This is a genomic window from Streptomyces sp. NPDC015346, assembly GCF_043078785.1.
Classification (GTDB): Bacteria; Actinomycetota; Actinomycetes; order Streptomycetales; family Streptomycetaceae; genus Streptomyces.
The window spans coordinates 684,222-739,834 of record NZ_JBIBTW010000001.1 but is presented as its reverse complement, the minus strand read 5'-3'; the positions used below and the strand labels follow the sequence as shown (position 1 = coordinate 739,834).

Below are 55,613 nucleotides of genomic sequence, written 5' to 3'. Positions count from 1 at the left end.
CGCGGGCGGCCTGCCCGCGATCGAGGTGACGCTGCGGACCCCGGCCGCGCTCGACGCGATCCGGGCGATCGCCGCCGAGGTCCCGGACGCCGTCGTCGGCGCGGGCACGGTGATCTCGGCGGCCGCTGTGAGCGCGGCGGTGGCGGCGGGGGCCGGGTTCCTGGTGAGCCCGGGGTGGACGGCGGGCCTCCTGGACGCCATGAAGGCCTCGGGAGTGCCGTTCCTGCCGGGGGTCTCGACCACCTCGGAGGTCGTCGCCCTGCTCGAACGCGGGGTGGCCGAGATGAAGTTCTTCCCCGCCGAGGCGGCCGGCGGCGTCCCGTACCTGAAGTCCCTCTCGGGGCCGCTCCCCCAGGCCCGGTTCTGCCCGACCGGCGGCATCTCCCTCGACTCCGCCCCCTCCTACCTGTCACTGCCTAATGTCGGCTGCGTCGGCGGTACGTGGATGCTCCCGGCCGACGCGCTCGCGGCGCGCGACTGGCCCCGGGTCGGGTCCCTCGCCCGCGAGGCGGCGGGGCTGCGCGCGGCTGCCCGCGTCAGGTGAAGGGCCCGCGTCAGGTGAAGGTCAGGCCGACGTGATCGGTCACCGGGCGGTATCCGAGCCGCTGGTAGAGGGCGTTGCTGGTGGAGTTGGCTAGGTCCGTGAAGAGCAGCACCTGCTGGGCGCCCGCATCCAGGGCCGCTCGGCTCACGGCGCTGGTGACGGCCCCGGCGTAGCCCCGGCCCCGCGCGTGCGCCGGTGTGTAGACGGGTGAGACGCGGGCCTGGCCCGCGACGATCCGCGAGACGCTCGCCATCGACACCGGCCCCTGGTCGGTCTCCCAGAAGTGGAGGCGGCGGTCGGCGACGCGGGCCTCGACGTTGGGCGTGTGGTCGACGGCGTCGTCCGTCTCGCCGATGTCGCGGGCGAAGCCCTCCATCCAGGCCACGGCCAAGGGGATGTCCTCGGCGGTCGTCGTCCGCATCCGGCCGTGCGGCGCGGGGTCCGGCGGGATGAGTGCGCCGAGCCGGTAGAGCCGCATCCGGCGCGCGGTCGTCCATCGCCGGCCTGTCCGCGCGGACAGCTCCCCGGCGAAGGCGGCGGCCGTCTCCTCCTCGCCGCGCACGCTGGTCACGTCCCGCGCGTCCGGCAGTACGTGGACGAGGGCGCGGGCGGCCTCCGGCGGCATCGGTCCGAGCGCCGGCTCATGGGGAAGGGTGAAGAGGAAGGCGCCGGTGACCGTCCCGTCCGCCTCGGTCCACCAGCCGTATCGCGCGGACGGGAGGGGCCGCCGGCGCGCGCCCTCGCTGAGGGTGAGGAGCACGGTGTTGCGCGCCGGGTCGGCGGCGAGGTGGTCGTCGGCGGCGGCGCGGAAGGCGGCGGCATCCTCGGTGATGTGCCAGGTCATGGCGACGATGGTGCTACGGGAGGAGGGGGCGGGGCCACGGAGTTCCGTACCCCCGCCCCCGCCCCGCGCCCCGCCTCCGGGTCACCTCAGGTGGGAGGTGTCGTTCAGGAGTCGTACGGAGGCGTTGCCGTCCGCGTAGTAGGCGACCGCCGACAGGGAGGCCGCTGAGAGCTCCATCCGGAACAACGACTCCGGCGGGGCGCCGAGCGCCAGCCGCACGAGGGTCTTGATCGGCGTCACGTGGGTGACGAGGAGGACGGTGCGGCCCGCCGAGACGGCCGTCAGCCGGTCCCGGGTCGCCGAGACGCGCCGCGAGACGGTCGCGAAGCTCTCGCCGCCGCCGGTCGGGGCGGCCTTGGGCGAGGCGAGCCAGGCGTCGAGGTCCTCCGGGTACCGCTCGCGTACCTCGGCGAAGGTCAGCCCCTCCCAGGCGCCGAAGTCGGTCTCGCGCAGCCCGTCCTCGATCCGCACGTCGAGGCCCAGGCGGGCGGCGACGGTCTCGGCGGTCTGCCTGCAGCGCTTGAGCGGTGAGCTGACGATCTCCTGGATCGTGCCGCGCGCGGCGAGCGCGGCGGCGACGGCGTCGGCCTGCCGCAGCCCGGCACCCGACAACTCGGGATCGCTCCCCCCACTCCCCGAGAACCGCTTCTCGGGCGTGAGCGCGGTCTCCCCGTGCCGCAACAGCACGAAGGTGGCGGGAGCCCCGAGATCGGGCGCCCCCCACCCGGGCGCACCGGCCCGCGCGGGGGCGGGGGTCGCCACGGCCGCGTCGGCGGTCGGCGCGGGCGCGGGCGCGGCTGCACCGGCTTCGGCTCCGCCAGGCGCGGGAGCCGCGACACCGCCTGCGGCCCGGCTCCGAGCAGGAGCGGTCGCCGCCACGTCGGCCGACGCGGGCGCGGCGACACCGGCAGTGGCCCGGCCCGGGTGGGCGAGGATGCCCGCCTCCGCCTCGAAGTCGCCGCTCGACGGGGCGGTTCCGGCTGCCCTCCGGCGTTCGGCCGTGCCGGCCGAGGCCAGGGAGGCGCGGGCCTGGGAGGCGAGTGTCTCGTCGGCGGCGAAGAGGCCGTCGTCGGGCTGCCCGGCCGCGCCCCCGGCCCCACGGCCGGTCGGCTCGACGGAACCGGCACCCGTACCGCCGACCGCGTGCGCACCCGTACCCGCACCCGTACCGCCAACCGCGCCCGCACCCGTACCGCCGGCCGCGCCCGCACCGGTCCCCGTACCCGCGAGGGCCGCCCGGGCCCTGGCCGCGCCCGCCGTCGCGTCGCCGGGGGGACCCGAGGGCGGCGGGGTCGCGGCGTTGCGGGCCGCGCGGGCGTCGGCGGCCGTGAGGGCCGCCGAGGACGTCGACGGCTCCCACCGCACGCCCCGCTTGCCCGCGTCCATCGCCTCGTTCGCGAGCCGGTCCGCGTGCTTGTTCTGATCGCGCGGGATCCACTCGTAACGGACCCGCCCCACAGGGAAGATCCGGGCCGCCTCCGCCGCGAGCGGCTTCATGTCCGGGTGCTTGATCTTCCAGCGGCCGGACATCTGCTCGACGACCAGCTTCGAGTCCATCCGGACATGCACCACGGCGTCCGGGAACAGCTCGCGCGCCGCCTTCAGACCGGCCACCAGGCCCTTGTACTCGGCGACGTTGTTCGTGGCGACGCCGATGTACTCGGCCGCCTCCGCGAGCGTCTCGCCCGTCACCGGGTCCAGGACCACCGCTCCGTAGCCCGCGGGGCCCGGGTTGCCCCGGGAGCCACCGTCCGCCTCGACGACGACTTCGGTCCTGGCCGTCCTCGTGGCGGTCATTACAGGCCGGACTCCGACGTGCGGATGAGGATCCGGCGGCAGTTCTCGCAGCGCAGCACCGTGTCCGGCGCGGCCGCGCGGACCTCGTTCACCTCGGTGATGTTGAGCTCGATGTGGCAGCCCTCGCACTTGCGCTGGTACAGCCGCGCCGCACCGACGCCGCCCTGCTGCTCGCGCAGCTTCTCGTAGAGCTTCAGCAGGTCCGCCGGGATGGAGCCGGCCACCAGCTCGCGCTCCTTGCCGACCGTGGCGGCCTCGCGGTCGAGCTCGGCCTCCGCGGCGTCGCGGCGCGCGGTCGCGTCGTCGGCCTTGGCCTGGATGGCGGAGGCGCGCTCGGTCATCTCGGCCACCCGCTCCTGCGCGGACTCACGGCGCTCCATGACCTCAAGGACGATGTCCTCCAGGTCACCCTGGCGCTTGGCCAGCGAGATGATCTCCCGCTGCAGGCTTTCCAGGTCCTTCGGGGAGGAGACGGCGCCGGAGTCGAGGCGCTGCTGGTCACGGACGGCGCGCTGGCGCACCTGGTCGACGTCCTGCTCCGCCTTGATCTGCTCGCGGGCGCAGTCGCTCTCCTCCGTCTGCGCGGCGACGAGCAGGTCGCGCAGCTGGGTGAGGTCCTTGTTCAGCGACTCGATCTCGGCGTGCTCGGGCAGGGACCGGCGCTTGTGGGCGAGCTGCTGGAGGCGTACGTCCAGTGCCTGGAGGTCGAGAAGTCGGATCTGGTCGGCGGGCGCGGCGTTCAGTTGGGGGCTCCAGGAGAGTGGTGGTGGGCGGACCAGGGGTCGGTGACCGTCTTCGAGACGTGGACACGGAGGCCCCAGCCATGGCGGTCGGAAATCTCGTCGAGCTGGGCGGCGGCCTGCTCGCACCAGGGCCATTCGGTGGCCCAGTGGGCGGCGTCGACCAGGCCGAGCGGTGAGTGCTGGGTGGCCTCCGACACCGGGTGGTGGCGCAGGTCTGCGGTGAGGAAGACGTCCACGCCCGCGGCCCGTACGGCGTCGAAGAGGCTGTCTCCGGAGCCGCCGCTGACCGCGACCCGGCGGACGGTCATCTCCGGGTCGCCGGCGATCCGGACGCCCTGCGCGGTGGCGGGCAGCCGCTTCGCGGCGCGGGCGGCGAACTCCCGAAGCGTCTCGGGCTGGTCGAGCTCGCAGATCCGGCCGAGGTTGTTCTCGGCGACCAGGGGGCCGGTGACCCGCAGGTCGAGAGCGCCGGCGAGGGCGTCGGAGACTCCGGGGTCGGCGGTGTCGGCATTGGTGTGGGCCACATGCAGCGCGATGTCGTGCTTGATCAGGGTGTGCACGACCCGGCCCTTGAAGTGGGAGGCGGCGACCGTCGTCGTACCCCGCAGATAGAGCGGGTGGTGGCTGACGACCAGGTCGGCGCCGAGGGCGATCGCCTCGTCGGCGATCTCCTGGACGGGGTCGACGGCGAACAGCACACGGCCGACCTCGGCGTCGGGGTCTCCGCAGACCGTGCCGACGGCGTCCCACTGCTCGGCCCGCTCGGGAGGCCAGAGGGCGTCGAGGGCGGCGATGACTTCAGACAGACGGGGCACGAAGGAAAGGCTACCTGTCCTCCGCGCCCCGCCGTCCTGCCTGTGGGCAGGGAAGATTCCGCTTACGCGGTGTCACCGCGTGCTACGAACTACTCCTTCTTCTGCGTGCTACTTCTTCACGAGGTCGGCGCGCAGGTCGTCGAGGACACTGTTCGCGGCCGTGACGCCCAGACCGAGGTACCAGGTCTCGTCGGGAACGTCCTTGGCCCGGCCGGCCTTGACCGCCTTGAGGTTCTTCCACAGCGGGTTGGCCTGGGCGGTGTCGCGCTTGGTGGCCTTCGGGTCGCCGTAGACGCCGGTGAAGATCCAGTCGGCGTCGGCCTGGTCGATCTTCTCGGGGCTGATCTCGGCGGCGAGGTCGTTGATCTGCTGGTTCTTGGGCCGGGGCAGGCCCGCGTCCTCGAGGATGGTGCCGATGAAGGACGCCTTCGCGTAGAGGCGGATCTTGCCGGGGAGGTAGCGGACCATCGAGATCGTCGGCTTGTTCGGGCCGATGTCGGTGCCGAGCTGCTTGGCCTTGGTCTCGTAGGCGGCGAGCTTCTTCTGCGCGTCGGCGGTCTTGTCCAGGGCCGCGGCGTTGAGGAGGTAGTTCTCCTTCCAGGTGAAGCCGGGGCGGATGGAGAAGACGGTGGGGGCGATCTTCGAGAGCTCGTCGTACTTGTCCGCGGCGCGCAGCTGGCTGCCGAGGATGAGGTCGGGCTCCAGGTTGGCGATCGCCTCGAGGTTGAGGTTGTTGATGGTGCCGACGGGCTTCGGGGTGCCCGCGTCCTTCTTCAGGTAGGCGGGGATGCCGTCGTCGCCCTCGGCGGGGGCGTAGCCGACGGGCTTGACGCCGAGGGACACGACGTTGTCGAGCTCGCCGACGTCGAGGACGACGACGCGCTTGGGCGCGGCCTTGACTTCGGTCGTGCCGAGCGCGTGCGTGAGGGTGCGCGGGAACTGGCCGGGCTTGGCGTCGGTGCCCATGGCCGCGGTCTTGGCCGCCGCGTCGCCGAAGTCCTTGCCTCCGGTGGCCACGTCCTTCTTGTTGCCGCCGTCCTCCTTCTTGGCCGGGTCCGAGGAGCCGTCGCTTCCACAGGCCGCGAGGGAGAGCGCTGCGGCGAGCGCGACGGCGGCGGCGGTGCCGCGGCGGAGGAGGAGGGACATCTGGGTTTCTCCTGTACGGGTTCGGGAGGGACGGGACGGGACGACGGCCGGAGTCGGACCGGACGACGGCCGGAGCGGAACCGGACGGCGGCCGGACTCGGACCGGACCGCGGCCGGACTCGGACCGGACGGCGGCTCAGCCGGCGCTCGGGCCGCGGGAGACCCGGAGTCCCAGGCTCCACTTAGGCTCGCCTTACCTTACGCACCACCGCTCCCTCCAGCACAACCGGCCCCCTCCCCTCAGCAGAATCGATACTTGGCCACCCTTATGTGTGAAGTGACCTGGCTCGTGTTGTTCGGCTGGAAGTGCGAAAACTAGCTTCGGTGGCCGGAGGTGACGAGTCGATGACAGCCTGTGCCATCGAGACTACGGCGGAGGACGACGGCGTCGTGCGACCGACCGGGTTCACGATCACGGCGAACGGGGCGTACGCGGCGCGGCTCGCGGGTGCCGGGGAGGCCCTGTACGCGGAGCGGTGGACGCTGGACGGGCCGGAGCCCTACGCCGTACCGCTCCCGCTCGACCAGCCCGAGGACCCGGACGCCCAGTTGGTACCGCTGGCGGACGGGCGGGTCCTGATCGGGCGCCGGGTGGACGGACACCGGCACACGTTCTCGCTGCTGTACCCGACGGGCCCGGGGACGGGGGAGCTGCCGCTGGGCTCGGTGGAGGCCGCGCACCTGACCCTCCTCCCTCCGTCGCCCGACGGCATCTGCGCGTACGCGATGTGCGTCGGCGCGGACACGACGACGATCTGGCTGGTGGCGGGCGGCGCCTTCGGCCCCGAGCAGGTGGCCGAGGTCAAGGGCCGCTGCACGGGCGGGGTCTGGCTGGACCGTACGGGGCGGATGCTCGCGCTCGACCGGCGCCTGGGTGACGGCCCGGTGAAGGCGGTGGCGGTCGACCTGGAGCGCGGCGGCGAGGTGACGCCGCTGCTGCAGATCACCGAAGAGAGCGACGACCGGCTGCTGATGGCGGACCCGGACAGCGGTCTGCTGCTGATCCGCTCCGACGCGCCGTCACCGGGGCACGAGCGGCTGGGCTGGGGCGTCCTCGGCAGCCTGCTGCCGGTCCGCTTCCCCGAGTGTCTACGGCTCGACGACGCGGCAGTGACGCCCTTCGCGGTGCAGCCGGGGCAGGTGCTGATGCCCGAGACCTGCTCGGTGGCGCTGCGGATCGACGCGGCGGCCGGGAGCTGGATCGGGATGTGGAGCCCCTCGGGGCGCCGCATGCACCAACTGGCCGCGCCCGCCGGATGGGTGGCCGGAGCGGGGCTGTGGACACCGGAGGGCGTGCTACGGCTCCCGTACGCGGCGGACACGGCGGTCGGCGGCACGGTGTGCGGCCTGGTGAACCTGGAGGTACCGCCCGAGCCGGAGCCCGTCGTCCTGGAAGCCCTGGCTCCCCTGGATCCTCGGGTGGGACGTCCGCCGGGAAGCCCCTCCGGGCCCCGGATCTGCCGGCCGGTCCCCCTGCAGCAGGCACCTCTCGCCGACCGTAAAGCCGCTGACTAGAATCGCGGCCGCACGCCAACAGCGATCAACACGGGGTGAGTTGCACCATGTCGGAAGCGAGTACGCACGGGGCGGAGCCGCACGGCTCCGGAAAGCATCGCGGCGAGGCGGCGCCGTCGGAGGAGCCGTATCCCTCCCCTCACGGCCGTCACCGCCGCGACCGCCGGGACCCGGAGGCGCAGTAGGAAGGGGCGTCGGCCCCCGGGGAGATCCCCCAGGGGCCGACGCCCGCCCGGCTCAGCCGCGCTTCAGGGCCAGGACCTCCGCCGCCGCGAACGTCTCCCCCGGCGGCCGTGACGCGTAGTGCGGCGTCAGCAGCCCATCCAGCTCCTCGTACGTGAACGCCTCCTTCGCCGTGTCGAACTTCGCCGACACCCTCGGGCGGTCCACGATCGCCACCATCCCCCCGTGGACGACGAGCAGCTGACCGTTCACGCCCCCCGCCGCCGGCGACGCCAGATACCCCACCAGCGGCGCCACATGCTCCGGCGACAGCGGGTCGAGCTCCGCCTCGCTCGCCGGTTCCGCGAAGCCTGCGAAGACGTCCTCCGTCATCCGGGTCCGCGCCCGCGGACAGATCACGTTCGCTGTCACGCCGTACTTCGCGAGCGCCAGCGCCGTGGACGTCGTCAGGCCCACGATCCCGCCCTTGGCGGCCGCGTAGTTCGGCTGCCCCGCCGAGCCGGCCAGGAACGCCTCCGACGAGGTGTTGACGATCCGGCCGTACACACCGGGCTCCCCCGCCTTCGCCCGGCCCCTCCAGTGCACCGCCGCGAAGTGGGTGGTGTTGAAGTGGCCCTTCAGGTGGACTCGTATCACCGAGTCCCACTCCTCCTCGTTCATCGAGAAGACCATCCGGTCCCGCAGGATCCCCGCGTTGTTGACCAGGATGTCCAGCTTCCCGAACTCGCTCACGGCCAGGTCGACGAGCCCGCGCGCGGTCTCGAAGTCGGCCACGTCGCCCAGGTGCGCGACCGCCCGGCCGCCCGCCGCGCGGATCTCCGCGGCGACCCCCTCGGCAGGGGCGGCCGACGCCTCGCCGGAGCCGTCGCGCCCGGGCCGGCCGTAGTCGTTGACGACGACGGCCGCGCCGAGCCGGGCGAGTTCGAGCGCCTCGGCCCGGCCGAGACCTCGCCCGGCGCCGGTGACGATCGCGGACAGACCCTCAAGAGGGAGTGACATCGATTCGCGTCCTCTCAGATCTCGATCCAGATCTCGATTCAGATCTCGATGCAGGTGCGCAGCGCGACACCCGTACGCATCTGCTCGATCGCCTCGTTGATCCCCGACAGCGGCACCCGGTGGGTGATCAGTGACTCCAGGTCGATCCGGCCGGCCCGCCAGAGCGCGATGGCCCGCTCGTATGAACGCATCACATCCCCGCCGCCGTACATCGACGGCAGGATCCTCTTCTCGTCGAAGAACAGCTCGAACATGTTGAGCTGGAGGAAGTCGTCGAGCGCGCCCGCGCCCACCACGCACAGCGTGCCGCCGCGCCGCGTCGTCTCGTACGCCGTCCGCGCGGTCGCGGACCTGCCGACGACCTCGAAGACGTAGTCGAAGCCCTCGCCCGCCGTGATCCGCTGCTTGGCGTCGGCGAGCCCGTCCGGTGCCACCGCCTCCGTCGCGCCGAAGCGCAGCGCCGCCTCGCGCCGGGACTCGACCGGGTCGACGGCGACGATCTGGGCGGCTCCCTGGAGCTTGGCGCCCTGGATGGCGGAGATGCCGACGCCGCCGCAGCCGATGACGGCGACCGACGAACCGGCCTCCACCTTCGCCGTGTTGATGGCCGCGCCGAGTCCGGTCGTCACCCCGCAGCCGATGAGGGCGGCGATGTCGAAGGGCACGTCGTCGGGGATCGGGACCGCGCAGCCCGCGTCGACGACGACCTCCTCCGTGAACGTACCGGTGCCGGCGAAGCCGAAGACGTCCCCGCCGGGCCGTCGGAAGTTCGGGGTGCCCGCGTTCATGAAGCCGGCGAGGCAGAGCTGGGTCTGGCCGCGCTTGCAGGCCGGACAGCTCCCGCAGGCGGGCAGCCAGCACAGCAGGACGCGCTGTCCCTCGCTCAGGCCGGTGACGCCGTCGCCGATGTCGACGATCTCGCCCGCGCCCTCGTGGCCGGGGACGAACGGCGCCGGCTGGGGAAGGACGCCGCTCATGGCGGAGACGTCGGAGTGGCACAGTCCGGTCGCCCTGACCCGGATCCGCACCTTGCCGGGGCCGAAGCCCACCGCCTCGACGTCGTCGACGACCTCGAGCTTGTCCTGGCCGATCTCGTGCAGTACGGCTGCGCGCATGGTGCGGCTCCCATCACGAATGTTCGACGAGGGTGTCGGCGAGCACGGGAGCGTCCTCGCGCTCCACGGCCGTGACCGACACCTGGACGCGGCCGTCCCCGGCCCACATCCGGATACGCAGGGTCTCGCCGGGGAAGACGACCCCGGCGAAACGCGTGTGGTACGAGCGGACACGGGCGACGTCGCCGCCGAGCACCGTGTCCACCACCGCCTTGAGGGTCATGCCGTAGGTGCAGAGCCCGTGCAGAATCGGCCGGTCGAAGCCGGCGAGCTTGGCGAACTCGGGGTCGGCGTGGAGCGGGTTCCAGTCCCCGGAGAGGCGGTAGAGCAGCGCCTGGTCCTCGCGGACCGGGCGCTCGACGATCCGGTCGGGCTCGCGCTCCGGGAGTTCGAGCCGTTCGGAGGGCCCGCGGTCGCCGCCCCAGCCGCCCTCTCCCCGTACGAAGATCTGGGCGTCGCTCGTCCACAGCGGGCCGTCGTCGTCGGCGACCTCCGAGCGGAGGACGAGGACGGCGGCCTTGCCCTTGTCGTGGACGGCGGCGACGCGGGAGGTGGTGACGGCCCTGCCCTGGACGGGGATGGGCCGGTGCAGGGTGATCGACTGGCCGCCGTGCAGCACGGCGGCGAGGTTCACGTCGATCCCGGGGGCGGAGAGCCCGCCGACGACCCCCATGCCGGCGCCGGCGACGGTGGCGAAGCTGGGCAGGACGTGGAGCCTGGATTCCAGGGTGTAGCGGAGCTCGTCGGGGTCGGTGGCGGGTGTTCCGGCTCCGAGACCGAGGTGGTAGAGCTGGACGTCCTTGTGGCCCCAGCCGATCTCGGCGCTGCGGGGTTCGGCGGCGACGGCCTTGGCGGCGTCAATGGGCATCGGGATGCTGCTCCTTGGAGATCCGTGAGGCCTTGAAGGAGGAGGGAAGACCTCGGTGCGACCGTCCGCACCGTCGGCCGCACCGAGGCCGTGCGGGACCGCCCCGTACGCGCCGTTCTAGAACGCGTTCTAGGTCGGTGATCCCCATGTATAGCCGAGCCCGAGGGAGTTGTGAACCCTCCTGACGGCGCGTCAGTTCTGTTTGGCACCCTTCACTTCACCCAAGGAGACGCACCCGTGATCAAGGGCGTTCTGTTCGACTTCTCCGGCACTCTCTTCCGTATCGAGTCGACGGAGGACTGGTTACGCGCGGCCGTGGGAGCCTCCGGAACCGCCATGGCCGAGGCCGAGCTGGCCGAGTGCGCCGCCCGCCTGGAGGCGGCTGGGGCACAGCCCGGCGGCGCGTACCCCGCACGCCTGCCCGCCCGCCTGGAGACCCTCTGGCACGAGCGCGACCTCGACGGCGAGCGGCACCGCGCCGCCTACACCGCCCTCGCCCGGGAGGCCGGGCTGCCCTCGCCGGAACTGGCCGAGGCGCTGTACGACCGCCATCGCGACCCGGCCGCCTGGCTGCCCTATCCCGATGCCGAGAGCACCCTGAGGGAACTGCGCGGCAGAGCCATCCCCGTCGCCGTCGTCAGCAACATCGGCTGGGACCTGCGGCCGGTCTTCCGCCACCACGGCCTGGACCCGCTCGTCGACACCTATCTCCTCTCGTACGAGTACGGCGTCCAGAAGCCGGACCCCCGGCTCTTCCAGGCGGCCTGCGACGAGCTGGGCCTGCACCCCCGCCACGTGCTCATGGTCGGCGACCACCCGGCGGCGGACGGCGGAGCCGAGGCGCTGGGGTGCGCGGTCCATTTCGTCGACCCTTTGGCGGTGGATCGCCGCCCCGACGCGCTGACAGCGGTCCTCGGGCTGGTGTGAGAGGGACCGACCCGTCGCTCTACGGGCCGGCTCGTTCGACCGGGCTAATGCGACGCGACATCCCAGACTCCGAGGATCTCGGAAAAGTCCGGTGTTCGCACGAGGAGTGTGGGCTCCCCACGGTCGGACGAGAGGATCTCATCGACGATTCCCTGCGCCTCGACAGAACCCAGCCCGCCGACGACGGGCCAGACATGCGCGCCGTCACCCGGGGAGTCGAACTCCTTCACGAGGACGGAAGCGTCAGGATTCGGGATTCCCCAGAGCCCGAAGATCCTGTCGTCCGGACCGGATTCTTCAAACCGTTCCGCGATGAGTTTGAAGTACCAGCACTCCTTCCGCGCTTCGGAACGGAGGATGCCTTCCAACGGCCCGTCGCGCCAATCAAAGATGATCAGTACGCGAGCGAAGAACACAGCAGGTGGGTTACTCAACGCCACCACGCTTTACGGAGTGGGGGCATTCCGGGCTCACGGTGGAGCCCTGCTTGAAGCCCCTCGGGAGCCACAGCAGCATCAGCAGCGCGCCCGCCACCAGGACGCCGGAGGCCGTGCGGAAGGCCAGGGCGTAGCCCTCCGTCAGGGCTTCGGGGGTGGTGGCGCCGCCCGTGCGGGCGGCCGCGACCGTGGAGAGGACGGAGAGGCCGAGGGCGCCGCCCATCGTGCGGGAGGTGTTGACGAGGCCGGAGACGAGGCCCGCCTCGGCGGGGGCCGCGCTCGACGTGGCCAGGGTCGCGAGGGGCGTGATGAGGAGGCCCATGCCGACCATCATCAGGATGCCGGGACCCAGGATGATCGTCAGGAAGGTGCCGTCGGCGGTCATCGTCGACTGCCAGCCGAAGCCGGTCGCCGCGACGAGCGCTCCGAGGGCGGCCAGGTTGCGGGCGCCGGTCACCGGCATCAGGCGGGGGGCCAGCTTGGAGGCGACGAGGACGCTGACCGAGCTGGGGACGAGCGCGAGGCCGGCCTGGAGCGGGGTGTAGCCGAGGACGTTCTGGGCGTACACCGTCATGAAGAACCACATGCCGAACGAGGTCGAAGCGCACACGAACATGGCCACGTTGGCGGCCGCGACCGCGCGCGAGCGGAACACCCTGAGCGGCATCAGCGGCGCCGCCGTGCGCGCCTCGACCGCGACGAAGACCGCGAGGAGCGCGAGGCCGCCGAGGAGCGGGGCCAGGGTCACCGGGTCGCCCCAGCCCGCCTCCTCCGTCTGCACGATGCCGTACGCGACGGACGCGAGGCCCGCCGTGACCAGGACCGCGCCCGGCAGGTCCAGGCGGCGCCCGGCGCCGCCGGCGCGGCTCTCGCGGAGCCACACGGCCGCGCCCACCAACACCAGAGCCCCGATCGGCACGTTGATCAGGAGCACCCAGCGCCAGGACAGCAGGTCCACCAGGACACCGCCGACGAATCCGCCCGCCGCGCCGCCGGCCGCCCCGACCGCCGTCCACGTGCCGATGGCCCGGGTCCGCGCGGGCCCGGCCGGGACGGCGGAGGTGACGATCGTCAGCGTCGCGGGGGCGAGGACCGCCGCGCCGAGTCCCTGTACGGCGCGCGCGGCGACGAGCTGCCAGCCCTCCTGCGCGAGGCCGCCCGCGACGGAGGCGGCGGTGAAGAGCCCGAGGCCGAGGAGGAACATCCGCTTCCGCCCGAAGAGATCGGCCGCGCGCCCGCCGAGCAGCATGAATCCCGCGAAGGCGATGGTGTACGCGTTGAGCACCCACTGCAGCCCGGTGGCCGAGAGCCCGAGGTCGGCCCGCATCGATGGCAGGGCGACGTTCACCACCGAGACGTCGAGCACCACCAGGAACTGGCCCGCGCACGCGGCGAGGACCACGAGCCAGGCGCGGGAAGGGGGTATGGAGGGCGCGGACTTCTCGGCTATCGACTCCGTATGCACCATGCGTGTCATGGTCGCAGACCACTTACAGCCCGTACATCGGGAATCAGCCCTACAACCCCAGGACCTAAGGCCCCAGGACCTCGGGCCCTACGACCCCAGGCCCTACGACCCCAGGCCCTAAGGCCCCAGTACCTCGGGCCCTACGACCTCCGGAACATCGTCACCACCGCCGCCCCGCCCAGCCCGATGTTGTGCGCCAGGCCGACCCGCGCGCCCTCCACCTGTCGGCGTCCCGCCTCCCCCCGTAGCTGCCAGACCAGTTCGGCGGCCTGCGCGAGACCGGTGGCGCCCAGCGGGTGGCCCTTGGAGATCAGGCCGCCCGAGGGGTTCACGACCCAGCGGCCGCCGTAGGTCGTCGCGCCCGACTCGACGAGCTTGCCGGAGGCGCCCTCCTCGCACATCCCCAAAGCCTCGTACGTCAGCAGCTCGTTGATGGAGAAGCAGTCGTGCAGTTCGACCACGTCCACGTCCTCGATCCCGAGCCCCGACCTCTCGTACACCTGGCGGGCCGCCGCCCGGGACATCGGCCGGCCCACCGCGTCGATGCAGGAGCCGGAGTCGAAGGACTCCGCCGTGTCCGTCGTCATCGCCTGCGCCACGATCTCGACGGCCTTGTCGTGCAGCCCGTGCTCGACCACGAACCGCTCCGAGACCACGACCGCCGCCGCGGCACCGTCGGAGGTGGGCGAGCACTGCAGCTTCGTCAGCGGCCGGTGGATGGTCTTGGCGGCGAGGATCTCGTCGACCGTGTAGACGTCCTGGAACTGGGCGCGGGGGTTGTTCGCCGAGTGCTGGTGGTTCTTGGCCCCGACGGCCGCGAGCTGCACCTCGGTCGTGCCGTACCGCTCCATGTGCTCGCGCGCCGCGTTGCCGAAGATCTGCGCGGTGGGAGGCGACATCTCGAAGCCGTGGGCCGCGGCCATGATCCCGTAGTGCCGGGCGACCGGCGAAGTCTTGAAGTCTCCCCCGTCCGAACCCCCGCCCAGCGCGCCCCGCGCCATCTTCTCGAAGCCGAGGGCCAGCACACAGTCGGAGATCCCGCCCTCCACGAACTGCCGGGCCATCATCAGCGCCGTCGACGCCGTGGCGCAGTTGTTGTTCACGTTGTAGACGGGGACACCCGTCAGGCCGAGTTCGTACGCGGCGCGCTGCCCGGCCGTCGAGGCCTGGAAGCAGTAGCCGACGGGCACCTGCTGGACCTGGTCGTAGGAGATCCCGGCGTCGGCGAGGGCGGCCGTCCCCGCCTCCTTCGCCATGTCCCAGTACTGCCAGTCGCGCGTTTCCGGCTTCTCGAACTTCGTCATCCCGACGCCGACGATGTACGCCTTGCCCATGGTCACGTTCCCCCTCAGTCTCTCGGCAGGCCGAGCAGGCGCTCGGCGACGACATTGAGCTGGACCTGCGTGGTGCCGCCCGCGATGGTCAGGCAGCGGGACATCAGCAGCCCGTGTACGGCGCGTTCGCCGGCCCCCTCCCGTACCGCGCCCTCGGGGCCGAGCAGTTCGAGCGTGAGCTCGGCGACTTTCTGCTGGTGGACGGTCTGGACGAGCTTGCGGACGCTGGCGCCCGCGCCCGGTTCGAGGCCGGAGACCTGGAGCAGCGTGGTCCGCAGCCCGATGCAGGCGAGCGCGTGCGCCTCCGCCGCCAGCGCGCCCACCCGCACCCGTACCGCGCTGTCGGCGCCGGTCGCGGCCCGGTCGATCAGCGCCTCCAGACCGGAGTCGAAGGCGACCTGGTCGGCCATGTGGACGCGTTCGTTGCCGAGGGTGTTACGGGCGACGCGCCAGCCGTCGTTCACCTCACCGACGACGGAGTCGGCGGGCAGCAGGACGTCGTCGAAGTAGACCTCGTTGAAGAGCGAGTCGCCGGTGATCTCCCGCAGCGGCCGGATGTCGATGCCCGGGGTGTTCTTCATGTCGACGAGGAAGTACGTCAGTCCCCGGTGCTTGGGAGCGTCCGGGTCCGTCCGGGCGAGCAGGATGCCGTGGTCGGCCCACTGGGCGGCGCTCGTCCACACCTTCTGCCCGTTGATCCGCCAGCGTCCGTCCTCGGTCCGCTCGGCCCGGGTCCGCAGGGAGGCCAGGTCGGACCCGGCCTCGGGTTCGGAGAAGAGCTGGCACCACAGCAGGTCTCCGCGCAGGGTCGGGCCGAGGTAGCGGTCGCGCTGCTCCTCCGTCCCGTAGGCGAGGAGGGACGGTACGACCCAGGTGGCGATCCCCAGGCCGCTGAGCCGGATGCCCGCCGCGTCGAGCTCGCGCTGCACGGCGAGCTGCTGGAGCGGGCCGGCCCCGAGGCCGTGGGGCGGCGGCAGGTGCGGGGCGGCGTAGCCGGTGGGGGCGAGGGCGCGCCGGGCGGCGGCCGGGTCGAGGCCGACGGCGGGGGCGAGGGCGCGTCGCGCTTCCGCGCGGTAGGGGGCGGCCTCGGGGGGTAGTTGGAGGCGGAGTTCGCGCCGGGCGCCTTCGGCGGCGAGGCGGGCGGCCCGTGCGCGGTGGGTGTCGCCGGGGCCGAGGAGCTGGCGGGCGACGAGGGCGCGGCGCAGGAGGAGGTGGGCGTCGTGTTCCCAGGTGAATCCGATGCCGCCGAGGATCTGGATGCAGTCCTTGGCGCAGTCGTAGGCGGCGTCGAGGGCGGTGGCCGCGGCGAGGGCGGCGGTCAGGGAGCGCGACGGCGCCGACCGGTCTTCGCGCGCCGCCCGGGCGGCGTCCCAGGTGAGGGCGCGGGCCTGCTCGACCCGTACGAGCATCTCGGCGCAGAGGTGCTTGACCCCTTGGAACTGCCCGATCGGCCGCCCGAACTGCTCGCGCGTCCTGGCGTGTTCGGCCGCCGTCTCCAGCGCCCGCCCGGCGGTCCCGCAGGCGTCGGCCGCGTAGAGCACGGCCGCCACGTCCCGTACCTGGTCGGAGTCGATGCCGAGGATCCGGTGCGCGGGGACGCGGGCGGCCGTGGCGGTGACCTCGGCGGTGGGCCGGGTGGGGTCGGCGCTCTCCTGGGGACGTACGGAGAGGGCGTCGGCGTCCACGGCGACCCAGACGGGTCCTCGTGCGGTGGTCGCCGCGAGGATCAGCAGGTCGGCCTGGGCGCCGCCGAGGACGGGCGGCGCGGTGCCGTCGAGGAGGAGTCCGTCGTCGCTCTCGACCGCCGTCAGTCCGCCGGGCCCGAGGGCGACGGCGCCGATACGGGCCCCGCTCGCGAGCGGCGCGAGCAGCTCACGCTCCCCGGCCCGGTGCAGCAGCTCGGCGGCGAGAACGGCGGGAAGGTACGGCCCCGGCCACACGCCCCGCCCGCCCTCCTCCAGGACGACGGCCAGATCGACGAGATCGCCGCCCCCTCCCCCGTCCTCCTCCGGCAGATGCACCCCGGGAAGCCCCTGCGCGACGGCGGCGTCCCAGTGGGCGGGGCGGCCGGTGGCGGTGTGCGGGGCGTCGAGGTGCTTGCGCACTTCCTCGGGCGGTACGGCGCGGGTGAGCCAGCCACGGACGGATCGGGCGAGCTCCCGCTGTTCTTGCGTGATGGCGATGCCCATGCGCGCAGACTAGAACACGTTCCATTCTGACGGAAGGTCAGATGCGGCCCGGTCTTCGGCGCCGGTTCCGCCGGGGCGGCCTGCGGCGGCGCTCGGCGGCGAGCGGGGGATGATGGGGACGGAAATGACGGAACACGACGAGGTCAGGAGCCTCCATGGCGAAGCGGGTGCACCAGCCCCGTGAGGACGCGGAGTTCGATTTCATCCTCCGGATGAGCGGAGTCCCGGTCCTCGCGTACTTCACCGGGACATGGCCCAAGGCGATCGAGCCCTGCCGGGAGATGGACCTCGTCATGGGTGGCATCGCCGACGAATACACCGGCCGCCTGACGACCGTCCGCACCGACATCACGCGCTGTCCGGCAGCGACCCAGCGCTACGGGATCACCGCAGCCCCCTCCTACGTCCTGCTGAAGGACGGAGAGCCGGTGGCGCACGGTACGGGGCCCATGACCACCGCCGAGGTACGGGAGATCCTGGACGCCCACCTTTGAGCGGCCACCCCGGCACCGCCGCCGCACCTCCCCCACGAGACCGGCTCGACCGTGCTCTGGACGGCTTGGCCGTGACCTTTCGCGGCACGACCGCACGCGCAGACGAGAACCAGTGTCACTGCCACTGGGGCAGCGAAGAGGAGCTGGCGCGGCTGAAGGTCCCGGACGTGGAGCTTGACCCGGATCTTCTGCGTCGCACCTGGCAAGCTCCCGACTGGGACGACCACGGGGCGGTGCTGCGCCGCATCCTCCCCCAGTTCGCCAGGGCGCTCGTGAGCGGGCCTGTCGAGCCCGCGTACGGCATGGAGGAGGTGGGACGATCCTTCGCTCGTGGGCACTGGCGGCAGTGGCCCCCACGCCAGGCCGCCGCGGTGTGGGAGTTCCTGCATGCCTGGTGGGCTCACAGCCTCGTCGATCCGGATCCCGCTGTCCCCGTCCACGAGGTCCTCGCACTGTGCGCCGAAGCCTCCGCCACCCTCAGCCCGTGGCTCTCCGTCTGGGAGGGGCTCAGTGACCGGGTCGCCGACCGGCACTTGGCCGAGGCCGCCGCCCACTGGGAGTACGACCTGCTGGGTGACCAGCTTTCCTGGCACGCGTGGGACGACGCGGAGGCCTTGCGCTCCGAACTCGCCGCCTGGCTCGTCCGATGCGCCCCCGCGCGGCTTCGGGCCCCAGACGTTCCGGAGGAACTGCTGCACCGGATACGGCTCATAGGGCTGACCGGCCCCGCTCGATGGGACGGCCCGCACTGGCCCGGCCACCGCTACTGACCCAGGGGCCCTGCGCACCACCGGCCGCGACAGCACCACGAACGGCCCGCGATAATCGCGCACATGTTTCGTATCGCACGCACTCTAGCCCTGGCCTTCTTCATGGCCGTCGCGGCGACGGCCGCAACCGCGCTCCCCGCGCGGGCGGCCGCCGAGCTGCCCGGTGGCAAGGCCAATTACGTCGTCTCGCTCGGGCACCTGAAGGACGGCGCCCGCAACAACTGGGTCCGGCTCGGCACGTACGAGTTCGATGCCACCGCCGGCACCGTCTCGGCACGCATGTACGTCTGGTCCCACTCCGAGCCGAAGGCCCGCGTCGGCACCGGCACCGTGCCCGACAGCAGTTGTTCGTCCACCGACCTGAAGAGCACCACCCACGTGCTCGCCTGCGAGATCAAGACCGCGGGCGGCTTCACCGGCTCCCCCACCGACCTGCGCACCGGCGTCTACACGCTCCAGACCGACACGATCGACGGCGTCCCCACGCCCACCGTGTGGATCAAGTGGAACACCGCCACCGCCTGGACCGAGAAGTGGGCCGTCGAGACCGGCACGAACCTCGCCCGCCTCTCCTTCGTCCACAACACCAAGGCCACCACGGGCTACGGCTACGGCAGCAACGCCGCTCTCACCACCCGCCGCGCCATGACCACCGTGCAGGCCCACCCCTCGACGATCCGCCTCCAGGGCACGACCTGGAACGCCGACAAGACCGGCACCACCGGCGGAACGTTCCACCACGAGAACTTCCGCACCTGTGAGACGACGACCTGGTGCCTCACCTACCTCCAGCCGTCGTCGTCGACCGCCTGCCAGAAGGAGGGCGGCTGCCCGAACTACGGCGGCGGCACCGCGGCGAACATCTCGTCCATCCAGTACTACATCCAGAAGCTCGCCAACACCGACCGCCGCGACACGCTCTGGCACTGGTGCACCTGCCTGGCCGTGGAGCGCAACGAGCAGTGCTACACCGGCAATTCGCACGTGAAGCCGATGTACCAGATCATCGACGACACCGGCACCTTCCGCGGCTGGGTCGGCATCGAGGCCTCGTACTACCCCGGCAACATCACCGACCCCAGGAAGAGCGACATGTTCCAGGTCTTCCGCCTGTCCGACTGGACCTGAGCAGGAGGGCTGACGCGAACGGCCCGTGCCGCACGTCGTGCGGCACGGGCCATCGGTCAGGTCACCGTCACCGTCACGGTCACGGGCGACACGTCACCAGGGGGTCAGGAGACGGGGGAGGTGGCGGTCACCGTGACCAAGCCCCGGTAGAAGGCGTGCTCCGACACCTTCAGGTACTTGCCGTCGGTGCCCTTGGCGGCCTCCGCTTCGACGTGCGTGATGACCGTGCCCGCGGCGTCCTTGAGGTACATGGGGATGGCGTCGCCGCTGAGCGTGGCGTGTGCCGTGGTCTCGGAGAAGAAGATGTAGTCGATCTTGCTGTTGCGCTTGTCGCCCTCCAGCGGCGACAGGTTGACGATGGTCGACTCGCCGGTCCGGCAGCTCGTGTCGGTGCCCACGGCACAGAGGGGAGTCGGCTTCTCCCAGTACGCGGTGTCATCGTGGTCGGCCTCGTAGAACCTGCCGATGCCCCCGCCCGGCGCGGCGCTGGCGCGGTAGAAGCTGTCCAGGGCCGGGGTCTTGCCCGGCTGCGGGAGCGTGTTGAAGTCCCCGCCCACCACGACGACCTTGCCGGCCGCGATGTCCTGGTCGAGGGCGGAGGCGAGGTTCGCCGCCTGCGCGACACGGGCGCGCTCGTTGACCAGCTTGTCGTCGGCGAAGGCGCGCAGGTGGACGCTACAGCCCTTCACCTTGCGGGAGACGCCGTCGAGGGTCGCGTCGTAGCAGAGGGCGTTGAACGTCCGCGCGGGGCTGACCGGCTCGACCGGGCCACCGTCCTTCTGCTTGATCTGGTAGCGCTCGCCGCCGAGGGGGATCTCGTCCTTGCTGCCCAGCACGCCACGGGCACCGACGACCTGGCCGATCCAGCAGCGCTTGTCGTCATTGGCCGGGTCGCTGTCCATGTTCACCGAACAGTCGGACGCACCGCAGCCCGTGTAGTTGGTGAGCAGGGGCGTGTAGCCGAAGTCGTAGGTTCCCGCGTACGTGTTCTTGAACCACTCGTACTGTGGCCAGCACACCTCCTGCAGCAGGACCAGGTGTGGCGTGAATTCGCTGATCTCGTCGACGATGAGCGGCAACTTCCCGGTCCCGCCCTTGTTGCACAGGCCGCCGCACATGTTGAAGCTGACCGTCCTGAGCTCGATCTCCGTTCCGTTCCCGGCGTCGGCCCGCTGCGTGTCCGTCGACGTCCGCTGCGTGTCCGTCGCCGCCGCGCGGTCGGCCCGGAGCAGGTCGGCGCCGCCCTGGGCCAGACCGGCCATCAGGACGACGGCGAGGGCGACCACGAAGGCCGCCGCGATCCCGCGTATCTTCATCACTTCCCCTCCCTGAAATCGTCAAAGACGATGATCGTAGCGCCGAGGGTCGGACCGCGTCAGTCGGTGTCGCGCGGGTCGAACGACCTCGTGTCGACCGTCAGCGGCTCCGGGAAGGCGTCGGCCACCGCGTCCCACGGGGTCAGCTTGAAGTTGGTGCCCTCGCGCTCGCCGTCCGCCGGGGTCGCCTCGCCGTCGTGGGTCACCAGGAGGCCCTTCGGGAAGCCGCGGCCGAGCGGCACGTTGACCACGGTGGCGCCGTCCGAGTGCTGCACGCCGTCGACGGCCGGACCGTCGGCGACGGCGAAGGAGCCGATGTGGTCGTTGCCGCCCTCACGCCCGTAGACGGAGTACGTGTCGTCCCCCTGGCTCGACGCGAGTACGTAACCGGCGCCGTCCGCACCGTGGTAGACGGTGACGCCCTCGGCGTCGGCGCTCAGGTGCTCGCCCCCGAAGCCGGGGTCAGCGGCCGTGTCGAGGACGCACTCCTCCTCCGCCGTGTCGTACGTCCACGGCGTGCCGTACTCCCGCACCCGGTCGATCATCCGGGGCGCGTCGAACTCCGCGTCGTCGAGGTCGATCCGCCACAGCCCCACGGCCTCCTGCGCCGCGTAGAGGACGTGCTCCTCCTGGTCGACGGCCATGCCCTCGACCTGCGGGCGCTCCCCGGGGTCGGCGCACGGCGCCCACGCCGTCCCGTCCGGCAGAGTGAAGGACGCGGGCAGATCAAGAGTGTCCTCGGTGCGGTAACCGACCCGGCCGCCCCGGTCCTCCAGTTCGAGCAGCCGCAGCCGCGTCTCCTCCCGCTGCGACACGACGACGTACGCCTCGTCCTCGTCGCTGAACGCGGCGAGCCCGTACGCCGTGCGCTGCTCGTCGACCTCGCTCTCGTCGGCCGCGAACACCGGCCGTACGTCGGCCGCCGTCACATCCCTGAGCGGCGCCCGCCCGGCCGCCACGGCGGCGGGGTCGATCGCGAAGGCCCGGATCCGGTCCCGGCCCCGGTCGCTCACGAGCGCCAGGTCGGTCTTACGGCCGTTCAGCTCGAAGCCGTAGACGATGTCCACGTTGTTGAACCGGCCCGTCGCGGCGCCCTCCCCCGGCGCCGCCGGCGCGGCTATGTGCTGCAGCCGCCGCCCATCGAGCCCGTACACATCGAGACCGGCCTCCTTCAGGGTGCCGATCACGATGCTGCGCCCGGGGCTCGTCGGGTCGACCCACACGGCCGGGTCGTCGGCGTCGGCGTTGCCGCCCGCCTCGTCGTCGTACACGGCGGGCGTCTCGACGCGCGCGGTCACGGACACCGGGCCCGAGTGGGCGGGAGCCCCGGATACGAGCAAGAACGCGGCGGCCAGAGCCGTCACAGCGGAAGCGCTCACGATACTCCTCAGTAAGAAGCGGACTCGCGAGACGCTAGGGGTGACGGGTGAGCGTGGCGGTACGCCCCCGTGAACACCGGATGACCCGTCAGCTGTACTGGTTCAGCCGCCGAGGCGCCCCTCGGCGGCGGCCGTGACGAAGGCGCCGAAGGCGGCGGGGGTGGCCAGGAAGGCAGGCCCCTCCGGGTTCTTGGAGTCGCGGACGGCGATGTGGGCGGTGAGGTCGGCGACCTCGACGCACTCGCCGCCGTCGGAGCCGCTGTACGAGGACTTCCGCCAGGCGGCGGCGCCGAGCGGGGCACACTCGACGCAGTCGCCGCCGTCGGATCCGCTGTAGGACGACTTACGCCACCGCAGGACCTGGCTGGTGCCCATACTGTTCCTCCATCACGCGTGCGATCAGCGCCGCCGAGTCCTCCCGGGAGAGGGCCGTGGCCTGGAGCCGAGCGTAGCCGACGGAACGCTCCCTGATCACTTGCGAATTGGCGGTCATCTGGCCCCCGCCATAGCTTCCCGCGTAGAAGAGATCCGGGTCGTCCTCGAACCGCAGGAGAGTGAACGTCCCCATCATCCCGGCATGTTGGCCAGCCGTGAAGGGGAGCACCTGGATCTGCACCCACGGCCGGTTCAGACACGCCAACAGGTGGCTGAGTTGGCTCCGCATGACCTCGGGGCCGCCGATCTCCAGGCGCAGCGCGGCCTCGTCGATCACCACGCACAGCACCGGCGGGTGCTCGCGCTCCAGGACGCGCTGGCGCTCCATCCGGGCCGCCACCATCTCGTCGAGCCGGTCCGCGTGGTCGACGCTCAGCACCGCCCGGGCGTACTCCTCCGTCTGGAGCAGGCCGTAGACGAGCTGCGACTGGTACGTCGAGATGTACGCGGCCCGCGCCTCCATCTCCGCATACGGCTGGAACCAGTTCGGCAGCTGGCTCTTCAGGACCAAGCCCACCAGCCGCGTGAACAAGCCCCCCGTCATCAGCGCCGCGTCCAGCTGCTCCGAGAACCGCCGCGTCGGGACCTTCTTCGCCGTCTCGATCTGGCCGATCAGCGAAGCCGTACAGAAGACGATGCTGCCCAACTGGCCCTGATTGAGCCCCGCTTCCTCCCTCAATCGGCGGAGTTCGGAGCCGTAGTAGTCCAGCGGCGAGGCGCTGGGATCCAGGCTGCGGATGTTGACCACGACGAGGTCACCCCCAAGCTGACGCATCACTGCGTTCGTTTCGGTCTGTAGCCGAGCGTAACCACCCGCCTCCACTCTGGTGGCATGAATCACGCAACTGACCTCTTTCCGGCGGAACTTCAGGGCAGTTACCGCATGGGTTTCACCGTGGGTGAGCACTCCGCCGGTCACATGCGTCGCATCCTGCGCATGTTCCTCGTGCGGTGGGGGATGGACCGGCTGATCGATCCCGCTCAGCTCGCGCTGACCGAGCTGGTCGCCAATGTCGTACGGCATGTTCCAGGGCGGCGCTGCACGGTCCTGATCCTGCGCGAGCCGTTCGGGCTCCGGGTGGAGGTGGCGGACGGGGTGCCGGGGACGGTCGTCGCCAAGGCCGGCGGGCCGCTGGAGGAGGGCGGGCGGGGGCTCGTGCTCGTGGAGGCCGTCACGGACCGGTGGGGGGTGGCGGAGGCGGCCGGGGGCAAGACGGTGTGGTTCGAGTGCGACACGTAGGGCACGATGGGCGCTCTCACCTGCGTACCCGCCAGTAGGAGGACCCGCCCATGGCCGCCGAGCCCGCCGCCACCGCCGCCCCCGTCGTCACGCCGAAGCCCGAGATCCTTGCCGCGTTCGAGGCCGCCAAGGGCTTCATGCCGGTCAAGGAGGGGCTCGCGCTGTACGAGGCGGCGACCGGGGCCGCGCGGCTCGGTCTGCCGCTGCTGGAGGTCGGCACGTACTGCGGGCGTTCCACGATCCTGCTGGCGGACGTGGCCCGGGCGGCCGGGACGGTCGCGGTGACCGTGGACCACCACCGGGGCAGCGAGGAGCAGCAGCCGGGGTGGGAGTACCACGACGCGAGCGTCGTGGACCCCGAGGTGGGCCTGATGGACACCCTGCCGACCTTCCGCCGGACCCTGCACGCGGCCGGTCTGGAGGAGCACGTGATCGCGGTCGTCGGGCGTTCGCCGCAGGTCGCGAAGGTGTGGGCGGGCGAGCTCGGCCTCGTCTTCATCGACGGGGGTCACACGGACGAGCACGCGACGGCGGACTTCGAGGGCTGGGCCCCGAAGGTCGCCGTCGGGGGCGTCCTCGTGATCCACGACGTCTTCCCGAACCCGGAGGACGGCGGCCAGGCGCCGTACCGCATCTACCTCCGGGCCCTGGAGTCCGGTGACTTCGAGGAGGTCTCCGTCACCGACTCCCTGCGGGTCCTGCGGCGCGTGAAGCGCTAGAACCCGAAGCCGGATGTGACGTAGAGGCAGTTCGTGTAGCTGTAGCCGGCCTCGATCTTGTCCGTGCTCGCCTTGTCGGTGGCGTACGAGCTGATGCTGCCGTCCCGCTTCTGGAGGAAGTGGTACGTGCCGGCGGGCAGCAGGAGCGTCGTCTTCGGGTACTTCGACGCGGGCCCCTGGCACGCCTTGATCTTCGGCGCGTTCAGGGCGAGGCTGCTCCGGTACGCCGTGCAGGTCCCGCACGCCTTCAGCGTGACGCGGCCGGTGACCGGGCCCGTGTAGAGCAGCTCGACCTCACCGGGGCCGTCGTTGGACACCACCATGACCATCCGCGCGCCGCCGGGGGCCTTGGCCGGGGGCAGCTGGCGCCCGGCCGCCGGCTCCTCGTCGGCTATCTCGGCGGCGATGGCGATGCTCCGCGCGTGCGCGGCCCGCGAGCTGGTCGGGTACGTCTCGGCGAACTCCTTCATCGTCTGGACGGCGTCGGTGTAGCTCCTGTCCTTGAACTGCTTCACCCCGCAGCCGAAGTCGCCGTTCTCGACCGCCCGGCCGACGTCCCGCGATGCCGCCGCGAACGTGGCCGTGGGCAGCAGCTCGACCGTGGTCGAGACGCGGCGCAGCTCCTCGACCGCCGCGCAGGGGTCGCCGGAGCCGTCGCCGCCGATCCCGGCGGACCTGGTCCGGATGGCGGCGCGGACGGTGGGCTCGACCTGCCGTGCGTAGGACGACTGCGGGAACGTCGACAGCAGCGCGTTGAGGTGCTCGCCGGCCGTGGTCTCGGACCCGGCGGCGCCGAGCCCGGCGATCCCGCATTCGTACCAGGAGTGGGCGAGCGGCTCGTCGGCCTTGCCGACGAGTCCGGTCAGCAGGGCGCGGTCGACCTTCTCCGGCAGCTCGCGCAGATGCTTGAGGGCGGGGACGGCGTCGCAGTAGCGCTTGTTCTCGTACGCCGAGGACACGGTCGTCCAGTAGGCGGCGAGCCGGTCGGGGACGAGCCGCGCGGCGCGCGAGCCCGCGTGGTTCCTGCCGAGGTCCTGGTAGGCCGTCAGGGCCTTGGAGTAGTTGTGCTCGGCGCTGGTGAAGCTCTGTCCCTCGCCGGACTTCACCAGGGCGTCCGCCGTGGCGAGGAAGTCGAGGAGCGACTGCTCCCTGGCCTCGTCGCGCGCCACGCCGTAGGCGACCGAACCGCCGACGGGGACGGCGAGCAGGACCACCGCCAGCGCGAGCGGGAGCGCGAGGCGCCGGGCCGCGGGGGCCGGGGCGGGGGCGGAGGCGGGGGTCGCTCCCGCGCCGCCGCCGAGCGCGAGCGGGGCGCGCAGGCCGCGCCGGGCGCCGTCGGCGGCGACGGCCAGCAGGAACACGCCGTACGCGACCAGGACGCCGGTGGGTACGCCGTCCACGTCGGCGGGGAGCGCGACGAGCAGCAGGGCGGCGGTCGCGACCCAGCAGACGGCGGCCCACCGCCACTGCTTGAGCAGCGCGTACCCGAGTCCCAGGCAGGAGAGGTTCAGCAGCCCGACCAGCACGGCCTGCGCCGGGTTCGACTCCAGGTTCGACTCCACCGGGACCGGAGATCCGGGCGGCTGCGTGGGCCGTGGTGGTATGGCACCGGATCCGGCTCCGGAGGGCCCGGTAGAGCCGGGCGCGCCGTACATCCACGGCGCCTCGGACACCGCAGGCCCATCGTGTGTCGTACCCGGCGTCGTGTTCGGCGTCGTGTTCGGCGCTGCCCCCTGATCCATACCCCTAGTCGGATCCGGCACGCCGTCCTTCGGCTCCGGCCGTCTGTCGTTCGCTTCTTCCCCCACCACAGTGCCCCCCGTGGTCAGCGTGGTCCGCGCGCATACATGCGTGCGTGATGTCGCCTCAATGGCGCATCCATCCCTACCCGCCACGGTCCCGTCGCAGTCGCTTCGCGTCAATGGACTATTCGGGCCACTAGAGTCGCGGGGTGCCGTACGACCACTCGAAGAGCCACCGGGCCCACCGCCGGAAGATCCCGGTCCTCGCGACCTCCCTCGCCGCCTGCGCCGTCCTCGCCGGGTGCGCCGCCGCCACCGACAGCGGCACGCCGTCGCGGCCCTCGCAGGCCCCGCGTACCGGCGACGCCAAGCCGACCGGCACTCCGGACCCGGGCCGCCGCCCGGACCGTCCCCTCGCCGGGCGCACCGTCGTCGTCGACCCCGGGCACAACCCCGGCAACTTCCGCCACTCCAGTGAAATCAACCAGAAGGTTGATATCGGGACGACTCGGAAGGAATGTGACACCACCGGCACCTCCACGAACGCCGGTTACACGGAAGCCGCATTCACCCTCGATGTTTCACACCGGCTGCGGGATCTCCTCACGGCCCAGGGCGCCAAGGTCGTCCTCACCCACGACGCCGACCGCCCCTTCGGGCCCTGCATCGACGAGCGCGCCCGGGCCGGCAACGCCGCCCGCGCCGACGCCGTCGTCTCCGTGCACGCCGACGGCTCCGCCACCGGGAACCGCGGCTTCCATGTGATCCTGCCCGCGCTCGTGGGCTCCGGGGCCGCCGACACCTCGGAGATCGTCGAGCCCTCCCGTACCCTCGGCGAGGCCATCGCGCGACACTTCGCCCGCGCGACCGGCACCGCACCCGCCAACTACATCGGGGCGGGCACCGGGTTGGACGTCCGCGGGGATCTCGGGGGACTCAATCTCTCAACTGTTCCCAAGGTCTTCGTCGAATGCGGCAATATGCGTGATCCGAAGGATGCCGCACTCCTCTCCGATGCGGCATGGCGCCAGAAAGCGGCGCAGGGGATCGCGGACGGCATCGGGACCTACCTCGAGGGGTAGAACCGGCGGGCGATAGATTCGCTCCGTACGATGGGGCCGCCCCCGTGCTTCGCGCCACCCCGACGAGACGACCCGACGAAGGACTCTTACGTGAATATCCGCTCCCTCACTCGAGGCGATGGCGTGGTGATCGGTGCAGCGGTGGTGCTGTTCATCGCCTCGTTCCTCGGTACCTCCAGCTGTGAAGCCAGCGACGCGATCTGCGACCAGGTCGACATCCCGAACTCGTGGGAGCTGTCGCCGCTCGGCTGGGGCGCCTTCTTCCTCGGCATCGCCGGTGCCGCGCTGGTCGTCGTCTCGCGCGCGCTGCCGCAGCAGCGGAAGGTGGCCGGTCTGGAGCTCGGCCAGGTCGGTGCCGCGTTCACCATCGCGTCCGCGTGGACGCTGCTGATGTGGATCTTCGAGTCGGAGAGCGCCGGCATCGGCCTCATCCTCGGCCTGATCGCCGCGCTCGTCCTCGCCGGCGCCGTCATCGCCGGGCCGCTCGTGCCCGCCCTCAAGGCCCCGCTCGTCGGCGCGCCGCGCCCGCAGGCCGCGCAGCCGTACGGCATGCAGCCGGGGCAGCCCGGTCAGCCGGGCGTCGGCGGTGGCTACGGCTACCCGGGCGCGCAGCAGCAGCCGTACGGTGCCCAGCCGCAGCACCAGCAGCCGTACGGGGCGCAGCAGCCGCAGCCCGAGCCGCAGGCCGCCCAGGCTCCGCAGCCGGCGCAGGGCCAGCCGCAGGGGCAGGGTCAGGCGCAGCAGCCCGCCTCCGACTTCACGCCGTTCTGGTTCGCCGTGCCGGTCGCCCGCCCGCTGTACGCGGAGGACGGCTCGCCGACGCCGATCGCCGAACTGGCCCCCGGCACCTGGTACCTGGCGGTCGAGCAGCGCGGTCCCGGCCTGGTCGCCCAGACGCAGGACGGCCGTCGCGGCGTCCTGCAGGACACCACCGGCATCCAGCGCGGCTGACACGCACCTGAGGCCCGCTCGGCGGCCCCTCGCCCGGAATCCCTTCCGGGCGGGGGGCCGTTGTCGTACAGTCCGACCGACGTTGACTGACGGATCGTCAGAAAGGTTGGTTGGGGCATGCGGCTCGGACTCGCCCTCGGCTACTGGGGCCGCGGCCCCTCCCCCGCCCACGTCGAGCTGGCCCGCGAGGCGGAGCGGCTCGGGTACGGCTCCGTGTGGACCGCCGAGGCGTGGGGGTCCGACGCGTTCACCGCGCTGACCTGGATCGCGGCGCACACCACGCGGATCAGGCTGGGCACCGCCGTCGCGCAGATGGCGGCGCGGACGCCGACGGCCACGGCCATGCACGCGCTCACCCTCGACCATCTCTCCGGCGGCCGGACGATGCTGGGGCTCGGGCTCTCCGGGCCGCAGGTCGTGGAGGGCTGGTACGGCCGTCCCTTCCCGCGCTCGCCGCTGACCGCGACCCGCGAGTACGTGGACGTGATCCGCCAGGTCCTGCGCCGCGAGGGGCCGGTCGTGCTCGACGGGCGCTTCCACTCCCACCCGTACGCCGGGGAGGACGGCACGGGGCTCGGGAAGGCGCTCAAGCCGATCACCCACCCGCTCCGGGCGGACCTGCCGATCCTGCTCGGCGCCGAGGGGCCGAAGAACATCGCGCAGACGCTCGCCATCGCCGACGGCTGGCTGCCGCTCTACTGGTCGCCGAGCCGCTGGGCCGAGGTGTACGCCCTGCCGGAACGGCTCCCCGAGCACTTCCTCGTCGCCCCCATGGTCCGCGCCCACGTGTGCGAGGACGTCGCCGAGGGGCTGCTGCCGGTCAAGGCGATGCTCGGCTTCTACATCGGCGGCATGGGCCACGCGGCCCGCAACTTCCACGCCGACCTGATGGGCCGCATGGGGTACGCGTCCGAGGCCCGGCACATCCAGGAGCTGTTCGCGGCCGGACGCCGCGAGGAGGCGGTCCTGGCCGTGCCGGACGCCTTCGCGGACGAGATCTCGCTCGTCGGCCCACGGGAACGGATCGCGAAGCGCCTGGAACTGTGGCGCGAGGGCCCGATCACCGACCTCCTCGTCACCTCCCCGGACCGGCCCACCCTCCGCCTCCTCGCGGAGCTCAACTCCTAGCCGCGAGGGCGGTGTAAGGGCCTACGGGCCTACGGCGCCGCGTTCGCGGCCGTCGGCGCCCTTCTTGAACGGACAGGGCCCGCCGTTCCACCACCGGGGCGACTCCGAACGGGTTTCGGAGGGCGACACGCGGTAACACGGGCTGCATGAATTTCAGGCGGAGCACCACCAGTAGACGGAGCAACACCACGCAGGCGGCGAGGGTGATCATCGTCGTCGCCGATGTCATGGCCGCGATAATCGGTCTCTGGATTCTGATGTACCTGCTGGACGCCAACCGGGCGAACGGGTTCGTGGAGTTCATCCGGGACCTGGCGGGCTGGCTGGCGGGCTGGTCGCACGACCTGTTCACCTTCGACGAGGCATGGGCACGGGTGGTGGCGGGTTACGGTCTCGCCGCCGTGGTGTACCTCGTCGTCGGCCACATGGTGGCGGGCCGCCTCCTGCGCCGCCACTGACGCCCGGGACCACCTGCCCGGGAACACCTGCCCCGGAACCACCTGAAACAGCCCGGGCGCCGCGGCGTTCAGGCGCCGCAGCAGTCCGGTTCCAGGCCCCTGGGCAGCCGCTCGCCCCCGAAGACCGCCCCGGTCGCCTCGTCGCCGCCCAACGCCGCCACGGCGAGGAGGAGCGAGCCGGCCGTCCAGGTGGTGAGCTCCTCGGGCCACACGGCCCTGTCGCCCTCGAAGACGTACCCCGTCCAGTACATGCCGCCCTCGGCGCGCAGGTGCTGGATGGACTGCAGGATCTCCAGGGCCCGGTCGGACTCGCCCGTCACCCAGAGCGCGAGGGCGAGTTCGCAGCTCTCGCCGCCGGTGACCCACGGGTTGGGCAGGACGCACCGCACACCCAGCCCGGGGACGACGAACTCGTCCCAGCGCGCGGCGATCCGGGCCGTGGCCGCGGCTCCCGTCACCGCGCCGCCGAGGACCGGGTAGTACCAGTCCATGGAGTAGCGGGACTTGTCGAGGAAGCGCTCGGGGTGGTTGCGGATCGCGTGGCCGAGCGCGCCGGCCGCCAGCTCCCAGTCGGGCTGCGGCTCCTCGCGCGCCTCGGCGATGGCGAGCGCGCAGCGCAGCGCCTGGTGGATCGAGGAACTCCCGGTCAGGAGCGCGTCCGTGACCGGTGTCCCGTCCGCCTCGCGCTTCCAGCCGATCTGGCCGCCGGGCTGCTGCAGGGCGAGCACGAACTCGACGGCGGCGAAGACCACGGGCCACATCCGGTCGAGGAACGCGTCGTCGCCGGTGGCGAGGTAGTGGTGCCAGACGCCGACGGCGACGTAGGCGACGAAGTTGGTCTCCCGGCCCTCGTCGGTGACGTCCGCCGGGTCGCCGTCGTGGTAGGCCGCGTACCAGGAGCCGTCGAGGTTCTGGTGCCGTGCCAGCCACTCGTACGCCCGGGTCGCCGCCGCGTGTTCGCCGGCGGTGTCCAGGGCCATGGCGGCCTCGACGTGGTCCCAGGGGTCGAGGTGGTGGCCGCGGAACCACGGGATGGCGCCGTCCTCGCGCTGCGCCGCGAGTATCCCCGTGACGGTCTCGGCGGCCTGTTCCGCGGTGAGGACGCCGGGCAGGAGGAGGTGCTCGGCGATCCGCTCGGGACTCGTCACGCGTCACCCTTGGGGAGGTGCGGCTTGGTCGCGTACGCCACGAAGCTCTTGCCGACGACCGGGTTGAGCAGCTGCTCGGCGACCCGGGTCAGGGCGGGCTTCTTCATGATGTCCCAGACCAGAAGCTTGTGGTACGCCCGGACGGGCAGCGCCTTGTCGTTGTCCACGCCGAAGGCGCACTTCAGCCACCAGTACGGCGAGTGCAGGGCGTGCGCGTGGTGGGTGCCGTACGGCCTGAGGCCGGCCTGGCGGATCTTGGCGAGGAGCTCGTCGGCCTTGTAGATGCGGATGTGGCCGCCCTCGACCTCGTGGTAGGCGTCGGAGAGGGTCCAGCAGATCTTCTCGGGGCCGTAGCGCGGGACGGTGACGGCGATCCGGCCGCCGGGCCTGAGGACGCGGACCATCTCGGCGAGCACCCCCTTGTCGTCCGGGATGTGCTCCATGACCTCGGAGATGATGACGACGTCGAAGGACTCGTCCGGGAAGGGCAGGTTGAGCGCGTCGCCCTCCATGGCGGTGGCGGTGGCGCCGGCCGGGGCCTCGCCGGCCTCCTTCATCGCCGCGAACCACTTGGCGACCTCGCGGATCTCCTCGCCGTTCTGGTCGAGGGCCACGACCTGGGCGCCGCGCCGGTAGCACTCGAAGGCGTGCCGGCCCGCACCGCAGCCCAGATCGAGCACGCGGTCGCCGGGGGCGAGCGGGAAGCGGGTGAAGTCGACGGTCAGCACGGGGTCTGCCCTTCCGGAGGGATGGCGGTACGAAGGTGGGGGTGGGGGTGGCGGTGTGGCTGGTGGGGCGGGGGCGTCGGCGAAGCCGTCACGTACGGGCTCCGCGGTTCGCTCCGGGGTTCGCTCCGCGGTTCGCTGCGCGGTCGGCCGCGCGGCCGGCTCCGCGACGGGTGGTCGCGCCGTGGGGTGCGCTGCGCGCGATGGCCTCGCGGTAGAGGTCCGCGGTGCCCTGGGCGGCCCTGGCCCAGGTGAAGTTGGCCAGAACCCGTGCGCGTCCCGCGGCGCCGAGCCGGGCGCGCAGCTCCGCGTCGCCGAGCAGCCGGGCGAGCGCGGCCGAGAGCGCGCCCGCGTCGCCGGGGGGCACGGCCAGGCATGTCTCGCCGTCCGCTCCGGCGACCTCGGGGATCGCGCCGCCGGTGGTGGCGACGAGCGGGGTCCCGGTGGCCATGGCCTCGGCGGCGGGCAGCGAGAACCCCTCGTAGAGGGACGGCACGCAGGCGACCTGGGCGGAGCGCACGAGGTCCACCAGTTCGGCGTCGGAGATGCCCTTGACGAACTCGACCGCGTCCTGGAGTCCGTACCGCTCGATGGCCTGCGCGACCGGCCCGTCCTCGGCGCGCCTGCCGACGACGACGAGGTGGGCGGCCGGGTTCTCGGCGCGGAGCTTGGCGAGGGCCTCGACGAGGTGGATGAGGCCCTTGAGGGGGACGTCGGCGCTGGAGGTCGTGACGATCCGGCCGGGGATCTCGGCGACGGCCGGGTCCGGCGACCAGAGGTCGGTGTCGGCGCCGATGTGGACGACCCGGATGCGGTCCTCGCGTACGCCGAGGTGGTCGACGATCTCCTGGCGGGAGGTGCCGGAGACGGTCAGGACGGACGGCAGGCGGCGGGCCACCCGCTTCTGCATCCGGGTGAAGGCGTACCAGCGGCGGACGGAGGCGCGGCGCTTCCAGTCGGCGGCGGCGTCCAGTTCGAGCTGCCGGTCGACGGTGATGGGGTGGTGGATCGTGGTGACGAGGGGCGCGCCGATCGCGCGGGGGCCGCCGAGGAGTCCGTAGCCGAGCGTCTGGTTGTCGTGGACGACGTCGAAGTCGCCGCGGCGGGCGGCGAGCATGCGCCGGGCCCGCAGGGAGAAGGTGAGGGGCTCGGGGAAGCCGCCGGTCCACATGGTGGCGACCTCGAGGGCGTCGATCCAGTCCCGGAACTCGTCACGCCCGGGCGTGCGGAACGGGTCCGGTGAACGGTAGAGGTCGAGGCTGGCCAGCTCGGTGAGCGGGACGCCTTCGTCCAGGGTGGGGTACGGCTGCGAGCCGACGACCTCGACGCGGTGGCCGAGCCGGGCGAGTTCGCGGGAGAGATGCCGGACATAGACGCCCTGACCGCCGCAGAACGGGTTCCCCTTGTACGTGAGGAGAGCGATCCGCAACGGACGGTCACCGTCCCCGAGGCCGGCCGGGGCGGTGGCCGGGGCAGCGGCCGGGGCGGCACCCTGGCGGGGGCCTGCTTCTATGGCCTCAGCGGTCACTCGCGGCCCCCTTCGAGCTTGCGTTTCGCGGGAGCGTAACCGCTCGCGCTAATCTAGAACAAGTTTCAGACTTGATCGTTCTTGATCGTTCAAGGAGCACTGAATCTACCGGCAGGTAGCCGTGCCGTAAGAAGCGGATCAGGTGATTCGCGCCACGGCGGACGCCTCGCCATACTGTCGCTCCTCCACCGCACGGAACGGGACCTCATGACCGCGGAAGACAGACCGGCCTCGCCGCCCCTGACAGAGCGCCAGGAGGCGCGTCGTCGCCGTATCCTGCACGCCAGCGCGCAGCTGGCCGGGCGGGGCGGTTTCGACGCCGTACAGATGCGCGAGGTCGCCGAGGCGGCCGGGGTGGCCCTGGGCACGCTCTACCGCTACTTCCCCTCCAAGATCCATCTGCTGGTCGCGACGATGCAGGACCAGCTCCAGCACATGCACACGACGCTGCGCAAGCGGCCGCCGGCGGGCGAGAACGCGGCGGAGCGGGTCGCCGAGACGCTGATGCGGGCGTTCCGGGCGCTCCAGCGGGAGCCGCAGCTCGCGGACGCGATGGTGCGGGCCCTGACGTTCGCGGACCGGAGCGTGAGCCCCGAGGTGGACACGGTCTCGCGGCTGACGACGGCGATCATCCTGGACGCGATGGGGCTCGAGCACCCGACGCCGGAGCAGCTGTCGGCGGTGCGGGTGATCGAGCACACCTGGCACTCGGCGCTGATCACCTGGCTGTCGGGGCGTGCCTCGATCGCACAGGTGAAGATCGACATCGAGACGGTCTGCCGCCTGATCGACCTGACGGCGCCGGCTCCGGCGCCGGCCGACCCGACGGCGCGGGGCGACCAGGCGCCGGTCTGACCGACCGCAGGTCTGAACGCAGGTCTGAACCCAGGACCGAGACCGCAGGACTGAAGGGCAGTCGCTACGACTTCTTGTTCTTCTCCAGGTCGGCCGCGAACAGCGCCGCGCACTCGGTGGAGTTGTTCGAGGCGATGAACATCACCATCGAGAAGCCCGAGGCGCCGTGGTTGCTGGCCTTGAGCGTCCAGTTCTCCTTGTCCAGCGTCTTGATGGTGGAGCCGCTCTGTTCGAAGTTCTGGCCTTCCTTCCAGCCGCCGCCCGCCAGCGTCCCCACGGTGGTGTCGTAGGACTTCTTCGGGTCCGCCGCCTTCTTCGCGTCGGCCGTCCAGGACACCATGCAGTCCTTCAGCTCCGCCGGGACGTCCTCGCCGGAGGAGTCCTGGGTGAAGCCCGCCGCCGTGGCCGCGTCCGTGATCTCCTTGGTCACCGCGTCCGCGTCCAGGCTGCCGCCCGCCTCCGAACCGCCGCCGCCGGTGGAGCCGGCCGAGGACCCGGCGGAGGAACCGCCGGACGAGCCGCCGCCGCGCTTGCCCGAGCCGCCCTCGCCGCCGCAGCCCGCGGCCAGCAACACCACACCGGCGGCCGCGGCCACCCACATCGCCTTGCGCACAACTCTCCCAATTCCGGGCACACGAAGGCCCGTTGCCCCCGTGATCAAGGGAGTAGTTTTGCACGCGGGAACGACTCCCCACCTACTCCTCGGGCGGGAAGACCGGCTCCCCGCCGTCGAGCAGGGTGATCAGGATCGCCTCGACCGGGCATCCCTCGGCCGCCGCGAGCACGCTCTCGTTCGCGTCGTCCTCCGGCCGGGTGGGGTGCGACTGGCGGGCGGTGTCGAGGCGGAAGCCGTCCGGGGCGTGGCTGACGCACATGCCGGAGCCGATGCACACCCCCCGGTCGACCTCCACGTGCCAGCGGTCGCCCATCACGCACCACCCGGCCCCTCGTACCCGGCCGGGAGATGGATCATCTTGTGCTCCAGGTACTCGCTGAAGCCCTCCGGGCCGAACTCCCGGCCCAGGCCGGAGTTCTTGTATCCGCCGAAGGGTCCCAGCATGTCCAGGCTGAAGGTGTTGACGTTGAAGGTGCCCGTCCGCACCTGGCGGGCGAAGTCGAGGCCGTGCTCGACGTCGCCGGTCCAGACGCTGCCGCTGAGCCCGTAGTCGGAGTCGTTCGCGATGCGCAGCGCCTCGCTCTCGTCCCCGTACGGCAGGAGGCAGATGACCGGCCCGAAGATCTCCTCGCGGGCGATCCGCATCGTGTTGTCGACGCCTCCGAAGAGGGTGGGTTCGACGTACCAGCCGCGCTCCAGGCCGGCCGGGCGGCCGCCGCCCGCGAGGACCTTGGCGCCCTCCTCCTGGCCGATCCCGATGTAGTCGAGCGACCGCTGCCGCTGCCGCCGGGCGACGAGGGGGCCGACCTGGGTCGCGGGGTCGAGCGGGTCGCCGACGACCAGCGCGCCGGCGGCCGCGGCGAAGGCCTCGGCGATCTCCTCGTACCGGCCGCGCGGCGCGAGGATGCGGGTCTGGGCGACGCAGGCCTGACCGTTGTTCATCCAGGCGGTCGGGACGATCCCGGCGACGGCCGACTCCAGATCGGCGTCGGGCAGGATGACGGCAGCGGACTTGCCGCCGAGTTCGAGGGTGACGCGGGTGAGGTTGCGGGAGGCGACCTCCATCACCCGCTTTCCGGCCGCGACCGATCCGGTGAAGGACACCTTGTCGACGCCCGGGTGCCCGACGAGATACTCGCTGACCTCGCGGTCGGCGGGCAGGATCGACAGCACACCCTCGGGCAGTCCGGCCTCGGTCGCGATCTCGGCGAGGATGTACGAGTCGAGCGGGGTCTCGGGCGACGGCTTGAGGACCACCGTGCAGCCGGCGAGGAGCGCGGGCCCGAGCTTGGCGGCGGCGGTGAACTGCGGCACGTTCCACGGCACGACGGCCGCGACCACACCCACGGGCTCACGCCGCACCAGGATCGGCCCGAGCACACCGGCGCGCTGCCGCTCGTACGGGAAGTCGCGGGCGACGGTGATGGCCGCGTCCCAGACCATCATCGCGCCGAGCGCCTGGGCGAGCACGCTCCAGGAGTACGGCGAGCCGTTCTGGGCGCTGATCGAGCGGGCGATCTCCTCGTGGCGTACGGCGACGGCGTCCTTGATCCGCGTGACGACCTCGATCCGCTCCTCGACGCTCATCCGGGGCCAGGGCCCGTGGTCGAACGCCTCCCGGGCGGCGGCGACGGCCCGGTCGACATCGGCCTCGGAGGCGTGCGGGACGCGGCCGATGACCTCTTCGGTGTGGGGCGAGACCACCTCGATGACGTCCGTCCCGAGCGGATCGGTCAACTCCCCGCCGATGTACAGCTTTCCGTGCTCCACAAGCTCGGTCATGACCGACTGCCTCCAGGAACCCGTGACGTTATCTGACTGTGTTTCAGAACTGATACCAGTTCTAGTTATAGTCGGCAATGGCCGAACAGGCGCCGCGCCGTCCCGGAGAGATCCGGGGAGATCCGGAGAGACCCGGGGAAATGAGGTCCCATGAGCCAGGTGACCGAGCACGGTGGAGGCGTCTGGTCGCTGCGGGTGCCCATTCCGGACAACCCGCTCGGGCACACCCTGGTCCACGTCGTCGACACCGACCGCGGGCCCGTCCTGATCGACACCGGCTGGGACGACCCAGCGTCCTGGAGCGAACTGGCCGGCGGGCTCGACGCCCTCGGCATCCGCGTGCGGGACGTGCACGGGGTCGTGATCACCCACCACCATCCCGACCACCACGGCCTGTCCGGTCGCGTACGGGAGGAGTCGGGGGCCTGGATCGCGATGCACGCCGCCGACACCGCCGTCGTCCGCCGCACCCGCGCCTCCGAACCCGGTGCCTGGCTCGACTACCTCGCCCGCAAACTCGCCGCCGTCGGCGCCCCCGAGGAACACACCGCCCCGCTCCGCGCCGCCCGCGCCGCCGACCGCACGCGCACCCTTCCGGGGCTTCGCTCGGCCCTCCCCGACCGCGAGATCGTCCCCGGCGAGCTCCTCGACCTGGCCGGGCGCCGGCTGCGCGCCGTCTGGACACCCGGCCACACGCCGGGCCACGTCTGCCTCCACCTGGAGGAGGAACACCCCGCCCGGCTGCCCGGCTACGGCCGTCTCTTCTCCGGCGACCATCTGCTGCCCGGCATCTCCCCGCACATCGGCCTGTACGAAGACCCCGACGACGCCACCGTCACCGACCCCCTCGGCGACTACCTGGACTCGCTGGAGCGGATCGGCCGGCTCGGCGTCGCCGAGGTGCTCCCCGCCCACCAGTACGCCTTCACGGACGCGGCCGGCCGGGTACGGGAACTGCTCGCCCACCACGAGGAGCGGCTGACCGGCCTCCTCGCCCTGCTGGCGACCCCGCTGACCCCCTGGCAGCTCGCCGAGCGGATGGAGTGGAACCGGCCCTGGGACCAGATCCCGTACGGCTCACGGAACATCGCGGTGAGCGAGGCGGAGGCGCATGTGCGCCGGCTGGTGAAGCAGGGCCGCGCGGAGGCGATGGCGGGTACGGACCCGGTGGCGTACGTGGCGGTGTAGCCGGGGCGCCCCGGCCCCCGAGGTGAGGCGCACGGGTCGCCGAGGTGAGGCGCACGGGTCCCGAGGTGAGGCGCACGGGTCCCGAGGTGAGGCGCACGGGTCCCGAGGTGAGGCGCACGGGTCGCCGTGTGAGGCGCCTCGCACCCACCGCCCGGGCATCGTACGGGCCGGTAGAGTGTGCGAGTCGTCATCACACCCGTACGGGGGGAAGCCGGTGGAAATCCGGCACTGACCCGCAACCGTGAGCCGCCCCCGGGCGGCGAGTCGGAATGCCCCGTCCGGGACGTGACCGCCGGCACCGTCGAGGAATACGGAGCCGAGCGCCTGGTGCCCTGAGCGTGCCGGTGCCCGGCCGCAGGAGAGGCCAGCACGCATGACCACCGTCCGCCGCCGCGGCGCCGCCGCGTTCGCAGCCGCCGCAGCGCTCTGCGCGGCACTGGCCCCCGCCGCGTCCGCCGCCTCCGCCGCGCCCTCCCCCTCGGCCACGCCGGCTCCCGTGACCCCCGCCGGCCTCTACGGCACGAAGGACCCGACGTACGACGGCGTCTGGCGCCAGTCGCTCGCCTTCATCGCCCAGCGGGTGACCGGAGTACAGCCCGCCGAGCAGGCCGTGACCTGGCTGCAGCGGCAGCAGTGCGAGAGCGGCGCCTTCAGCTCGTACCGCCCGGACACCGCCAAGTCCTGCGACCCGGCCACGATGCTGGACACGAACGCCACCGCCGTCGCCGTGCACGCCCTGGCCGCCGTCAAGCCGGAGAGCGCCGACCCGGAGGCGCTGGCCAAGGCTGTCAAGGCGGGTGCGGGCTGGCTGAAGGGCGTCCAGAACAAGGACGGCGGCTGGGGCTACAACCCCGGCAGCCCCAGCGACGCCAACTCGACCTCCCTCGTCATCAGCACGCTCGCCGCGCTGGGCCAGAAGCCGGGCGAGGTGAAGTCCGCCGACGGCAAGACGCCGTACGACGCGCTCCTCGGCTTCGCCCTCCCCTGCGCCACGAAGGACGGCGCGGGCGCCTTCGCCTACCAGCCCGACAAGAACGGCAAGCTCCTCGCGAACGCCGACGCGACCGCGGCGGCCACCCTCGCCGGCCTCGGCAAGGGCATCACCGCCCGCGCCGTGCAGCCCGAACAGGCCCCGACCTGCACGGACCTTGCCAAGCCCACCGCCGAGCGGGCCGCCCGCAACGGCGCCTTCCACCTCGCCGGCGCGCTCGCGAAGACCGGGCACCTGAACACCCCGCCGATGCCCGGCGCCGCCGACCCGACCGAGCTGCCCGACTACGGCAACACCGCCGACGCGGTCGTCGCGCTCGCCGCGACCGGCGCCACCAAGGAGGCGACCGGGGCGCTGACCTGGCTGCGGGAGAACGCCCCCGCCTGGGCGAAGGAGAACGGCCCCGCCGCCTACGCCCAGCTGATCCTCGCCGCGAACGCCATGGGCGCCGACCCGCGCGCCTTCGGCTCGGTCGACCTCGTCAAGGAGCTCAGCGCCACCGGTCCGGCGCCGCAGTCCACACCGGCGCCGACCGCGTCGGCGGGCGAGCGCGCCGAGGACGGGGAGTCCGGCTCCTTCGACGTCTGGTGGATCATCGGCATCGGCATGGTGGTCGGTGTCGGCATCGGCTTCCTGGTGAGCGGCCGCAAGAAGTGAGTCTCCGGCCCCGACCCCGGCTCCACCCCCGGCTCCTCTCGCGTACGGCGGGCGTCGCGGCCTCGGTCGCCGCGTCGGTCCCGGCCTCGATCGTGACGGCCGTCGTGCTCACGCTCGCGGTCGCCGCCCCCGCGCAGGCCGCCGACTACCGCTACTGGTCGTTCTGGGAGAGCGACGGCGGCGGGACGTGGGCGTACGCCACGCAGGGCCCGGCGACCGCCCGGCCCGCCGACGGGGACGTCATCGGCTTCCGCTTCGCCGTCAGCAAGGACGCGAACGACGCCGCCCAGCCCTCCACCGCCCCCGACTTCGCGTCGATCTGCGCCGGTACGGAGGAGACGGAGAAGAAGGGCGGAACGAAACGGGTCGCGGTCGTCATCGACTTCGGCGGCCCGCTGGACGCCCCGCCGGGCGAGGCGCCGCCGGAGAAGCCCCTCAAGGTCGGCTGCCCGCAGGTGCGGGAGGACGCGACGGGCGCGGAGGCGCTCGCGGCGGTGGCCGCGCCGCTGCGCTACGACAGCGCGGCGCTGCTGTGCGGGATCGCGGGCTACCCCGCGAAGGGCTGCGGCGAACAGGTCGCGGGGACCGGGCCCTTGCCCTGGCCCTCGGGATCGGCGCAGCCCACCGGGCAGTCCACCGCGACCGTCACCACGAGGCAGGGCGGCGAGTCCGGCGGGCCCTCCGTCGGCGTCCTCGCCGGCGGTGTCGCCGTGCTCGCGCTCGGGGGCGCCGCCGTCTGGAAGGCCCGCCGCCGCGGATGAGTCCCGCGCCCCGCACGATCCGCGCCCCCGAGGCGAACCGCTCCAACGCCCTGCACGCCGGCGCCTGGTGGCTCTGGGCCCTCGGCCTGGCCGTCGCCGCGTCCCGTACCACCGACCCGCTCCTCCTCGGCCTGATCGTGGGCGTCGCCGGCTATGTCGTCGCCGCCCGCCGTACGGACGCGCCCTGGGCGCGCTCGTACGGAGCGTTCGTGAAGCTGGGCCTGTTCGTCGTCTCCCTGCGCGTGGTCTTCTCGGTGGTCCTCGGCTCGTCGATCCCGGGCACGCACGAGCTGTTCACCCTGCCCGAGGTGCCGTTGCCCGAGTGGGCGCGAGGGGTACGGATCGGGGGCCGGGTCACCGCCGAGCAGATCGTCTTCGCGGTGTACGACGGCGCCAAGCTGGCGACCCTGCTGATCTGTGTGGGCGCGGCGAACGCGCTCGCCAATCCGGCGCGGCTGCTCAAGTCGCTGCCGGGGGCGCTGTACGAGGTCGGGGTCGCCGTCGTCGTGGCGATGACCTTCGCGCCGAACATGGTGGCGGACGTGGTGCGGCTGCGGACGGCCCGGCGGCTGCGCGGGCGACCGACCGGCGGGGTCCGGGCGGTGCTCCAGATCGGGCTGCCGGTCCTGGAGGGCGCGCTGGAGCGGTCGATCGCGGTGGCGGCGTCGATGGACGCGCGCGGCTACGGCCGTACGGCGCGGGTGCCGGCGGCCGTGCGGCGCACGACTAACGTGCTGACGCTCGGCGGGCTGCTCGGGGTGTGCGCGGGATCGTACGGTCTGCTGGCGGCGGAGGGCGCGGGGTACGGGCTGCCGCTCGTCGTCGGCGGTCTGGTGGCGGCCGTGGCCGGGCTCCGGCTCGGCGGACGCCGGGCGGCCCGCAGCCGGTACCGGCCCGACCGGTGGGGCGCGCGGGCGTGGCTCGTCGCCGGGTCGGGCGGGGCGGTGGCGGCGCTGATGGTGTGGGCGAACTCCTACGCGTACGAGGCGCTGCATCCCGGGGTCGTCCCGCTGGTGGCGCCGGAACTTCCGTTGTGGCCCGCCCTGTCCGTCCTGGTGGGCCTGGTGCCCGCGTTCGTCGCCCCTGTCCCGAAGGAGTCCTGAGCCCCGTGATCCGCTTCGAGAACGTCTCGGTGACCTACGGGGGCGCCGGCTGCGCGCCCACGCTGCGGGACGTGGACCTCACCGTCCCGGAGGGGGAACTCGTCCTGCTCGTCGGCCCGTCGGGGGTGGGCAAGTCGACGCTCCTCGGCGCGGTGTCGGGACTCGTCCCGCACTTCACGGGCGGAACGCTGAAGGGCCGGGTGACGGTCGCCGGCCGGGACACGCGGACGCACCGGCCACGCGAACTGGCGGACGTGGTCGGCACGGTGGGCCAGGACCCGCTCGCGCACTTCGTCACGGACACGGTCGAGGACGAACTGGCGTACGGGATGGAGTCGCTGGGCCTGGCGCCGGCGGTGATGCGGCGCCGGGTGGAGGAGACCCTGGACCTGCTGGGGCTCGCGGAACTCCGCGACCGGCCGATCGCCACACTCTCCGGCGGCCAGCGGCAGCGGGTGGCGATCGGCTCCGTACTGACCCCGCACCCCAGGGTCCTGGTCCTGGACGAACCGACGTCGGCCCTGGATCCGGCGGCGGCGGAGGACGTCCTGGCGGTGCTGCAGCGCCTGGTCCACGACCTCGGCACGACGGTCCTGATGGCCGAGCACCGCCTGGAACGGGTGGTGCAGTACGCGGACCAGGTGCTGCTGCTTCCGGAGGGTGTCATGGGCCCCCCGGCGGACATCATGGCGACGTCCCCGGTCCATCCCCCGGTGGTGGCCCTGGGCCGCCTGGCGGGCTGGACCCCCCTCCCCCTGACGGTCCGCGACGCGAGACGGGGGGCGGGGGCGTTGCGGGAGCGTCTGGAGGGGCGGGTGCCGGCCGTCGGCCCCGCGGGGCTTCTCCCCCACCCCGCCCCTTCCCGTAACCGGGGGCTCCGCCCCCAGGCCCCCGCGCCTCACACGCCGGCGGGGCGGAGTTTTCAGGGAATCTCCCGGTTCTGGCGGCGGCCGCCTCAGGAGGTCCCCCGGTCCGAGGCCCTCGTCGACGTCCGTGCCCTCGGCGTCCGCCGCGGCCGTGTCGAGGCGCTGCGGCGCGTCGAGCTGACCGTCACCGCCGGCGAGACCGTCGCCCTCATGGGCCGTAACGGCGCCGGAAAATCCACCCTCCTCGGCTCGCTCGTCGGGATGGTCGAGCCCACCTCCGGCAGCGTCCTCGTGGGCGGCCGGGTCCCCCACCGGACCGATCCGCGCGAGCTGATCCGGCAGGTGGGACTCGTACCGCAGGAGCCGCGCGATCTGCTGTACGCGGACACGGTCGCCGCCGAGTGCGCCGCCGCCGACACCGACGCGGGCGCCGCGCCCGGGACCTGCCGGGCCGTCGTGTCCGAGCTGCTGCCGGACGTCGCGGACGACACCCATCCGCGCGACCTGTCCGAGGGGCAGCGTCTCGCGCTCGCCCTGGCCGTCGTGCTCACCGGACGCCCGCCGCTGCTCCTCCTCGACGAGCCGACCCGAGGTCTCGACTACGCCGCCAAGGCACGTCTCGTGGCGCGCCTTCGCGGCCTGGCCGCCGAGGGACACGCCATCGTGCTCGCCACGCACGACGTGGAGCTGGCCGCCGAGCTGGCGCACCGGGTGGTGATCCTGGCGGGCGGCGAGGTCGTCGCGGACGGCCCGACGGCCGAGGTGGTCGTCTCCTCCCCCGCCTTCTCGCCGCAGGTCGCCAAGATCCTCGCCCCGCAGCCGTGGCTCACGGTCGAGCAGGTCAGGAAGGCCCTGTGAACACCTCGCCGAGCCCTTCGCCGGCCCCCTCATCGACCCCCTCACCGACCACCCGGTCACGCACCCGGACGAACACCCGGACGGGCGCCTCTTCGCGGCCCATCCGGCTCGGTCCGCGTTCGGTCGCCGCGCTCGTCCTCATCTCCCTGATCGGGTTCATGGCCTTCGGCTGGCCGCTGCTCGCGGACTCCTCCGCGGCCGTCACCTCGCACTCCGCCGACGCGCCCTGGCTCTTCGCCGCCCTCCTCCCCCTGCTCGTCGCCGTCGTCGTCGCGACGATCGCCGACAGCGGGATGGACGCGAAGGCGGTCGCGATGCTGGGTGTGCTGGCCGCCGTGGGGGCCGCGCTGCGGCCGCTCGGAGCCGGGACGGCCGGTCTGGAGCCGATGTTCTTCCTGATGGTGCTGAGCGGCCGGGTCCTCGGGCCGGGCTTCGGCTTCGTCCTCGGCGCGGTGACGATGTTCGCGTCGGCCCTGCTCACGGGTGGTGTGGGCCCCTGGATGCCGTTCCAGATGCTGTCGATGGGCTGGTTCACCATGGGCGCGGGGCTGCTGCCGGGCCCGGAGCGGCTGCGGGGCCGCGGCGAGCTGCTGGTGCTGTCCGCGTACGGCTTCGTGGCGGCGTTCGCGTACGGCACGATCATGAACCTGTACGGCTGGACGCTCGTGCCCGGTCTGGCCTCCGGCGTCTCCTTCCAGGCCGGGGATCCGGTGCACGAGAACCTGACGCGGTTCGTCGCGTACGTCGTCGCCACCTCCCTCGGCTGGGACCTCGGCCGCGCCACGCTCACCGTCGTCCTCACCCTGACCGTCGGCGGCACTCTCCTGAAGGCGCTGCGCCGCGCCACACGGCGGGCGAACTTCGAGGCCCAGGTCACATTCGAGGGCCCTGGAGGGGGCCCTCGCGGTGAGGCGCCCCACAGGACGTAGGTCACGTACGACCTGGAATAGGAGCCGGACAGACCGGACAAATTGCCCCGTAACACCCCTTAGCCTGCGAAAACCTCCCGCAAGCCGCCCGGGACCTTCTCGCCGGGTGCGAAAGGCGCTAGTACAGGGGGTCGTTGCGCCGGGCTTCCGGCCCTGCTTGTCTGGTGGACGTCGCCAGGCAGCCGCCGCTCGTCGCAGCGCCTCGGACCGGTCGAACCCCACGATTCCGGGACCCCCGGGCTCTGGTTCCGGCTTGCCGAAAACGCCTGGTACACCCCATGTCCCCGACGTTAGGTCGCTTCGTGTTCCGCTCGCTCTCCACTCGTGTCTCGTCCCGCAAGAAGACCTTCGCCGCCTCCGCAGCCGTGCTGCTGGGCGCCTCGGGTGCGGTGCTCGGCACGACGTCCACGGCTTCGGCCGCGACTCCCCAGGAGATCGCCAAGCAGATCGTTCCGGCTTCGCAGTACCAGTCGTTCAGCAAGATCGTCTCCCACGAGTCCGGCTGGAACCCCTCCGCCACCAACTCGTCCAGCGGTGCCTACGGCCTCGTCCAGGCCCTCCCGGCCTCGAAGATGTCCTCGGCCGGCTCCGACTGGAAGACGAACCCGGCCACCCAGATCAAGTGGGGCCTGAACTACATGAACGAGCGCTACGGCAGCCCGAACGCCGCCTGGGCGTTCTGGCAGGCCAACGGCTGGTACTGAGCCGACAGCAGGCAGCAGTAACCGGCAGTAGCCGTACGTAAGGCCCCGCCCTCCTCCCGAGGGCGGGGCCTGCCGCGCGCTACAGCCGCTGGATGATGGTGCCGGTGGCCAGCGCCCCGCCCGCGCACATCGTGATCAGCGCGAACTCCTTGTCCGCCCGCTCCAGTTCGTGCAGGGCGGTGGTGATCAGCCGCGCGCCGGTCGCGCCGACCGGGTGGCCGAGCGCGATGGCACCGCCGTTGACGTTGACCTTCGCCAGACCGTCCAGGTCCGCTTCGAACTCCTGGGCCCAGCTCAGCACCACCGAGGCGAAGGCCTCGTTGATCTCGACGAGGTCGATGTCCTTCAGCGACATCCCGGCCTTGCCGAGCACCGCGCGCGTGGCGTCGATCGGCCCGTCGAGGTGGAAGTGCGGATCGGAGCCGACGAGGGCCTGGGCGACGATCCGGGCGCGCGGCCGGAGCTTGAGGGCGCGCGCCATGCGCTTGGAGGCCCACATCAGGGCGCAGGCGCCGTCGGAGATCTGGGACGAGTTGCCCGCGGTGTGGACGGCGGTCGGCATGACGGGCTTGAGCCGGGCGAGCGCCTCCATGCTGGTGTCCCGCAGCCCCTCGTCGCGGTCGACGAGCCGCCACATGCCCTGCCCGGCGGCCTGCTCCTCCTCGGTGGTCGGCACCTGGACGGCGAAGGTCTCGCGCTTGAAGCGCTCCTCGGACCAGGCGATCGCGGCCCGCTCCTGCGAGAGCAGGCCGAGGGAGTCGACCCGTTCGCGGGTGAGCCCGCGCCGCCGGGCGATGCGCTCGGCCGCCTCGAACTGGTTCGGCAGGTCGACGTTCCACTCGTCCGGCCAGGGCTTTCCGGGGCCGTGCTTGGAACCGGAGCCGAGCGGGACGCGGGACATGGCCTCCACGCCGCAGCTGATGCCGATGTCGACGACCCCGGCGGAGATCATGTTGGCGACCATGTGGCTCGCCTGCTGCGAGGAGCCGCACTGGCAGTCGACGGTGGTGGCGGCGGTCTCGTAGGGCAGCCCCATGGTGAGCCAGGCGTTGCGCGCCGGGTTCATGGACTGCTCGCCGGCGTGGGTGACCGTACCGCCGACGATCTGCTCGACGCAGTCGGCGGGGATGCCGGTGCGGCCGAGGAGTTCGCGGTAGGTCTCGCCCAGGAGGTAGGCGGGGTGGAGATTGGCGAGCGCGCCTCCGCGCTTGCCGATGGGGGTGCGTACGGCTTCGACGATGACGGGTTCCGCGGCCATGAGCTCGTCCTCTCCTCGCCCCGGCGGGGTGTCCCGGCACCACCACCACGGGGAACTAGTACGCGTTCTAGTTCTCCGTGCAGTCTTATGACTGCTACCGCCGGTACGCAAGGGTTGTGCACACACCCGCGTGCGCCGTCTCCCGGCAACAGTTCCCGCTGCGGGCCTTGCGGCTTGTAGAACTCGTTACTACCTTTCGGACACCTCGCATCTTCTGATGGTCCGTCAGACATGGAGTGTGTTGCCGATGTCCTGCCCTCACCTCCCCGACGGGTTCGACGCCACCGACCCCGATCTCCTCCAGAGCCGTATCCCCTTCCCGGAGTTCGCGCAGCTGCGCCGGACCGCGCCCGTCTGGTGGTGCCCCCAGCCGCGCGGTGTCACCGGCTTCGACGACGAGGGATACTGGGCCGTCACCCGCCACGCGGACGTCAAGTACGTCTCCACGCACCCGGAGTTGTTCTCCTCCACCGAGAACACGGCGATCATCCGCTTCAACGAGCACATCACCCGGGACCAGATCGAGGTCCAGAAGCTGATCATGATCAACATGGACCCGCCGCAGCACACCCGGGTCCGCCAGATCGTCCAGCGCGGCTTCACCCCCCGCGCGATCCGGAACCTGGAGTCGGCCCTGCGCGCGCGGGCGCGGACGATCGTCGAGGAGGCGAAGCGGAACGCCGGCGCGGACCACGCAGACGGTGGCGGGGACGGCAGCTTCGACTTCGTCACCCAGGTCGCCGTGGAGCTGCCGCTCCAGGCGATCGCCGAACTCATCGGCGTACCGCAGGAGGACCGCTCCCGGATCTTCGACTGGTCGAACAAGATGATCGGGTACGACGATCCCGAGTACGCCATCACCGAGGAGATCGGCGCCGAGGCCGCCATGGAGCTCATCGGCTACTCGATGAACATGGCCGCCGCCCGCAAGGAATGCCCGGCCGGGGACATCGTGTCCCAGCTCGTCGCGGCCGAGGGACAGGGCAACCTCTCCTCGGACGAGTTCGGCTTCTTCGTGCTGCTGCTGGCGGTGGCCGGGAACGAGACGACCCGTAACGCCATCAGCCACGGCATGCACGCCTTCCTGACCCACCCCGACCAGTGGGAGCTGTTCAAGCGCGAGCGGCCGGCGACCGCGGCGGAGGAGATCGTGCGCTGGGCGACCCCGGTGGTCTCCTTCCAGCGGACGGCGACGCAGGACACCGAGCTCGGCGGGCAGAAGATCCGCAGGGGCGACCGGATCGGGCTCTTCTACTCCTCTGCCAACAACGACCCCGAGGTCTTCGGGAACCCGGAGGACTTCGACATCACCCGCGATCCGAACCCGCATCTCGGCTTCGGCGGCGGAGGCCCGCACTTCTGCCTCGGCAAGTCCCTCGCCATCAACGAGATCGAGCTGATCTTCAACGCGCTCGCGGACGTGCTGCCCGATCTCACCCTCGTCGGCGAGCCGCGCCGACTGCGCGCGGCCTGGCTGAACGGGATCAAGGAGCTCCGGGTCCGCGTGCCCGGCTGACGTGGGAGGCGGGGGCACATCCCCCTACGCCCGGCCCCCGCCTCTCTCGCCTCGCGCCTCTCCACCCCACCTCTCTCGCAGGGTTCTTCACCGGCCGGAACCGGATCTTCGTCGCCCGCGTCTGACCCCGCATGCGGGGGACACAGAGAATTCTGGCCATGCTCGTCGCGCTGCTCGCGCTCCAGTCGGTCTCGCTCGTCGCGCCGGCCCACGCCTGCGGCTGCGGAGCCATGATCCCGGACCGGTCGCAGCGGATCGGCGTCGACCGGGAGACCTCGGCCGTGCGCTGGGACGGCCGTACGGAGCAGATCGTCATGCGCTTCACCGTGCGCGGGAACGCCGAGCGGGCCGCCTGGATCATGCCCGTGCCCGGGCGGGCGGACGTCGAGCTCGGCGACCGGAAGCTCTTCGACGCGCTCGACGTGCTGACCCGGCCCGCGTACCGCGACCGGCACTATTTCTGGCCACGGGGCCGCGACTGGCCCTTCGCCGACGACGACACGGACGGCGCCGGTGCCGCACCGGCCGACAGGAGCCCGACGAGCGTCGCGGTCGTGGGACGCGAGCGGCTCGGCCCCTTCGATGTCGCACGGCTCACGGCCACCGATCCCGGGGCGCTGAGCGGCTGGCTGGAGAAGAACGGCTTCGAGCTCCCGGACCGGCTGGCCGGCGAACTGGAGCCGTACGTCGAGCAGAAGTGGGAGTACGTCGCGATCCGCCTGGCACCCGCCGACAAGAGCACCGACGGGACCGGCGGCGCCGTCCTGCGGGGCGAGCTCGACCCCCTGAAGATCACCTTCGCGAGCGACCGGCTCGTCTACCCGATGCGGCTCTCACGGCTCGCGCGGTCCCCGCAGTCCCTCGGCCTGTACGTCCTCGCCGACCACCGCATGGAGCCACGCGGCGACATCGGCGGGGCGAAGCCCGAGATCACGTTCGCGGGCCAGATCACCGAGCCGGCCGGCCCGGTCGCGGAACTCACCGGCGGGCGGCCGGCCTTCCTCACCGCCCTCGACCAGGAGTTCCCCGAGCCGTCACGGATCGACGGCGACCACGAACTGAGGACGGTCGCCGACACCCCGTACCAGCGGGTCGTCCACACCGACCGGCTGCTCACGGTCGGCGGTGGCATCCCGGTCTGGTTCCTGACGGTGACCGGCGTGCTGCTGGCGGCCGTCGGCGCCGTCGTGGCGGTACGGTTCCGGCGAGCGCGCGCTGGGGTACGTTCGGCCGCATGACCAATGATCAGTGGACCGCAGTCGACCGCTACCTCACGGATCTGCTCGTCCCGGCCGACGACACCCTCGCCGCCACCCTCGCCGACTCCACGGCCGCCGGACTCCCCGAGATCGCCGTCGCCCCCAACCAGGGCAAGCTGCTGAACCTGCTCGTCGCGATCCAGGGCGCGCGCAAGGTCCTGGAGATCGGCACGCTCGGCGGCTACAGCACGATCTGGATGGCCAGGGCGCTGCCCGCCGACGGCCGGTTGATCACACTGGAGTACAACCCGGTCCACGCGGACGTGGCCCGCGCCAACATCGCCAGGGCAGGCCTCGACAAGATCGTCGAGGTCCGGACGGGCGCGGCCCTGGACACCCTGCCGCGCCTCGAGGCGGAGGGCGCGGGCCCGTTCGACCTCGTCTTCATCGACGCCGACAAGGTGAACAACCCGCGCTACGTGGAGTGGGCGCTGAAGCTCTCCCGCCCCGGCACGGTGATCATCGTGGACAACGTCGTGCGCGGCGGCGGCATCGCCACCCCGCACCCGGACGACGCGGCGATCACCGGAACGCGCGCGATGTTCGAACTGGTCTCCCGCGAGCCCCGGTTGGACGCGACGGCGTTCCAGACGGTGGGGACGAAGGGCCACGACGGGCTGCTGCTCGCCCGCGTCGTGGAGTGATCGGTTCGACCCACCCCTATCCTGCCCTTCATGAGCATCGTGAAGATCAACGTACTGACCGTCCCGGCCGAGCAGCGTGAGGTTCTCGAGCAGCGCTTCGCGTCCCGCGCCGGGGCCGTGGAGGGCTCCGACGGCTTCGAGTGGTTCGAGCTGCTGCGCCCGCTGGAGGGTACGGACCAGTACCTGGTCTACACCCGCTGGCGCAGCGAGGAGGACTTCCAGAACTGGATGAGCGGCTCCATGAAGGCCGCCCACCAGGGCACCTCGGGAGGCGCCGAGGGCGAGAGCGGCGGCCGGCCGAAGCCCGCCGCGACCGGCTCCACCCTGTGGTCGTTCGAGGTCGTGCAGCAGGCGTCGCCCAAGTGAGCGCCTGGACCTTCCACGCCGAGGGTTACGACGGACCGGACGCCACCGCCCTGCGCCGCGACTACTACGACGAGGTCGCCAGCCGGTACTGGAAGCGGCCGGCGACGCAGGCGGAGATCGACGAGGGCCTGACGAACGACGGGGTGGAGCTGCTGACCCCGCCGACCGGCCAGTTCCTCGTCGCCCGGTTCGAGGGCAGGCCGGCGGGGTGCGGCGGCGTCCTGCTCCTGGACGGTGAACGGGCCGAGCTGACACGGGTGTTCCTGCGCCCGGCCTTCCGCGGCCTCGGCGGCGCGGGCGCCCTGCTCCGCACCCTGGAGGAGGCGGCGGCCGAACTGGGCGCCCGCCGGATGGTCCTCAACACCCGCCTCGACCTCGTCGAGGCCCGCGCGCTCTACACCCGCCACGGCTACGCGGAGATACCGGCGTACTGCGAGGGTCCGTACATGGAGATCTGGTACGGCAAGCACCTCGCGGCGGTGCAGGGCGCTCGGCAGGACATCCGCTAGGCGTGGTGGTCGCGGGGCGGTTCGGGCAGGTGGGGTCGCTCCGCGTCCGAGCCGCTCAGTTCGGCCGTCAGCTCCTCCACGAGCTTCACCAGGTCCGTCGGCCGGTCCGGCCCCCACCAGTCGCCGAGCAGTTCGGCGAGCGACTCCTCGCGCGCCTTCGCCAGGCGGGTCGCGGTCCGCACGCCCTCCTCGGTGAGGATCAGCTGCAGCCCCTCGCGGCGGGCGAGGCGCCGCTCCTCGACCTGCCGGGCCGCCTCCGTGATCGCCCGCAGCGGTACGGGGGTGGTCTCGGCGAGCCGGGCCGGTTCCACGGTGCCGTGGCGGCGGATCCGCAGCAGCAGCCAGCTCGCGGCCGGCAGCAGGTCGAGCCCGGCCTTGGCGGTGATCTTCTCGTAGACCGCCTTGCGCCCCTCGCGCGAGCCCAGCACCGACAGGGCCCGGGCGCACTCGTCGTACGAGGAGCGTTCCACCGGGTTGGAGGCGAGGGTCTGGCTGGTGTCGGGGGCGGTGACCGAGCCGCGCAGCTTGTCCTCCTTCAGGAACCAGGCGACGACGAAGGCAAGGAGCACCACCGGCGCCGCGTAGAGGAAGACGTCGGTGATCGAGGTGGCGTACGCGTGCAGGACCGGGGGCCGCAGATCGGGCGGGAGGGCGGTGACGGTCCGCGGGTCCGCCGCGATCTGGTCGGGCCCGGTCCCGGGCGGCAGCGGCTGGCCGGTGAGGACGTCGTCCAGCTTGCTGTTGAGCCGGTTGGTGAAGATCGTGCCGAAGACGGCGACTCCGAAGGACGCGCCGATGGAGCGGAAGAACGTCGCCCCGGAGGTGGCGACGCCGAGATCGTCGTACGAGACGGCGTTCTGGACCACCAGCACGAGCACCTGCATGACCAGGCCGAGGCCGGCGCCGAAGACGAAGAAGTAGACGCTCATCTGCCAGGTGGAGCTGGTCTCGGTCATTTCGTTGAGGAGCAGCAGCCCGAGGGCGGTGATCCCGGTGCCCGCCAGCGGGAAGACCTTCCAGCGCCCGGTGCGGGAGACGATCTGGCCGGAGGCGGTCGAGGTGATGAGCATGCCGAGGACCATGGGCAGCATGTGGACGCCGGACATGGTGGGCGTGACGCCCTGCACGACCTGGAGGAAGGTCGGCAGGTAGGTCATGGCGCCGAACATCGCGAAGCCCACGACGAAGCTGATGACCGAGACGAGGGTGAAGGTCCGGATCCGGAACAGCTTCAGGGGCAGTACGGGTTCGGCCGCGCGTCGCTCGACGTACACGAACCAGACCAGCAGGACGACGCCGAGGACGGCGAGCCCGACGATCTGCGGGGAGCCCCACGCCCATGTCGTACCGCCGAGGGAGGCCACCAGAACGAGGCAGGTGGCGACCGAGGCGATGAGGAAGGTGCCGAGGTAGTCGATGGTGTGCCGGGTGGAGCGGACCGGGATGTGCAGCACGGCGGCGATCACGAAGAGGGCCACGACTCCGATGGGCAGGTTGATGTAGAAGACCCAGCGCCAGGAGAGGTGCTCGGTGAAGACTCCGCCGAGCAGCGGGCCGAGGACGCTGGTGGCGCCGAAGACGGCGCCGAAGAGGCCCTGGTACTTTCCGCGCTCCCGGGGCGAGACGAGGTCGCCGACGATCGCCATCGACAGGACCATGAGCCCGCCGCCGCCGAGGCCCTGGACGGCCCGGAAGGCGATGAGCTCGGGCATGTTCTGGGCGATGCCGCAGAGGGCGGAGCCGATGAGGAAGAGGACGATGGCGATCTGGAAGAGCTTCTTACGGCCGTACTGGTCGCCCAGCTTGCCCCACAGGGGGGTCGCGGCCGTCGCGGCCAGCATGTAGGCGGTGACCACCCAGGAGAGGTGCTCCATGCCGCCCAGTTCGCTGACGATGGTCGGCAGGGCGGTGGAGACGATGGTCTGGTCGAGTGCCGCGAGCAGCATGCCGAGCAGCAGCGCCCCGATCGCCACGAGGAGGGTGCGGTGGCTCTTTCCCTCCCCCGGCGCGGGGCCGCCGCCGACGTCCGGCGTCCGTACTTCCTGGGCCATGGGCATCTCCTTCCGGTCCGTACACCCCCATCCTGATCGTTATGTCCGCATATGACCTGCTGAACCCCTGTGCATAATCACTGTCAGTTGACTTGGGAGGGGACCCACTGTGGTCGGACACGTCTGTCCTGAATGCGGTGTACACAGACCGGATTGCGCCTGCGGCCAGGATTTCGATCCGCTGCGGATCCGCCCGTACGTGACGCTGGAAACGCCGGCACCGGACGGCGCGCACGAGCCGCCGCCGGCGCCGGTACCGATACCGATAGCCTCGTCCGCCGCACCGGTGCCACCGCCGGCGTCCCTGCCCGCGCCCTCGCCCGCCGCACCCGCGCCACCGCCCGCGTCCCTGCCCGCGCCCTCGCCCGGCGGTGCACCGGCCGCCGACGGCGCACACGTCGATCACTCCGAGCACCCCGGCCATGGTGCTCATCCCGGCCATGGTGCTCATCCCGGGCACGTCGAGGACCTCGGGCACATCGGGGATCTCGGGCACATCGACGACTTCGACGACTTCGAGCCGGAGCGGCCGGTCACGCGGCGGCGGGGCGCGCTGGTGGCCCTCACGGCGGCCGTCGCGGTCGCCGTCGTCGGCACGGCGGCGCTCGCGGCCGGCCTGCTGGACGGCGAGGGCGACACGGACGACCGGGCGGCCGTACCCACGGTCACGACGAGCGCCTCCGAGAACGTGGCCGTGTCCGAGGCCCCGACGTCGACGCCCTCCGCGTCGTCCACGGCGCCGCCGCCGAGCTCCGCCCCGGGCTCCGCCTCGCCGTCCGCGTCCCGGTCCGCGTCGGCCTCCCCCTCGCCCGCCGCCGTCCGGACCACGGCGGCCGCCTCCGGCGCTCCCGCCGGACCGGCTTCCCCCTCGACCGGCGCGAGCAGCCCCGGACCGACGTCGACGCCCTCCCAGGAGACCGAGGACGCCCCCACCCTGCGGCGCGGCGACTCGGGGCCGGAGGTCGCGGAGCTCCAGCGGCGACTGAGGGAGATCGGGCTGTACGAGGGCCCGATGAACGGCGAGTACAACAGGCGCGTCCAGGAGGGGGTCGCGGACTACCAGTCGTACATGCACATCGAGGAGGACCCGGAGGGCGTCTACGGCCCGGAGACGCGCCGCGCGCTGGAGCAGGTGACGAGCGGCTGAGACCCACCTCCGTGGGCGGGGTGGCGCAGCGGGCCCCTTCTTTTGTATGGTGATGGAACAAAGTGGCCCCGCTCGCACTCCCTGACCGGTGAGCGGGTCCACTTCGTTCTCCTCCCACCCCTTTTGGAGACCGTTGATGCCTGCCACCACCCCGGCAACGCTCACCGCACGCGCCCTTCTGCTGGACATGGACGGCACGCTCGTGAACTCCGACGCCGTCGTGGAGCGCTGCTGGCGCCGCTGGGCGGTCCGGCACGGACTCGACCCCGAGCAGGCGCTCAAGGTCGTCCACGGACGCCAGGGGTACGCGACGATGGCCGTCCTCCTCCCGGACCGGCCCATGGAGGAGAACTACGCGGACAACCGGGTGATGCTGGCCGAGGAGACCGCCGACCTCGACGGCGTCGTGCCCGTGCCGGGCGCCCCCGCCTTCATGGCCGCCATCGCGGACCTGCCGCACGCCCTGGTGACGTCGGCGAACGAGGCCCTCGCCCGGGCCCGTATGGGCGCGGCGGCGCTACGGATGCCGGAGACCCGGATCACGGCGGAGTGCGTCGGCGCGAGCAAGCCGGACCCGGAGGGCTTCCTCAAGGGCGCGGCCGAACTGGGCTTCGACCCGGCCGACTGCGTCGTCTTCGAGGACAGCGAGGCCGGCATCCTGGCGGGGCGCGCGGCGGGCATGCGGGTGGTGGGCGTGGGCCCGAGGGCGGCGGCCTTCGCACCGGACGTCCACGTCATGGACCTCACCTCGGTGAGCGCCGAGGCCGTCGCCGGCGCGATCCGCCTCACTTTCCTGACCTGACGGCCCCCGGCCGGGCGGGCGCCACGTGACGGCGGCCGGGCATCACTCAACGCCCCCGCGCCAACCGCCCCCGGGCCACCAGCTCCAGAACCGCCGCCACCGCCACCGCCTGCACCACCAGCAGCGCCACCAGGACGAACAGCTGCACCGCGCCCGCCTCCCACGGTGAGGCCCCGCCCAGCAGCATCCCCACGAACGCGCCCGGCAGCGTGACGAGGCCCACCGTCCGCGTCTGGTCGAGCCCCGGCAGCAGCGCGTCCGAGGCCGCCTTCCGCGCCACCTCGAGGCGTGCCTCCCGCACCGGCAGCCCGAGCGCGAGCCCCGCCTCGACCTCGCCCCGCCGCGTCTCCAGTTCGTCGAGCGCGCGCCGTCCTCCCAGCACCGTGGCCGTCAGGGCCCCGCCGATGAGGATGCCCGTCACGGGGATCAGCGCGACTCCCCGCACCGGTACGAGCCCGGTGAGCACGAGCGCCCCGACGACCGGCGCCACGCCCGCCGCGATCGGCACCCCGGCCCACCACCAGCCGCGTCCCGGCGAGGGGATCACGCGCCGCCCGGCCGTCAGGACCGCGACCCCGTACATCAGGAGCAGGAAACCCAGCAGCAGCGGCAGCTGCCGCATCACCACCCCGATGACCAGCGACACGGCCACGAGCTGGAGCGCCGCACGCCCGCCCGCCACCAGCGTGTCGCGGGCGCGCCCGAGCCGGGCGAGGGCGACCACGCCGGCGGCGAGGACGAGGAGAACGGCGAGAACCACCCCAAAGGTGACGTTCACTTCCAGAAGCACACACCAACCCTAGGGCGCGGCCCCGAAAGTGTCGCTCCGTCACCCCACACCCACTCCCCCTCGCCTCACACTCCCCCTCACCTCACACTCCCTCCCCCCGACCCCTTGATGTGACGTGCTCATGTCGCCACCCTGTTACCTGGCGCACCCCCCACCGAAACCCGGCGCCGCCACGATGACCGGGCCGCCCGGCACCCGCCCAGGACGGCTCGGCCAAGGTCCCCCCACATCAAGGGAGTTCGCATGCTCACCGCAAGCACCAGCGTCTACGCGCGTCGAATAGCTCGTCGCGCGACCGTCCTCGCCGCCTCCGCCGCCCTCACCGTCACCGGCCTCCTCGCCACCGCCCCGACCGCCCAGGCGGCGATGCCGACCCCGGTCAGCGCCGCCACCGCCCGTACCTACCTCGCCTCGCTCACGGTGAAGGCGGAAGGTTCCTCCACCGGCTACAGCCGCGACCTCTTCCCGCACTGGATCACCCAGTCCGGCACCTGCAACACCCGCGAGGTCGTCCTCCAGCGGGACGGCGTGAACGTCGTCCAGGACTCCAGCTGCGCGGCGGTCAGCGGCAGTTGGTACTCGGAGTACGACGGCGCCACCTGGACCGCCGCCTCGGATCTCGACATCGACCACGTCGTGGCGCTCGCCGAGGCGTGGCGCTCGGGCGCGAACTCCTGGACCACCGCCAAGCGCCAGCAGTTCGCCAACGACCTGACCCGTCCGCAGCTCATCGCCGTGACGGACAACGTCAACCAGGCCAAGAGCGACCTCGACCCGGCCGAGTGGCTGCCCCC

At 72.3% G+C, this 55,613-nt stretch carries 54 protein-coding genes and 1 riboswitch (2 of these 55 cut by a window edge); of the genes, 28 read left to right on the top strand and 26 right to left on the bottom strand.

The window, feature by feature from the left end:
• Positions 1-544, top strand: partial view of a bifunctional 4-hydroxy-2-oxoglutarate aldolase/2-dehydro-3-deoxy-phosphogluconate aldolase gene (gene eda, locus ACF06X_RS03340; RefSeq protein ID WP_392285462.1) — the 3' portion only. The gene continues 101 nt to the left of window position 1, outside the view; 544 of the gene's 645 nt are visible here — the last part of the coding sequence; its start codon lies beyond the left edge, outside the window; the stop codon is at positions 542-544.
• A gap of 10 nt (positions 545-554) precedes the next feature.
• Here the strand turns inward: eda and ACF06X_RS03335 are convergent, their stop codons facing one another.
• The 5 genes from ACF06X_RS03335 to ACF06X_RS03315 all read right to left on the bottom strand — a co-directional run bounded on the left by ACF06X_RS03335 (position 555) and on the right by ACF06X_RS03315 (position 5,889).
• Positions 555-1,388 carry a GNAT family N-acetyltransferase gene (locus ACF06X_RS03335; RefSeq protein ID WP_392285461.1) on the bottom strand — a complete coding sequence of 278 codons (834 nt, stop codon included), beginning with the start codon at positions 1,386-1,388 and terminating at the stop codon, positions 555-557.
• An 81-nt stretch (positions 1,389-1,469) separates the two neighbouring features.
• Entirely contained in the window at positions 1,470-3,185 is a 1,716-nt protein-coding gene (locus tag ACF06X_RS03330; RefSeq protein ID WP_392285460.1) for a bifunctional RNase H/acid phosphatase, read from the bottom strand.
• A complete protein-coding gene (locus tag ACF06X_RS03325) occupies positions 3,185-3,928 on the bottom strand; it encodes a zinc ribbon domain-containing protein (RefSeq protein WP_392285957.1) in 744 nt (247 codons plus the stop codon). The genes ACF06X_RS03330 and ACF06X_RS03325 overlap by 1 nt, the downstream gene beginning before the upstream one ends.
• Complete coding sequence (locus ACF06X_RS03320) at positions 3,925-4,743, bottom strand: Nif3-like dinuclear metal center hexameric protein (RefSeq protein ID WP_392285459.1); 819 nt, start codon at positions 4,741-4,743, stop codon at positions 3,925-3,927. Before ACF06X_RS03320 ends, ACF06X_RS03325 begins: the two co-directional genes overlap by 4 nt.
• Before the next feature lie 108 nt (positions 4,744-4,851).
• Positions 4,852-5,889, bottom strand: coding sequence for an ABC transporter substrate-binding protein (locus tag ACF06X_RS03315; RefSeq protein ID WP_392285458.1), 1,038 nt, complete (start codon positions 5,887-5,889; stop codon positions 4,852-4,854).
• A 345-nt stretch (positions 5,890-6,234) separates the two neighbouring features.
• Here ACF06X_RS03315 and ACF06X_RS03310 point away from each other — a divergent pair, with 345 nt between their 5' ends.
• Complete coding sequence (locus ACF06X_RS03310) at positions 6,235-7,404, top strand: hypothetical protein (RefSeq protein WP_392285457.1); 1,170 nt, start codon at positions 6,235-6,237, stop codon at positions 7,402-7,404.
• Positions 7,405-7,641: 237 nt separating this feature from the next.
• Here ACF06X_RS03310 and ACF06X_RS03305 read toward each other — a convergent pair whose 3' ends face one another.
• The 3 genes from ACF06X_RS03305 to ACF06X_RS03295 are packed head-to-tail and all read right to left on the bottom strand — an operon-like array spanning position 7,642 to position 10,569.
• Positions 7,642-8,586 (bottom strand): 3-oxoacyl-ACP reductase, encoded by a 945-nt coding sequence (locus tag ACF06X_RS03305; protein ID WP_392285456.1) that lies wholly within the window; start codon positions 8,584-8,586, stop codon positions 7,642-7,644.
• A gap of 38 nt (positions 8,587-8,624) precedes the next feature.
• Positions 8,625-9,701, bottom strand: a complete 1,077-nt coding sequence (locus ACF06X_RS03300) for a Zn-dependent alcohol dehydrogenase (protein ID WP_392285455.1) — start codon at positions 9,699-9,701, stop codon at positions 8,625-8,627.
• A gap of 13 nt (positions 9,702-9,714) precedes the next feature.
• Positions 9,715-10,569 carry a MaoC/PaaZ C-terminal domain-containing protein gene (locus ACF06X_RS03295; RefSeq protein WP_392285454.1) on the bottom strand — a complete coding sequence of 285 codons (855 nt, stop codon included), beginning with the start codon at positions 10,567-10,569 and terminating at the stop codon, positions 9,715-9,717.
• A gap of 240 nt (positions 10,570-10,809) precedes the next feature.
• Here ACF06X_RS03295 and ACF06X_RS03290 point away from each other — a divergent pair, with 240 nt between their 5' ends.
• Positions 10,810-11,496, top strand: a complete 687-nt coding sequence (locus tag ACF06X_RS03290; protein ID WP_392285956.1) for an HAD family hydrolase — start codon at positions 10,810-10,812, stop codon at positions 11,494-11,496.
• A 44-nt stretch (positions 11,497-11,540) separates the two neighbouring features.
• On the opposite strand, the gene ACF06X_RS03285 is transcribed toward ACF06X_RS03290, so the two are convergent.
• The 4 genes from ACF06X_RS03285 to ACF06X_RS03270 all read right to left on the bottom strand — a co-directional run bounded on the left by ACF06X_RS03285 (position 11,541) and on the right by ACF06X_RS03270 (position 16,924).
• A complete protein-coding gene (locus ACF06X_RS03285; protein ID WP_392285453.1) occupies positions 11,541-11,912 on the bottom strand; it encodes a hypothetical protein in 372 nt (123 codons plus the stop codon).
• A gap of 10 nt (positions 11,913-11,922) precedes the next feature.
• Positions 11,923-13,401, bottom strand: a complete 1,479-nt coding sequence (locus tag ACF06X_RS03280) for an MFS transporter (RefSeq protein ID WP_392285452.1) — start codon at positions 13,399-13,401, stop codon at positions 11,923-11,925.
• Positions 13,402-13,541: 140 nt separating this feature from the next.
• Positions 13,542-14,735, bottom strand: coding sequence for a lipid-transfer protein (locus ACF06X_RS03275; protein ID WP_392285451.1), 1,194 nt, complete (start codon positions 14,733-14,735; stop codon positions 13,542-13,544).
• A gap of 14 nt (positions 14,736-14,749) precedes the next feature.
• Positions 14,750-16,924, bottom strand: coding sequence for an acyl-CoA dehydrogenase (locus tag ACF06X_RS03270; protein WP_392285450.1), 2,175 nt, complete (start codon positions 16,922-16,924; stop codon positions 14,750-14,752).
• Positions 16,925-17,079: 155 nt separating this feature from the next.
• Here ACF06X_RS03270 and ACF06X_RS03265 point away from each other — a divergent pair, with 155 nt between their 5' ends.
• From ACF06X_RS03265 to ACF06X_RS03255, 3 genes are all read left to right on the top strand, one after another.
• Positions 17,080-17,418, top strand: coding sequence for a thioredoxin family protein (locus tag ACF06X_RS03265; protein ID WP_392285449.1), 339 nt, complete (start codon positions 17,080-17,082; stop codon positions 17,416-17,418).
• Positions 17,415-18,188 carry a hypothetical protein gene (locus tag ACF06X_RS03260; protein ID WP_392285448.1) on the top strand — a complete coding sequence of 258 codons (774 nt, stop codon included), beginning with the start codon at positions 17,415-17,417 and terminating at the stop codon, positions 18,186-18,188. The genes ACF06X_RS03265 and ACF06X_RS03260 overlap by 4 nt, the downstream gene beginning before the upstream one ends.
• Before the next feature lie 63 nt (positions 18,189-18,251).
• Positions 18,252-19,316 carry a hypothetical protein gene (locus tag ACF06X_RS03255; RefSeq protein WP_392285447.1) on the top strand — a complete coding sequence of 355 codons (1,065 nt, stop codon included), beginning with the start codon at positions 18,252-18,254 and terminating at the stop codon, positions 19,314-19,316.
• Positions 19,317-19,420: 104 nt separating this feature from the next.
• Here the strand turns inward: ACF06X_RS03255 and ACF06X_RS03250 are convergent, their stop codons facing one another.
• The 4 genes from ACF06X_RS03250 to ACF06X_RS03235 form a co-directional block, all read right to left on the bottom strand.
• Complete coding sequence (locus ACF06X_RS03250) at positions 19,421-20,632, bottom strand: endonuclease/exonuclease/phosphatase family protein (RefSeq protein ID WP_392285446.1); 1,212 nt, start codon at positions 20,630-20,632, stop codon at positions 19,421-19,423.
• Between the two features lie 59 nt (positions 20,633-20,691).
• Entirely contained in the window at positions 20,692-22,011 is a 1,320-nt protein-coding gene (locus ACF06X_RS03245) for a phytase (RefSeq protein WP_392285445.1), read from the bottom strand.
• Positions 22,012-22,113: 102 nt separating this feature from the next.
• The gene (locus tag ACF06X_RS03240) at positions 22,114-22,386 is read right to left on the bottom strand and encodes a DUF397 domain-containing protein (protein WP_392285444.1); all 273 of its coding nucleotides are present in this window, start codon (positions 22,384-22,386) and stop codon (positions 22,114-22,116) included.
• Complete coding sequence (locus tag ACF06X_RS03235; RefSeq protein WP_392285955.1) at positions 22,355-23,194, bottom strand: Scr1 family TA system antitoxin-like transcriptional regulator; 840 nt, start codon at positions 23,192-23,194, stop codon at positions 22,355-22,357. Before ACF06X_RS03235 ends, ACF06X_RS03240 begins: the two co-directional genes overlap by 32 nt.
• A gap of 84 nt (positions 23,195-23,278) precedes the next feature.
• On the opposite strand from ACF06X_RS03235, the gene ACF06X_RS03230 reads away from it, so the two are divergent.
• Both ACF06X_RS03230 and ACF06X_RS03225 read left to right on the top strand, forming a co-directional pair.
• On the top strand, positions 23,279-23,686 hold the full coding sequence (locus tag ACF06X_RS03230; RefSeq protein ID WP_392285443.1) for an ATP-binding protein: 408 nt from the start codon (positions 23,279-23,281) through the stop codon (positions 23,684-23,686).
• A 50-nt stretch (positions 23,687-23,736) separates the two neighbouring features.
• Entirely contained in the window at positions 23,737-24,405 is a 669-nt protein-coding gene (locus ACF06X_RS03225) for a class I SAM-dependent methyltransferase (protein ID WP_392285442.1), read from the top strand.
• Here ACF06X_RS03225 and ACF06X_RS03220 read toward each other — a convergent pair.
• Positions 24,402-25,967, bottom strand: a complete 1,566-nt coding sequence (locus ACF06X_RS03220) for a hypothetical protein (RefSeq protein ID WP_392285441.1) — start codon at positions 25,965-25,967, stop codon at positions 24,402-24,404. The genes ACF06X_RS03225 and ACF06X_RS03220 overlap by 4 nt on opposite strands.
• Before the next feature lie 389 nt (positions 25,968-26,356).
• Between ACF06X_RS03220 and ACF06X_RS03215 the strand changes: the two genes are divergently transcribed.
• The 4 genes from ACF06X_RS03215 (at position 26,357) to ACF06X_RS03200 (ending at position 29,766) form a co-directional block, all read left to right on the top strand.
• Positions 26,357-27,229 (top strand): N-acetylmuramoyl-L-alanine amidase, encoded by an 873-nt coding sequence (locus ACF06X_RS03215; RefSeq protein WP_392285440.1) that lies wholly within the window; start codon positions 26,357-26,359, stop codon positions 27,227-27,229.
• Positions 27,230-27,319: 90 nt separating this feature from the next.
• A complete protein-coding gene (locus tag ACF06X_RS03210) occupies positions 27,320-28,180 on the top strand; it encodes a DUF5336 domain-containing protein (protein WP_392285439.1) in 861 nt (286 codons plus the stop codon).
• Between the two features lie 117 nt (positions 28,181-28,297).
• Complete coding sequence (locus ACF06X_RS03205) at positions 28,298-29,308, top strand: LLM class F420-dependent oxidoreductase (protein WP_392285438.1); 1,011 nt, start codon at positions 28,298-28,300, stop codon at positions 29,306-29,308.
• A 146-nt stretch (positions 29,309-29,454) separates the two neighbouring features.
• Positions 29,455-29,766 (top strand): hypothetical protein, encoded by a 312-nt coding sequence (locus ACF06X_RS03200; protein ID WP_392285437.1) that lies wholly within the window; start codon positions 29,455-29,457, stop codon positions 29,764-29,766.
• A 68-nt stretch (positions 29,767-29,834) separates the two neighbouring features.
• On the opposite strand, the gene ACF06X_RS03195 is transcribed toward ACF06X_RS03200, so the two are convergent.
• The 3 genes from ACF06X_RS03195 to ACF06X_RS03185 all read right to left on the bottom strand — a co-directional run bounded on the left by ACF06X_RS03195 (position 29,835) and on the right by ACF06X_RS03185 (position 33,167).
• A complete protein-coding gene (locus tag ACF06X_RS03195) occupies positions 29,835-30,914 on the bottom strand; it encodes a prenyltransferase (RefSeq protein ID WP_392285436.1) in 1,080 nt (359 codons plus the stop codon).
• Positions 30,911-31,642 carry a class I SAM-dependent methyltransferase gene (locus ACF06X_RS03190; RefSeq protein WP_392285435.1) on the bottom strand — a complete coding sequence of 244 codons (732 nt, stop codon included), beginning with the start codon at positions 31,640-31,642 and terminating at the stop codon, positions 30,911-30,913. The genes ACF06X_RS03195 and ACF06X_RS03190 overlap by 4 nt, the downstream gene beginning before the upstream one ends.
• 88 nt (positions 31,643-31,730) lie before the next feature.
• Positions 31,731-33,167 carry a glycosyltransferase family 4 protein gene (locus ACF06X_RS03185; RefSeq protein WP_392285434.1) on the bottom strand — a complete coding sequence of 479 codons (1,437 nt, stop codon included), beginning with the start codon at positions 33,165-33,167 and terminating at the stop codon, positions 31,731-31,733.
• Between the two features lie 207 nt (positions 33,168-33,374).
• Between ACF06X_RS03185 and ACF06X_RS03180 the strand changes: the two genes are divergently transcribed.
• The gene (locus ACF06X_RS03180) at positions 33,375-34,022 is read left to right on the top strand and encodes a TetR family transcriptional regulator (protein WP_392285433.1); all 648 of its coding nucleotides are present in this window, start codon (positions 33,375-33,377) and stop codon (positions 34,020-34,022) included.
• A 64-nt stretch (positions 34,023-34,086) separates the two neighbouring features.
• Here the strand turns inward: ACF06X_RS03180 and ACF06X_RS03175 are convergent, their stop codons facing one another.
• The 3 genes from ACF06X_RS03175 to ACF06X_RS03165 all read right to left on the bottom strand — a co-directional run bounded on the left by ACF06X_RS03175 (position 34,087) and on the right by ACF06X_RS03165 (position 36,420).
• The gene (locus ACF06X_RS03175; RefSeq protein WP_392285432.1) at positions 34,087-34,635 is read right to left on the bottom strand and encodes a hypothetical protein; all 549 of its coding nucleotides are present in this window, start codon (positions 34,633-34,635) and stop codon (positions 34,087-34,089) included.
• An 82-nt stretch (positions 34,636-34,717) separates the two neighbouring features.
• A complete protein-coding gene (locus tag ACF06X_RS03170) occupies positions 34,718-34,951 on the bottom strand; it encodes a ferredoxin (protein ID WP_392285431.1) in 234 nt (77 codons plus the stop codon).
• Positions 34,951-36,420: an aldehyde dehydrogenase gene (locus ACF06X_RS03165; protein ID WP_392285430.1), complete on the bottom strand. Its 1,470-nt coding sequence runs from the start codon at positions 36,418-36,420 to the stop codon at positions 34,951-34,953. Before ACF06X_RS03165 ends, ACF06X_RS03170 begins: the two co-directional genes overlap by 1 nt.
• A gap of 150 nt (positions 36,421-36,570) precedes the next feature.
• On the opposite strand from ACF06X_RS03165, the gene ACF06X_RS03160 reads away from it, so the two are divergent.
• The 7 genes from ACF06X_RS03160 (at position 36,571) to ACF06X_RS03130 (ending at position 44,477) form a co-directional block, all read left to right on the top strand.
• Entirely contained in the window at positions 36,571-37,608 is a 1,038-nt protein-coding gene (locus ACF06X_RS03160; protein ID WP_392285429.1) for an MBL fold metallo-hydrolase, read from the top strand.
• Positions 37,609-37,812: 204 nt separating this feature from the next.
• Positions 37,813-37,883: riboswitch (cobalamin riboswitch) on the top strand.
• 98 nt (positions 37,884-37,981) lie between these two features.
• Entirely contained in the window at positions 37,982-39,256 is a 1,275-nt protein-coding gene (locus ACF06X_RS03155; RefSeq protein WP_392285428.1) for a prenyltransferase/squalene oxidase repeat-containing protein, read from the top strand.
• Positions 39,253-40,017, top strand: a complete 765-nt coding sequence (locus ACF06X_RS03150; RefSeq protein WP_392285427.1) for an SCO2322 family protein — start codon at positions 39,253-39,255, stop codon at positions 40,015-40,017. The genes ACF06X_RS03155 and ACF06X_RS03150 overlap by 4 nt, the downstream gene beginning before the upstream one ends.
• On the top strand, positions 40,014-41,120 hold the full coding sequence (locus ACF06X_RS03145) for an energy-coupling factor transporter transmembrane component T (protein WP_392285426.1): 1,107 nt from the start codon (positions 40,014-40,016) through the stop codon (positions 41,118-41,120). Before ACF06X_RS03150 ends, ACF06X_RS03145 begins: the two co-directional genes overlap by 4 nt.
• Before the next feature lie 5 nt (positions 41,121-41,125).
• Positions 41,126-42,844 (top strand): ABC transporter ATP-binding protein, encoded by a 1,719-nt coding sequence (locus tag ACF06X_RS03140; RefSeq protein WP_392285425.1) that lies wholly within the window; start codon positions 41,126-41,128, stop codon positions 42,842-42,844.
• Between the two features lie 101 nt (positions 42,845-42,945).
• Entirely contained in the window at positions 42,946-43,773 is an 828-nt protein-coding gene (locus ACF06X_RS03135; protein WP_392285954.1) for an ECF transporter S component, read from the top strand.
• A 278-nt stretch (positions 43,774-44,051) separates the two neighbouring features.
• Positions 44,052-44,477: a transglycosylase SLT domain-containing protein gene (locus tag ACF06X_RS03130; RefSeq protein WP_392285424.1), complete on the top strand. Its 426-nt coding sequence runs from the start codon at positions 44,052-44,054 to the stop codon at positions 44,475-44,477.
• Positions 44,478-44,556: 79 nt separating this feature from the next.
• Here ACF06X_RS03130 and ACF06X_RS03125 read toward each other — a convergent pair whose 3' ends face one another.
• Positions 44,557-45,735, bottom strand: coding sequence for a steroid 3-ketoacyl-CoA thiolase (locus tag ACF06X_RS03125; protein WP_392285423.1), 1,179 nt, complete (start codon positions 45,733-45,735; stop codon positions 44,557-44,559).
• A gap of 247 nt (positions 45,736-45,982) precedes the next feature.
• On the opposite strand from ACF06X_RS03125, the gene ACF06X_RS03120 reads away from it, so the two are divergent.
• The 5 genes from ACF06X_RS03120 (at position 45,983) to ACF06X_RS03100 (ending at position 50,029) form a co-directional block, all read left to right on the top strand.
• Positions 45,983-47,251: a cytochrome P450 gene (locus ACF06X_RS03120; RefSeq protein ID WP_392285422.1), complete on the top strand. Its 1,269-nt coding sequence runs from the start codon at positions 45,983-45,985 to the stop codon at positions 47,249-47,251.
• 158 nt (positions 47,252-47,409) lie between these two features.
• Positions 47,410-48,489 (top strand): DUF2330 domain-containing protein, encoded by a 1,080-nt coding sequence (locus tag ACF06X_RS03115; protein ID WP_392285421.1) that lies wholly within the window; start codon positions 47,410-47,412, stop codon positions 48,487-48,489.
• The gene (locus ACF06X_RS03110; RefSeq protein WP_392285420.1) at positions 48,486-49,154 is read left to right on the top strand and encodes an O-methyltransferase; all 669 of its coding nucleotides are present in this window, start codon (positions 48,486-48,488) and stop codon (positions 49,152-49,154) included. The genes ACF06X_RS03115 and ACF06X_RS03110 overlap by 4 nt, the downstream gene beginning before the upstream one ends.
• Before the next feature lie 30 nt (positions 49,155-49,184).
• Entirely contained in the window at positions 49,185-49,520 is a 336-nt protein-coding gene (locus ACF06X_RS03105) for an antibiotic biosynthesis monooxygenase family protein (protein ID WP_392285419.1), read from the top strand.
• The gene (locus tag ACF06X_RS03100) at positions 49,517-50,029 is read left to right on the top strand and encodes a GNAT family N-acetyltransferase (RefSeq protein ID WP_392285418.1); all 513 of its coding nucleotides are present in this window, start codon (positions 49,517-49,519) and stop codon (positions 50,027-50,029) included. Before ACF06X_RS03105 ends, ACF06X_RS03100 begins: the two co-directional genes overlap by 4 nt.
• Here the strand turns inward: ACF06X_RS03100 and ACF06X_RS03095 are convergent.
• Positions 50,026-52,080 (bottom strand): DHA2 family efflux MFS transporter permease subunit, encoded by a 2,055-nt coding sequence (locus ACF06X_RS03095; RefSeq protein ID WP_392285417.1) that lies wholly within the window; start codon positions 52,078-52,080, stop codon positions 50,026-50,028. The two genes, ACF06X_RS03100 and ACF06X_RS03095, sit on opposite strands and share 4 nt — an antisense overlap.
• A 199-nt stretch (positions 52,081-52,279) precedes the next feature.
• Here ACF06X_RS03095 and ACF06X_RS03090 point away from each other — a divergent pair, with 199 nt between their 5' ends.
• Both ACF06X_RS03090 and ACF06X_RS03085 read left to right on the top strand, forming a co-directional pair.
• Positions 52,280-53,227: a peptidoglycan-binding protein gene (locus tag ACF06X_RS03090; RefSeq protein ID WP_392285416.1), complete on the top strand. Its 948-nt coding sequence runs from the start codon at positions 52,280-52,282 to the stop codon at positions 53,225-53,227.
• Between the two features lie 136 nt (positions 53,228-53,363).
• Positions 53,364-54,029, top strand: coding sequence for an HAD-IA family hydrolase (locus tag ACF06X_RS03085; protein WP_392285415.1), 666 nt, complete (start codon positions 53,364-53,366; stop codon positions 54,027-54,029).
• Positions 54,030-54,075: 46 nt separating this feature from the next.
• Here ACF06X_RS03085 and ACF06X_RS03080 read toward each other — a convergent pair whose 3' ends face one another.
• The gene (locus ACF06X_RS03080) at positions 54,076-54,819 is read right to left on the bottom strand and encodes an ABC transporter permease (protein WP_392285414.1); all 744 of its coding nucleotides are present in this window, start codon (positions 54,817-54,819) and stop codon (positions 54,076-54,078) included.
• Between the two features lie 243 nt (positions 54,820-55,062).
• Between ACF06X_RS03080 and ACF06X_RS03075 the strand changes: the two genes are divergently transcribed.
• A protein-coding gene (locus tag ACF06X_RS03075; RefSeq protein WP_392285413.1) for an HNH endonuclease family protein crosses the window boundary here: on the top strand, positions 55,063-55,613 show its 5' portion. The gene runs 118 nt beyond the window's last position; the window shows 551 of its 669 coding nt (coding positions 1-551); the start codon lies at positions 55,063-55,065; its stop codon lies off the right edge, out of view.

What these genes read in the sequence shown, in the direction of transcription:
- ACF06X_RS03335 (WP_392285461.1), bottom strand. Translation starts at nt 1,388, where the DNA reads ATGACCTGGCACATCACCGAGGATGCCGCCGCCTTCCGCGCCGCCGCC.
- ACF06X_RS03330 (WP_392285460.1), bottom strand. Translation starts at nt 3,185, where the DNA reads ATGACCGCCACGAGGACGGCCAGGACCGAAGTCGTCGTCGAGGCGGAC.
- ACF06X_RS03315 (WP_392285458.1), bottom strand. Translation starts at nt 5,889, where the DNA reads ATGTCCCTCCTCCTCCGCCGCGGCACCGCCGCCGCCGTCGCGCTCGCC.
- ACF06X_RS03310 (WP_392285457.1), top strand. Translation starts at nt 6,235, where the DNA reads ATGACAGCCTGTGCCATCGAGACTACGGCGGAGGACGACGGCGTCGTG.
- ACF06X_RS03305 (WP_392285456.1), bottom strand. Translation starts at nt 8,586, where the DNA reads ATGTCACTCCCTCTTGAGGGTCTGTCCGCGATCGTCACCGGCGCCGGG.
- ACF06X_RS03300 (WP_392285455.1), bottom strand. Translation starts at nt 9,701, where the DNA reads ATGCGCGCAGCCGTACTGCACGAGATCGGCCAGGACAAGCTCGAGGTC.
- ACF06X_RS03295 (WP_392285454.1), bottom strand. Translation starts at nt 10,569, where the DNA reads ATGCCCATTGACGCCGCCAAGGCCGTCGCCGCCGAACCCCGCAGCGCC.
- ACF06X_RS03280 (WP_392285452.1), bottom strand. Translation starts at nt 13,401, where the DNA reads ATGGTGCATACGGAGTCGATAGCCGAGAAGTCCGCGCCCTCCATACCC.
- ACF06X_RS03275 (WP_392285451.1), bottom strand. Translation starts at nt 14,735, where the DNA reads ATGGGCAAGGCGTACATCGTCGGCGTCGGGATGACGAAGTTCGAGAAG.
- ACF06X_RS03270 (WP_392285450.1), bottom strand. Translation starts at nt 16,924, where the DNA reads ATGGGCATCGCCATCACGCAAGAACAGCGGGAGCTCGCCCGATCCGTC.
- ACF06X_RS03265 (WP_392285449.1), top strand. Translation starts at nt 17,080, where the DNA reads ATGGCGAAGCGGGTGCACCAGCCCCGTGAGGACGCGGAGTTCGATTTC.
- ACF06X_RS03255 (WP_392285447.1), top strand. Translation starts at nt 18,252, where the DNA reads ATGTTTCGTATCGCACGCACTCTAGCCCTGGCCTTCTTCATGGCCGTC.
- ACF06X_RS03250 (WP_392285446.1), bottom strand. Translation starts at nt 20,632, where the DNA reads ATGAAGATACGCGGGATCGCGGCGGCCTTCGTGGTCGCCCTCGCCGTC.
- ACF06X_RS03240 (WP_392285444.1), bottom strand. Translation starts at nt 22,386, where the DNA reads ATGGGCACCAGCCAGGTCCTGCGGTGGCGTAAGTCGTCCTACAGCGGA.
- ACF06X_RS03230 (WP_392285443.1), top strand. Translation starts at nt 23,279, where the DNA reads ATGAATCACGCAACTGACCTCTTTCCGGCGGAACTTCAGGGCAGTTAC.
- ACF06X_RS03225 (WP_392285442.1), top strand. Translation starts at nt 23,737, where the DNA reads ATGGCCGCCGAGCCCGCCGCCACCGCCGCCCCCGTCGTCACGCCGAAG.
- ACF06X_RS03205 (WP_392285438.1), top strand. Translation starts at nt 28,298, where the DNA reads ATGCGGCTCGGACTCGCCCTCGGCTACTGGGGCCGCGGCCCCTCCCCC.
- ACF06X_RS03200 (WP_392285437.1), top strand. Translation starts at nt 29,455, where the DNA reads ATGAATTTCAGGCGGAGCACCACCAGTAGACGGAGCAACACCACGCAG.
- ACF06X_RS03180 (WP_392285433.1), top strand. Translation starts at nt 33,375, where the DNA reads ATGACCGCGGAAGACAGACCGGCCTCGCCGCCCCTGACAGAGCGCCAG.
- ACF06X_RS03170 (WP_392285431.1), bottom strand. Translation starts at nt 34,951, where the DNA reads ATGGGCGACCGCTGGCACGTGGAGGTCGACCGGGGGGTGTGCATCGGC.
- ACF06X_RS03165 (WP_392285430.1), bottom strand. Translation starts at nt 36,420, where the DNA reads ATGACCGAGCTTGTGGAGCACGGAAAGCTGTACATCGGCGGGGAGTTG.
- ACF06X_RS03160 (WP_392285429.1), top strand. Translation starts at nt 36,571, where the DNA reads ATGAGCCAGGTGACCGAGCACGGTGGAGGCGTCTGGTCGCTGCGGGTG.
- ACF06X_RS03155 (WP_392285428.1), top strand. Translation starts at nt 37,982, where the DNA reads ATGACCACCGTCCGCCGCCGCGGCGCCGCCGCGTTCGCAGCCGCCGCA.
- ACF06X_RS03145 (WP_392285426.1), top strand. Translation starts at nt 40,014, where the DNA reads ATGAGTCCCGCGCCCCGCACGATCCGCGCCCCCGAGGCGAACCGCTCC.
- ACF06X_RS03130 (WP_392285424.1), top strand. Translation starts at nt 44,052, where the DNA reads ATGTCCCCGACGTTAGGTCGCTTCGTGTTCCGCTCGCTCTCCACTCGT.
- ACF06X_RS03125 (WP_392285423.1), bottom strand. Translation starts at nt 45,735, where the DNA reads ATGGCCGCGGAACCCGTCATCGTCGAAGCCGTACGCACCCCCATCGGC.
- ACF06X_RS03120 (WP_392285422.1), top strand. Translation starts at nt 45,983, where the DNA reads ATGTCCTGCCCTCACCTCCCCGACGGGTTCGACGCCACCGACCCCGAT.
- ACF06X_RS03115 (WP_392285421.1), top strand. Translation starts at nt 47,410, where the DNA reads ATGCTCGTCGCGCTGCTCGCGCTCCAGTCGGTCTCGCTCGTCGCGCCG.
- ACF06X_RS03110 (WP_392285420.1), top strand. Translation starts at nt 48,486, where the DNA reads ATGACCAATGATCAGTGGACCGCAGTCGACCGCTACCTCACGGATCTG.
- ACF06X_RS03105 (WP_392285419.1), top strand. Translation starts at nt 49,185, where the DNA reads ATGAGCATCGTGAAGATCAACGTACTGACCGTCCCGGCCGAGCAGCGT.
- ACF06X_RS03095 (WP_392285417.1), bottom strand. Translation starts at nt 52,080, where the DNA reads ATGGCCCAGGAAGTACGGACGCCGGACGTCGGCGGCGGCCCCGCGCCG.
- ACF06X_RS03085 (WP_392285415.1), top strand. Translation starts at nt 53,364, where the DNA reads ATGCCTGCCACCACCCCGGCAACGCTCACCGCACGCGCCCTTCTGCTG.